The sequence below is a fragment of the Prevotella brunnea genome (genome assembly GCF_008016795.1).
Taxonomy (GTDB): Bacteria; Bacteroidota; Bacteroidia; order Bacteroidales; family Bacteroidaceae; genus Prevotella; species Prevotella brunnea.
In genome coordinates, this window is record NZ_SDIK01000053.1 from 1 (window position 1) to 57,671 (window position 57,671).

47 protein-coding genes (1 of these 47 running past the window's edge) are annotated in these 57,671 nt (G+C 46.0%); 19 read left to right on the forward strand and 28 right to left on the reverse strand.

The features are described 5' to 3' along the window. The first annotated feature begins 271 nt into the window (after positions 1-271). A complete protein-coding gene (locus tag ETF27_RS06845; RefSeq protein ID WP_130830486.1) occupies positions 272-1,363 on the forward strand; it encodes a mannose-1-phosphate guanylyltransferase in 1,092 nt (363 codons plus the stop codon). A gap of 107 nt (positions 1,364-1,470) precedes the next feature. Here ETF27_RS06845 and ETF27_RS06850 read toward each other — a convergent pair whose 3' ends face one another. The 7 genes from ETF27_RS06850 to dgt all read right to left on the reverse strand — a co-directional run bounded on the left by ETF27_RS06850 (position 1,471) and on the right by dgt (position 11,311). Then, the gene (locus ETF27_RS06850; RefSeq protein ID WP_130830487.1) at positions 1,471-1,869 is read right to left on the reverse strand and encodes an HIT family protein; all 399 of its coding nucleotides are present in this window, start codon (positions 1,867-1,869) and stop codon (positions 1,471-1,473) included. A 34-nt stretch (positions 1,870-1,903) separates the two neighbouring features. Beyond that, positions 1,904-2,374, reverse strand: coding sequence for a transcription elongation factor GreA (gene greA / locus ETF27_RS06855; RefSeq protein ID WP_130830488.1), 471 nt, complete (start codon positions 2,372-2,374; stop codon positions 1,904-1,906). A gap of 237 nt (positions 2,375-2,611) precedes the next feature. Then, on the reverse strand, positions 2,612-3,481 hold the full coding sequence (gene sucD / locus ETF27_RS06860; RefSeq protein ID WP_130830489.1) for a succinate--CoA ligase subunit alpha: 870 nt from the start codon (positions 3,479-3,481) through the stop codon (positions 2,612-2,614). A gap of 39 nt (positions 3,482-3,520) precedes the next feature. Next, positions 3,521-4,663, reverse strand: coding sequence for an ADP-forming succinate--CoA ligase subunit beta (sucC, locus tag ETF27_RS06865; protein WP_130830490.1), 1,143 nt, complete (start codon positions 4,661-4,663; stop codon positions 3,521-3,523). Positions 4,664-5,590: 927 nt separating this feature from the next. Beyond that, positions 5,591-8,968 (reverse strand): AAA domain-containing protein, encoded by a 3,378-nt coding sequence (locus ETF27_RS06870; RefSeq protein ID WP_130830491.1) that lies wholly within the window; start codon positions 8,966-8,968, stop codon positions 5,591-5,593. A 6-nt stretch (positions 8,969-8,974) separates the two neighbouring features. Next, positions 8,975-9,970: a YqiA/YcfP family alpha/beta fold hydrolase gene (locus tag ETF27_RS06875; RefSeq protein ID WP_130830492.1), complete on the reverse strand. Its 996-nt coding sequence runs from the start codon at positions 9,968-9,970 to the stop codon at positions 8,975-8,977. 3 nt (positions 9,971-9,973) lie between these two features. Beyond that, positions 9,974-11,311, reverse strand: a complete 1,338-nt coding sequence (gene dgt / locus ETF27_RS06880; RefSeq protein WP_130830662.1) for a dGTP triphosphohydrolase — start codon at positions 11,309-11,311, stop codon at positions 9,974-9,976. 124 nt (positions 11,312-11,435) lie between these two features. Between dgt and dut the strand changes: the two genes are divergently transcribed. The 6 genes from dut to ETF27_RS06910 all read left to right on the forward strand — a co-directional run bounded on the left by dut (position 11,436) and on the right by ETF27_RS06910 (position 17,630). Beyond that, complete coding sequence (dut, locus tag ETF27_RS06885; protein ID WP_130830493.1) at positions 11,436-11,873, forward strand: dUTP diphosphatase; 438 nt, start codon at positions 11,436-11,438, stop codon at positions 11,871-11,873. A 156-nt stretch (positions 11,874-12,029) separates the two neighbouring features. Then, positions 12,030-13,718, forward strand: coding sequence for a tetratricopeptide repeat protein (locus ETF27_RS06890; protein ID WP_130830494.1), 1,689 nt, complete (start codon positions 12,030-12,032; stop codon positions 13,716-13,718). Beyond that, positions 13,715-14,614 (forward strand): DUF4292 domain-containing protein, encoded by a 900-nt coding sequence (locus ETF27_RS06895; protein ID WP_130830495.1) that lies wholly within the window; start codon positions 13,715-13,717, stop codon positions 14,612-14,614. The genes ETF27_RS06890 and ETF27_RS06895 overlap by 4 nt, the downstream gene beginning before the upstream one ends. Before the next feature lies 1 nt (position 14,615). Continuing rightward, positions 14,616-16,394, forward strand: a complete 1,779-nt coding sequence (locus tag ETF27_RS06900; RefSeq protein ID WP_147785623.1) for a peptidoglycan DD-metalloendopeptidase family protein — start codon at positions 14,616-14,618, stop codon at positions 16,392-16,394. A gap of 86 nt (positions 16,395-16,480) precedes the next feature. Then, the gene (locus ETF27_RS06905; protein WP_130830497.1) at positions 16,481-16,801 is read left to right on the forward strand and encodes a metal-sulfur cluster assembly factor; all 321 of its coding nucleotides are present in this window, start codon (positions 16,481-16,483) and stop codon (positions 16,799-16,801) included. 64 nt (positions 16,802-16,865) lie between these two features. After that, positions 16,866-17,630 (forward strand): UDP-2,3-diacylglucosamine diphosphatase, encoded by a 765-nt coding sequence (locus tag ETF27_RS06910; RefSeq protein WP_130830498.1) that lies wholly within the window; start codon positions 16,866-16,868, stop codon positions 17,628-17,630. A 1,416-nt stretch (positions 17,631-19,046) separates the two neighbouring features. On the opposite strand, the gene ETF27_RS06915 is transcribed toward ETF27_RS06910, so the two are convergent. Beyond that, a complete protein-coding gene (locus ETF27_RS06915) occupies positions 19,047-20,252 on the reverse strand; it encodes an acetate/propionate family kinase (RefSeq protein WP_147785624.1) in 1,206 nt (401 codons plus the stop codon). Between the two features lie 122 nt (positions 20,253-20,374). Next, on the reverse strand, positions 20,375-21,421 hold the full coding sequence (pta, locus tag ETF27_RS06920) for a phosphate acetyltransferase (RefSeq protein WP_130830499.1): 1,047 nt from the start codon (positions 21,419-21,421) through the stop codon (positions 20,375-20,377). Between the two features lie 170 nt (positions 21,422-21,591). On the opposite strand from pta, the gene ETF27_RS06925 reads away from it, so the two are divergent. Further along, positions 21,592-23,337 carry a GNAT family N-acetyltransferase gene (locus ETF27_RS06925; RefSeq protein WP_147785625.1) on the forward strand — a complete coding sequence of 582 codons (1,746 nt, stop codon included), beginning with the start codon at positions 21,592-21,594 and terminating at the stop codon, positions 23,335-23,337. A 31-nt stretch (positions 23,338-23,368) separates the two neighbouring features. Here the strand turns inward: ETF27_RS06925 and cdaA are convergent, their stop codons facing one another. From cdaA to ETF27_RS06955, 6 genes are all read right to left on the reverse strand, one after another. After that, positions 23,369-24,142 carry a diadenylate cyclase CdaA gene (gene cdaA / locus ETF27_RS06930; protein ID WP_130830501.1) on the reverse strand — a complete coding sequence of 258 codons (774 nt, stop codon included), beginning with the start codon at positions 24,140-24,142 and terminating at the stop codon, positions 23,369-23,371. A gap of 167 nt (positions 24,143-24,309) precedes the next feature. After that, on the reverse strand, positions 24,310-25,143 hold the full coding sequence (gene folP / locus ETF27_RS06935) for a dihydropteroate synthase (RefSeq protein WP_130830502.1): 834 nt from the start codon (positions 25,141-25,143) through the stop codon (positions 24,310-24,312). Positions 25,144-25,785: 642 nt separating this feature from the next. Next, positions 25,786-27,225 carry a C69 family dipeptidase gene (locus ETF27_RS06940; RefSeq protein WP_130830503.1) on the reverse strand — a complete coding sequence of 480 codons (1,440 nt, stop codon included), beginning with the start codon at positions 27,223-27,225 and terminating at the stop codon, positions 25,786-25,788. An 838-nt stretch (positions 27,226-28,063) separates the two neighbouring features. Then, positions 28,064-29,071 carry a 2-oxoacid:ferredoxin oxidoreductase subunit beta gene (locus ETF27_RS06945; RefSeq protein WP_130830504.1) on the reverse strand — a complete coding sequence of 336 codons (1,008 nt, stop codon included), beginning with the start codon at positions 29,069-29,071 and terminating at the stop codon, positions 28,064-28,066. A 15-nt stretch (positions 29,072-29,086) separates the two neighbouring features. After that, positions 29,087-30,985, reverse strand: a complete 1,899-nt coding sequence (locus ETF27_RS06950; protein ID WP_130830505.1) for a 2-oxoacid:acceptor oxidoreductase subunit alpha — start codon at positions 30,983-30,985, stop codon at positions 29,087-29,089. Between the two features lie 280 nt (positions 30,986-31,265). After that, entirely contained in the window at positions 31,266-32,927 is a 1,662-nt protein-coding gene (locus ETF27_RS06955; protein WP_130830506.1) for a nucleoside kinase, read from the reverse strand. Between the two features lie 88 nt (positions 32,928-33,015). Here ETF27_RS06955 and ETF27_RS06960 point away from each other — a divergent pair, with 88 nt between their 5' ends. Further along, positions 33,016-34,731 carry a Na/Pi cotransporter family protein gene (locus ETF27_RS06960; protein ID WP_130830507.1) on the forward strand — a complete coding sequence of 572 codons (1,716 nt, stop codon included), beginning with the start codon at positions 33,016-33,018 and terminating at the stop codon, positions 34,729-34,731. A gap of 31 nt (positions 34,732-34,762) precedes the next feature. Here the strand turns inward: ETF27_RS06960 and ETF27_RS06965 are convergent, their stop codons facing one another. The 7 genes from ETF27_RS06965 to ETF27_RS06990 form a co-directional block, all read right to left on the reverse strand. Beyond that, entirely contained in the window at positions 34,763-35,404 is a 642-nt protein-coding gene (locus ETF27_RS06965) for a WbqC family protein (RefSeq protein ID WP_147785626.1), read from the reverse strand. 6 nt (positions 35,405-35,410) lie between these two features. Then, positions 35,411-36,940: a S26 family signal peptidase gene (locus ETF27_RS06970; protein ID WP_147785627.1), complete on the reverse strand. Its 1,530-nt coding sequence runs from the start codon at positions 36,938-36,940 to the stop codon at positions 35,411-35,413. A gap of 44 nt (positions 36,941-36,984) precedes the next feature. Beyond that, positions 36,985-37,740 carry a 4-hydroxy-tetrahydrodipicolinate reductase gene (dapB, locus tag ETF27_RS06975; protein ID WP_130830510.1) on the reverse strand — a complete coding sequence of 252 codons (756 nt, stop codon included), beginning with the start codon at positions 37,738-37,740 and terminating at the stop codon, positions 36,985-36,987. Positions 37,741-38,260: 520 nt separating this feature from the next. Next, the gene (locus tag ETF27_RS06980) at positions 38,261-39,109 is read right to left on the reverse strand and encodes an acyltransferase family protein (protein WP_317131321.1); all 849 of its coding nucleotides are present in this window, start codon (positions 39,107-39,109) and stop codon (positions 38,261-38,263) included. Then, a complete protein-coding gene (locus tag ETF27_RS11485) occupies positions 39,067-39,390 on the reverse strand; it encodes a hypothetical protein (protein ID WP_240048145.1) in 324 nt (107 codons plus the stop codon). The genes ETF27_RS06980 and ETF27_RS11485 overlap by 43 nt, the downstream gene beginning before the upstream one ends. Positions 39,391-39,396: 6 nt before the next feature. Then, positions 39,397-40,590, reverse strand: a complete 1,194-nt coding sequence (locus ETF27_RS06985; protein WP_130830511.1) for an FprA family A-type flavoprotein — start codon at positions 40,588-40,590, stop codon at positions 39,397-39,399. 25 nt (positions 40,591-40,615) lie between these two features. Further along, positions 40,616-41,548 carry a carbohydrate kinase family protein gene (locus ETF27_RS06990; RefSeq protein ID WP_147785628.1) on the reverse strand — a complete coding sequence of 311 codons (933 nt, stop codon included), beginning with the start codon at positions 41,546-41,548 and terminating at the stop codon, positions 40,616-40,618. A gap of 133 nt (positions 41,549-41,681) precedes the next feature. Here ETF27_RS06990 and ETF27_RS06995 point away from each other — a divergent pair, with 133 nt between their 5' ends. The 3 genes from ETF27_RS06995 (at position 41,682) to cdd (ending at position 44,957) form a co-directional block, all read left to right on the forward strand. Continuing rightward, positions 41,682-42,932, forward strand: a complete 1,251-nt coding sequence (locus ETF27_RS06995; protein ID WP_147785629.1) for a M16 family metallopeptidase — start codon at positions 41,682-41,684, stop codon at positions 42,930-42,932. Positions 42,933-42,997: 65 nt separating this feature from the next. Next, a complete protein-coding gene (locus tag ETF27_RS07000; protein WP_130830514.1) occupies positions 42,998-44,455 on the forward strand; it encodes a right-handed parallel beta-helix repeat-containing protein in 1,458 nt (485 codons plus the stop codon). A 22-nt stretch (positions 44,456-44,477) separates the two neighbouring features. After that, on the forward strand, positions 44,478-44,957 hold the full coding sequence (gene cdd, locus ETF27_RS07005; protein WP_130830515.1) for a cytidine deaminase: 480 nt from the start codon (positions 44,478-44,480) through the stop codon (positions 44,955-44,957). Between the two features lie 225 nt (positions 44,958-45,182). On the opposite strand, the gene ETF27_RS07010 is transcribed toward cdd, so the two are convergent. After that, entirely contained in the window at positions 45,183-46,139 is a 957-nt protein-coding gene (locus tag ETF27_RS07010; RefSeq protein WP_394348692.1) for an alpha/beta hydrolase, read from the reverse strand. Positions 46,140-46,186: 47 nt separating this feature from the next. Then, positions 46,187-46,879 (reverse strand): SIR2 family NAD-dependent protein deacylase, encoded by a 693-nt coding sequence (locus ETF27_RS07015; RefSeq protein ID WP_130830517.1) that lies wholly within the window; start codon positions 46,877-46,879, stop codon positions 46,187-46,189. Between the two features lie 213 nt (positions 46,880-47,092). Here ETF27_RS07015 and ETF27_RS07020 point away from each other — a divergent pair, with 213 nt between their 5' ends. From ETF27_RS07020 to ETF27_RS07045, 6 genes are all read left to right on the forward strand, one after another. Then, positions 47,093-47,698 (forward strand): FKBP-type peptidyl-prolyl cis-trans isomerase, encoded by a 606-nt coding sequence (locus ETF27_RS07020; RefSeq protein WP_130830518.1) that lies wholly within the window; start codon positions 47,093-47,095, stop codon positions 47,696-47,698. 84 nt (positions 47,699-47,782) lie between these two features. Beyond that, positions 47,783-48,685: an FKBP-type peptidyl-prolyl cis-trans isomerase gene (locus ETF27_RS07025; RefSeq protein ID WP_130830519.1), complete on the forward strand. Its 903-nt coding sequence runs from the start codon at positions 47,783-47,785 to the stop codon at positions 48,683-48,685. A 137-nt stretch (positions 48,686-48,822) separates the two neighbouring features. Further along, positions 48,823-49,779, forward strand: a complete 957-nt coding sequence (locus ETF27_RS07030) for an FKBP-type peptidyl-prolyl cis-trans isomerase (protein WP_130830520.1) — start codon at positions 48,823-48,825, stop codon at positions 49,777-49,779. A 171-nt stretch (positions 49,780-49,950) separates the two neighbouring features. After that, complete coding sequence (locus ETF27_RS07035) at positions 49,951-50,415, forward strand: Lrp/AsnC family transcriptional regulator (protein ID WP_130830521.1); 465 nt, start codon at positions 49,951-49,953, stop codon at positions 50,413-50,415. A gap of 173 nt (positions 50,416-50,588) precedes the next feature. Then, the gene (locus ETF27_RS07040; RefSeq protein WP_130830522.1) at positions 50,589-52,457 is read left to right on the forward strand and encodes a membrane dipeptidase; all 1,869 of its coding nucleotides are present in this window, start codon (positions 50,589-50,591) and stop codon (positions 52,455-52,457) included. A gap of 141 nt (positions 52,458-52,598) precedes the next feature. After that, on the forward strand, positions 52,599-53,609 hold the full coding sequence (locus ETF27_RS07045; RefSeq protein WP_130830523.1) for a M28 family peptidase: 1,011 nt from the start codon (positions 52,599-52,601) through the stop codon (positions 53,607-53,609). A gap of 564 nt (positions 53,610-54,173) precedes the next feature. On the opposite strand, the gene yfcE is transcribed toward ETF27_RS07045, so the two are convergent. Beyond that, on the reverse strand, positions 54,174-54,728 hold the full coding sequence (gene yfcE / locus ETF27_RS07050) for a phosphodiesterase (RefSeq protein WP_130830524.1): 555 nt from the start codon (positions 54,726-54,728) through the stop codon (positions 54,174-54,176). 112 nt (positions 54,729-54,840) lie between these two features. On the opposite strand from yfcE, the gene ETF27_RS07055 reads away from it, so the two are divergent. Continuing rightward, on the forward strand, positions 54,841-55,773 hold the full coding sequence (locus tag ETF27_RS07055) for a tetratricopeptide repeat protein (protein ID WP_130830525.1): 933 nt from the start codon (positions 54,841-54,843) through the stop codon (positions 55,771-55,773). 27 nt (positions 55,774-55,800) lie between these two features. Here ETF27_RS07055 and dprA read toward each other — a convergent pair whose 3' ends face one another. The 3 genes in view from dprA to ETF27_RS07070 are tightly spaced (at most 35 nt apart) and all read right to left on the reverse strand, a layout consistent with a single transcriptional unit that may run on beyond the window. Then, the gene (dprA, locus tag ETF27_RS07060) at positions 55,801-56,925 is read right to left on the reverse strand and encodes a DNA-processing protein DprA (RefSeq protein ID WP_130830526.1); all 1,125 of its coding nucleotides are present in this window, start codon (positions 56,923-56,925) and stop codon (positions 55,801-55,803) included. Between the two features lie 35 nt (positions 56,926-56,960). Then, on the reverse strand, positions 56,961-57,371 hold the full coding sequence (locus ETF27_RS07065) for an acyl-CoA thioesterase (protein ID WP_130830527.1): 411 nt from the start codon (positions 57,369-57,371) through the stop codon (positions 56,961-56,963). Position 57,372: 1 nt separating this feature from the next. Next, on the reverse strand, positions 57,373-57,671 hold the 3' portion of the coding sequence (locus ETF27_RS07070; RefSeq protein ID WP_130830528.1) for a DUF2851 family protein. It continues 997 nt past the right edge of the window; only the last 299 of its 1,296 coding nucleotides appear in the window; the start codon falls outside the window, past its right edge — the gene reads right to left on this strand; its stop codon occupies positions 57,373-57,375.

Consider the following 57,671-nt stretch of genomic DNA (forward strand, 5'->3'; position numbering starts at 1 on the left):
ACTTCTATTTGGAATTAGCACGACACATTAATGCAATTAACGCTTTACAACATTATCAAACTCGATTTTTATCCCTCAAACCAGTGAACAATTGGCGACAGTGAACAAAAAAAAACAAGTCAGAACCCACCATCTCCCTATCCGTTTGAAAAACATGCCACGACGATTGAAAGTTTCCAAAAATAATTATTTATTTCTTAAAACATTTGCCGGATATAATTTTATGAGATAACTTTGGGTTATTAATCCAAGGGTCTAACATTCTATGATAATGACAAAAACGGAAAATTATTACTGCTTAATCCTTGCAGGAGGCAAAGGGAGACGCCTATGGCCAAGCAGTCGCGAAGAACTACCTAAACAATTCATCGATTTTTTTAGTGAGGGAAGAACCTTGCTACAACAAACATTCGACAGATTTACCCGGATGTTTCCGAAAGAGAATATCTACATCAATACAAGCCAACAATATCTTGATATCGTACGCGAACAACTACCGGAAGTAGAACGCGACAACATCATGGCAGAACCTATTCACAGAAACACTGCGCCGAGCGTGGCATGGGCTACTCATCGGATTGGAAAACTAAACCCGAAAGCAAACATCATCGTATCGCCTTCCGACCAACGAGTTTTCAACGAGGAAGCGTTTTTAAGAAACGTTCTCGAAGGGTTGAGCTTCGTGAGTCATCACAACTGTCTTCTGACAATGGGAATACAACCCACACGCCCCGAGCCGGGCTATGGTTACATACAGATGGGAAACTCGACAGGAATAAACAACATATATAAAGTAAAGGCTTTCACGGAGAAACCCGATAAGGAATTTGCAGAAATGTTTTTGAAAAGCAAGGAATGGTATTGGAATACCGGACTTTTCCTTTCCAACGTGCAATATCTCACCAACAGCCTTTACAACTTTCTTCCTTCCGTGCTGAGAAATCTTGATGCGAGAATGAAAGACTTCAGCATTGAGGAGGAAAATAATTTCGTTCAAGAGTTTTATCCCTCCTACCCCAACCTGTCCATCGACTACGGTGTGCTGGAAAAGTCGGACAACGTTTATGTAATGAAGTGTGATTTCGGATGGGCTGACCTCGGCACGTGGCACGGCATTTACGAATCGAGAAGCAGAGGCATGGGCGACAATGTGGTCATCGACTCGGATGTAGTCATCGATGATTGCAAAAACAATATCATCAAGTTGCCAAAAGGACGCTTAGGAGTTATCAACGGACTGGATGGCTATATCGTGGCAGAGCATGATAACGTGCTGCTGATTTGTAAGAAAGAAGACTCTTCGTCTCTCATTCTTAAATACGTGAACGAAATCCAACTAAAGAAAGGCGATGAATTTGTATAGAGGGGAATATTGTTCCGTCATGCTAAAAAAGCGAAAGGCGAGAAGCAGCTACCTGCTTTTCGCCTTTCGCCATACCGGAACAAATGCCCCAAAAACCGGAGAATAGATTATCCCAATCGCTTAAACTCCTCAAAAATCTTGTTCGCGATGCCCTGCTGTTCTTCCGGTGATACCTCTATGTGTTTCTTAAAGTCCACGTCACCTTCACTGTTCATGGGGATGAGATGAATATGAGCGTGGTTTACTTCAAGCCCGAGCACTATCTGTGCCACTTTCTTGCAGGGAAAAGCTGTCTTCAAGGCACGTGCCACCTTCTTGGCAAAGAGTTGAAATTCTGCCAAATCATCATCTTCCATGTCGAAGATATAATCCACCTCCTTACGCGGTATGACCAACGTATGAGCTTTTGCAACGGGATTGATGTCAAGAAAAGCATAGAACTTCTCGCTTTCCGCACATTTATAACTTGGAATATCGCCTGCGGCTATCTTTGAAAATATTGTCATGACCACAAAATAAAATTATTGTTATACGATAGGATTACAGATTAATGGAAATCTTGTCCACCCGGAGTTTAATGGTTCCGCGTGGAATCTTTATCTCTACGACATCACCCACTTTCTTATTGAGCAGCCCTTGCGCAATAGGTGTGTGTATGGAGATTTTCCCTTGCTTAAGGTTAGCTTCCGTTTCACTGACAATTGTATATTTCATCTTGGAGTTATTCGCCATGTTAGTCATTTCAACCGTTGACATGATTTGTACCGCCTCATCACTAAGTCGAGACATATCCACGATTTTTGCTTGCGCGATGGTAAGTTTCATCTCATTGATTTTGGCTTCCAAATGGCGTTGTGCTTCCTTGGCTGCATCGTATTCAGAGTTTTCGCTTAAATCGCCCTTATCAGCCGCTTCTGCGATGGCTGCCGATGCCTTGGGGCGTTCCACTGATTCTAACTGCTTCAGTTCAGCCACGAGTCGGTCGTAGCCCTCTTGTGACATATAAGACATAATTATTCTATTTTAAGTTTATACGTTTTTCAGGTGGAGATAAAAAGAAATAGAATTCCAACAACTTCTGTCGGAATCCCATACATATCATCTCCTCATCAATTTATTATACGATGCAAAGGTATTCTTATTTTTCGGAACGACCAAAAGTTATAGGTTAAAAATACTTTACCACCGACGAAATCTTGCGGATTTCGCCGGTAATAAAGCAATATAAATAAAGTGCGAATTAGCTTATTATTTCATCAGTCCTTTCAAAAGCTCAGGAATTTCGCTTGTCTCACGCGCTACGGGAACACCTGCAGCCTCGAAAGCAGCGACCTTCTCTGCTGCCGTACCCGAGCCGCTGGAGATAATAGCACCCGCGTGTCCCATCTGCTTTCCCTTGGGAGCCTCTCGACCGGAAATGAATGCCACAACAGGCTTCGTAAGGTTCTTCTTGATAAATTCCGCCGCGCGTTCCTCGGCATCACCACCAATCTCGCCAATGATGGCAACACTATCGGTATCAGGGTCGTTTTGGAACATTTCCAGCAAATCTTGGAAGTATAGTCCCACGATAGGGTCGCCACCAACTCCCACAGCTGTGGATTGTCCGAAACCGGCAGCCGTAAGATTAGCCACCACCTCATAGGTCAGCGTGCCACTTCGGCTGATAACCCCCGTGTGTCCTTTCTTAAAGATATTGGTAGGCATGATACCCACCATGCTCTTGTCCGGTGAGATAAGTCCCGGACAGTTCGGTCCGATCAAGTTCGCACCCTTGTCGCGAATGTAACGATAAGCTTCAACCACGTCAAGTGTCGGAACGCCTTCCGTGATGCAGATGATGAGTTTGATGCCTGCGTCAGCGGCTTCCAACATGGCATCTTTGGCAAAAGGTGCCGGAACGAAAATCACCGAAGTGTTGGCATTTGTCGCTGCCACTGCGTCTTTCACGGTATTGAAGACGGGTATGCCGTCCACATCCTGTCCGGCCTTGCCGGGAGAAGTACCACCTACCACGTTGGTACCATATTTTTTCATTTTCTTTGCGTGAAATCCGCCGTCACGACCCGTTATACCCTGTACGATAAGTCGTGTATCTTTATTGATTAAAATACTCATTTTGTTTCCAGTTTTTATTTTATACGACTATTCGGTTAATTATTTGCACTTTGCGCACAGTTCAACCGCCATTTTTCCGGCCTCACCCATTGTATGCGCCACATTAAACTTAGTGCCTTTCAGAAGTTCGCGTCCTTGTTCTTCGTTAGTACCAGTCAGGCGAATAACGATAGGCATATCCGTCTCAATGGTCTTAAATGCCTCTATCAAACCTTGCGCAACATCATCGCAACGAGTAATACCGCCGAAGATATTAATGAGAACTGTCTTCACGTGTTTGTCGGACATCAAGAGCTTCATTGCCTCTACAATCTTTGTAGGATTGGAGCTGCCGCCGATATCAAGGAAATTGGCAGGAGTACCGCCGTAAAGCTTAATCATATCCATCGTGGCCATAGCCAGCCCGGCGCCATTCACCATACAACCAATTTCACCACCGAGGTTCACATAGCTGAAACCCTTGCTTTTAGCTTCTTGCTCAACTTTTTCCTCTTCTGTAGGCTCAAACATTTCAAAGATATCCGGATGGCGGAAAAGAGCGTTGTTATCGAATGTCATTTTGGCATCGATTGCCATCACCTGACCTTGTTCTGTAATGACGAGTGGATTGATTTCCGCCAACGACGCGTCTTTTTCCTTGAACAAACGATAAAGCTTTTGCAGAAGGGGAGCCGCCTGTTTCACGTAAGCCATATCATCGAAAAGCTTAAAGGCTGCCTCGCGAGCGAGATAATCGGGCAATCCAAGTAAGGGGTCGATTGGAATCTTAACAATCTTTTCCGGAGACTCTTTTGCCACGGTTTCGATATCGACACCACCTTCGCGGCAAAGCATCATGATCGCACCTTTCGTTTTTCTGTCAATAACGATACTAACATAAAACTCCGAGGCAATATCCACAGCTTCGGTAACGAGAACGCGATCAACGGTAAACCCTTTGATATCCATTCCTAATATATCGGTGGCACGCTGTTTCACCTCTTCTTCGCTCTTGGCCAGTTTAACGCCACCTGCTTTGCCACGACCGCCGGTGTGTACTTGTGCTTTGATTACTGCCAATTCAACACCGAGTTTTCGATAAGCTTCTACGGCTTCTTCCGGAGTACGACAAACGAAACCCGATTGCACAGCCATACCATAAGCTGCAAAAATTTCCTTTGCCTGATATTCGTAGACTTTCATAGTAAATATAATTTGTTAATACATTAATATAATATTATAATTTTCCAAGCAGACTTACCATGATTAATGCAATGACGAAAAAACACCGGTATAATAAATTAGTAGCATATATTCGCAGTGTATATAATGTAGTAAGTAGTTCATTTATTTTAATATTGTTCTATTTATGGGGCAAATGTAAAAAATAAAATTGATACTTGCAAGTACTTTTTAATAAATATGATTAGAATGGTCCAATTATAAATTCATTCGCGCAAAGACTTTGGCAGCCTGAATGAAAGTTTACTTTGGGGCGAAGCCATAACATCATGACGCCTCGGCAAAGAATCGGTAAAACAAAGCCACTCGCTAAAAAGCCAGCCCCGACAATCCTCTCCAAAAAACCTCACCGTCCTCAAGGGATTGTGGGGCTTTTTCGCTTCTGCCATCCCATCAATCAACAACACCTTTTCCCAACCCTTTTTATCACATTTCAAAACACCTGACACTCAACCACTTACAAACCCCATTTTAAAAGCTTAGCTTTTGCGTTCCAAAAGCTAAGCTTTTGCATTGCAAAAGATAAGCTTTTGGAATGTAATACCTTAGCTTTCGGAAAGTATATCGACCCGATTCCTCATAACACCATTGTACAAGCGAATAACGAAGCTTTTATTTCTCACCATGGAAAAATGGAAGTTCCACGATTGATAAAGATTGAGATTTATACATATTTTCCGTATTTATATTGCTTTTGACTTGATATAAATCAATAATTACGTCAAATTGATGAATTTTCGGTCAATTTATTTGCAATCTACAGAATTATCCTTTATCTTTGCAACGTGTTTTTCATAGTATTAGATTTAAGGTTAACAAAGGTTGGACTACAGCGGTAGTCCTTTTTTTATGCCTCTATGTTCTCCTTGAAGTAGAGAAAGCGAGAATTTATTTTGTTTTGTATCCACCTTTCGTCTTTATATAATCCAAGAGTTTTGAGAAAGTCGCATTTTGTCGAAGCGTAACCTCGTTTCCGGTGAGTATGAGTTGTTTGCGTGCTCGCGTAATGACCACATTGAGTTTGCGGTCGATAATCTGTCCATCCTCCTCAAAGGTACCGGCAGTAAGGAACTCTAACTGATAACGACTTTGAATGGTGAAAGAATAGATAATGACATCGCGCTGACTGCCCTGATAGCGTTCCACAGTATCGATGCTTATATCGGCAAGTGCCGGCAAGTTGAGTTTTTCCAATTCTTTCCTAATCAGGGCTATCTGATTGCGATAAGGTACAATGACTCCTATTGATTTCCGAGGATTGAACGCCTGCCCCATTTGCCGGTACAAGCGACGGATGGTATCGGCAACTATTCTTGCTTCCTCCATGTTTGCTTTCTCTGAAAGATTGGGTTGCCTACAAGAGTCTGAGGGAATGAAAATCACGCGATGCGCCTTCAGGAAGTCATCCGCCGCATCTTCACTCTCCACGTCGTAAGGCAGTCTGAGTTCGCGTTGATGTGCCAATGGCACACATTCCAACTGTTCACGCATGTAAAAATATCTATTGGGGAACTCGGCGATATCCGGGTGCATGCGTCCTTGCTTACGCAAAGTGCCGACAAAATCGGAACGACCTGCCGAGCGTTCCATCCGGATTAATCGTTCAAAAAGAGAGTGGGCACAATCGTCCAGTTCAATGGCTTTCAACAGCGGATCGGCGACGGCGGATTCTTCAGCATCTTGTTGCACAACGGCAGGCAGCTGTTTATAGTCTCCGATGAGGATAAACTTGGTGATAGCCTCACCGTCGATCTTATCCAAGGAAGAGGGATTCTTGGCAGAAAGGATGCCCATGAGGTTAGGTTCAAGCACTTGACCGGCTTCATCGATAATTGCCAAGTCGAAATGTTTCACGTTAAAGATTCCGGATCGAGCCGCCAGCGAGGAGATAGTACTCACGATGACATGAGCGTTGGCAAGCGTCTGCCTTATGCCTTCCAGCGTTGGCACTTGCGCCATCACGTTCGACAGCAGACGAGATTTGAAGACCGGGCTGCAGCTGTTCTCATTGCCAATTCTGACATAATCTATTCCGGTATCTGATAACATTCCGCAAATCTCGTCCACGGCACGGTTGGTGTAGGACAGAAGCAAGACAGAGGCATTTTCATTTTCCGCCAACTGTTCCCGCACGAGGAATTGCAGAGCCATGGACGTCTTGCCCGTTCCCGGTGGTCCCACAAGTAGGAAACAGTCTTGTGCCTGTTTGGCTTTCAGGATAATTTCATCGTAATCGGGATGATAGTCGCGAGTCAGTCGCAGACTTTTATCTGAAAGTGGCGGTCGCTGTCCCAACAGCAATTGCTTGCGTTTCTCGTTGGCAGTGATGAAAGTATGCAGACCTTGAATCGCCGTTGCGCTACCAATGTCGCTGCCGCCGTGTTCAACGGCAAAGAAGTCGCCGGCAATAAGGTCGGGATTCTGCTGCCCATCGTTCAGATGCACTGTGATTTCTTTATCGGACACGGCTTCCATCGAACCCTTGAAAAGTATGCTTTTCCGAACATCGGGCAGATTTCCCTTCTTATAAGAATAGAGATAAATCATGTCGCCCCGACGGAAATTAGGCAAGAATTCATCGTTTAATTCCGGAACATTGAGCGTAATAGTGTCATAACCACTGAAGGCGGTACTTCGGGCTTTTCGCTTGATGGTCAATCCGACATAGATGTTTCCCGTTTCTATTTTTTGAGCCAATGGCATATTCCAAAGATCCGCGTTACAACTGCCAGTTCCTTCCCGGAAACCTACTTTTGAAATGATCTGTTCTTTTACGACAAAACGCATCATGCGACAAAAATAAGATTTTTCCAACGGAGACAGACCGTGCAGTGGTTTCAGAATGGCTGTAATATCGGGCAAAACATATCGATTATAAAAACCCTCGTTGCATTTTTCCGTTTTCAATGTTTGTGGAATGAGTTTGGGAATGAGTTTGGAGAAATCGTTGTTCGCCATCCAATATTCCGTTGCCACCACCTGATTGCGGAATTTTATTGCCTCCATCATCAGTTTCTTCAGTGGCTCGACCTCCAACAATCCATCCGGAAGCGGATATTTGGAATACAACAATCGGATGTCGGTACTTTTCCCACTGCGGAGGAAGTTGTATTGTAATATGCCGAAATAAAGCAAAACTTGTACGTAATGTTTCTCAATGTGAAGTGACCCATGCTTGTTCGGACGGTGAGAAGCAAGATAAAAGTTCTTGCCTGACTTCTGTTCCACAAGCAATTGCAAATCGGTTGTCATGAGATCGACACGTCCTTGTAGCCCCAAATGCTCGCAAACGAACGAAGGCTCTAATATAGCCTTATCGCGTTTGTAAGTAGCAAATATTTCGTCCACGATTTCTCTTATGTGTTTTACCTGAAGTTTTGCGTTCAGGAGAAACTCTGACACGTTGAAGTCGCCACATAAGGCATGGTCTAATGCTTTATCACGAAAGTTCGACCGAATGATATCCTCTGTTTTACATTCCGGATGGTTAATGACATTATCGAGTGCCGCGCCCGCGAAATTACCCAATAGTGTGTGCCGATTGAGCGTTCTTGGCTTCATTCGGTTCACGGTGAAAAGCAATGGATGATGCCCATAATCCTCAAAGCAGTTGGCAACAGCCGAAATATCCAAGAGGTAGTCCGGCTCCACCACAATGATTTTGGGTTGCACATGGTTTCTAACGACTCCGCAGTCAAGCAGGTTGAGTTGCATTCCCACTCTCAATACAAATCGCAGATAGGTGAAGTCGATATAATCGGGAGAACTCGCGTAATCAACCACGAGACAGTCATTGCCAAATGCTTGATTGAGGACACCAACCTTAATGGTGGCATCATCCCAAGCAAGCACAGTGCAACGAATACATTTATAGTTGGAAAGTTGAATATTTTCAACGTGCCTTCCCATCGTCGGAATCTTGCCCGTAAGGAAAGCCGGTATTGCCTCGCCAAACACGGCGGAGACAAAGATAGCCAAAGCCCTGCAATCGTAAGCGAAATCATCCGGCAATATTGGTGCAATGGAATTACTGTGTCGGCGCATGGCATGGATGGCTACAACGTCCCGGGGAGCGACTTTGTGTTTGCGACAAAGAGAATCGACTTGTGATGAGAGGTTTCCGAATCCATGTCGCGTACTTTTCAACCCTTCCCGACAAACCCGCACAAGAATATCGTGCATCAACTTATTCCGGACATCCTGCTGCTTAGCAGGCAAGGATAAGACATCAAATATTCTGCGAAAGAGTTCTTCTGAAACAGTCATGATTGCTTATTGTCCACCCAGTCGTTGAAAAAAGACAATCACCTCCTCCCACGTCTTGAATTCATCGCTGCCGAAGCGTAGGAGTGTTCCCATAAAATTATCCGATTTCGGAATGGAAATGAGATAGTCGGCATAAAGCAATTGAGGATGATTGGTGAAAATGACGTGATTCCATGCCGGCGCGCTAAATACTTCCTCTATCCATGCCTGAGCCTCGGTCAATTGTTCAGGTTCATTGGTTGGCGCGGGAACAACAAAATAAACATTATAATAATCGAGCAGAAATTCGTAAGCCTTGTGCAGACTCGACTTTGGTTTTCCGTAGTCATCACACAACGTAGTCCAATCAATGAGAACCGTTCTACGTTCTCGTTGCGTCTGCTTGTCGTCAATCCAACGAACGATGGGCATCAGGTAATGGAATACAGCTTTTTCTATCAACCGATGTTCGCCATGAAAGCGGATGGCTCCGGGATAATGCCGCTGAAACAACTCGAAGGTATGAACCACCGAATCCTTGTCTCCGAAAAGTCCATAGACTCGTTGTTGCTCTTCGGGAGTAACATTGGCAAAACATTGCTCGGTGATTTCCTTATATTCTCTTTGCAGAGCCTTGGTAACGATAATCTCCTGCACACCATCTTTTCGTGGGTTTTGGAACACCTGTTTGCCCAACATGTTGCTCTCGCTGATGGTAGAACCCATTTGAAAGGCAGGGTTTACGCAAATCCTATCCGTCCCATAAAGCATTTCGGTGTACATCCCCCCCATGGAAGTGCCTATGATGAGGTCGGGCTGCTCCTCTTTTTGGAGTCTGCGGAGCAGTTTCATCGCCTCTTCGGGATGAATGGGGAGGTCGGGAGCAAGAATGGTGGCTTCCGGCATGTAATCGCGTAAGATCTGGGCAGTATGAGTAGATCCCGCAGACATGAAGCCGTGGACATACATTATCTTTTTTCCCGTCATCAAATCCGGGAATGTTTTTTGATATTGATTTTCCATAACTTAAATAATCGGTAAGCTGATTCCATTGATTTTCTGATAGATATCCAAAGCATAAACATCCGTCATTCCACTGACATAATCGATTACTGCCATGATGCGGTCTTCCAAATTCGGATTACGAATGTCGTACTGGCTTGAGAACCTACGGATGAGCTGCTGACTGTGGAATCTTTCCGGAGCGACAGCCGCACCGGTGAGAGCTTCCATGAGTGTTTCCATGATTTTATAGCCCGACAGTTCCACATCAAGAACAGTTTTGCTGGTATAGATCTTTTCAACCGACACCTTGGAGCAGTGGCGATAATTCTTCCCGGGAAGCTCAGGAATATGGTCTATCAACGAACCTTTAAAAGTGCCGTTGAGAATGGCTTCTTCGTTTTCCACAAACACATCTACGCACATTTTTTCAAGCAGTCCGACGACACAAGCCCTGAAATAAACCACTTGCTCATTCTTATCGGTAACGCCCTCCTTCACTACTCTGGAGCGAATGGCGTGTTGTGTGGCTTCATCGAAAAAGCCAAGGAGGAGCTCCGCCGTCTCATCGAAAGACAGCAACTTGAGCTTATGAGAATCTTCTATATCCATAATCTCATAGCATATGTCGTCGGCAGCCTCCACCAAATATACTAATGGATGACGAATATACGCCATGCTTTCGCCGGAGGTGTCTTTACGCATAATTCCCAACTCATCGGCAATCTTGCGAAAAGTGGCTTCTTCTGACTCAAAAAATCCGAACTTACCATGCTCTCCGGCAAACGTTGAGGAAAAAGGATATTTCACTATACTCGCAAGCGTGGAATAGGTCATCACGAAGCCTCCTTCACGCCTCCCCAAAAACCTATGGGTAAGCAGGCGAAACGCATTGGCATTACCCTCAAAATGAATGATATCATTCCAAAAACGGGGTCGCACAAGATGTTTTATTTCAGCTCCGGCACCTTCGCGAAAGAACGCTTGTATGGCTTTCTCACCACTATGCCCAAAAGGAGGATTACCCATATCGTGAGCATAACAGGCAGTTTGAACAATGGTTCCAATCTCCTCAAAGAGTGTTCCCCGGAGTTCGGGATGTTTGCGAACGAGCTGTCGAGCCACATCGTCGCCCAAGGACTTCCCCAAGGAGGCAACCTCCAAAGAATGGGTAAGCCGGTTATGCACAAAGACGCTCCCGGGAAGTGGGAAAACCTGTGTCTTGTTCTGAAGTCTTCTAAACGGCGCGGAATAGATAAGTCTGTCGCTATCGCGCTTAAATTCCGACCGATCATCGTGTCGAAGCGCGTGTCGATCTTCTTGTCCGAACCGCTTGTTGGAAATAAGTTTTTGCCAATACATCATAATCATAAAAAGATTCGCACACGCAAAAGTAATTAAAATTGGCTAAAATGGGGCTTTTTAGCCTTGAAAATTCATCTATGTGGACGGAATTCGTTATTTTTGCACATAATAAAAAGGAATTATGATTAAGATTAAAGTTGTAAACAAAGGCAAACAACCCCTTCCAACCTATGCAACATCACAGAGTGCGGGTATGGATCTTCGTGCCGACATAACGTGTCCCATTACCCTCAAGCCCATGGAACGCCGATTAATCCCGACAGGCCTGCATATAGCCCTACCCGCCGGTTATGAGGCTCAGGTGCGACCTCGCAGCGGCTTGGCATTAAAACATGGCATCACGGTGCTTAACACGCCGGGAACGGTGGATGCCGACTACCGAGGAGAGATTATGGTATTGCTCATCAACTTCTCTGAGAAAGATTTTGTAATCAACGCCGGCGAACGCATCGCGCAAATGATCATCGCTCGCCACGAACAAGCAGAGTTTGAAGTTGTGGAAATACTCGATGAGACAGAACGTGGCGCAGGAGGATATGGTCATACCGGAGTGAAGTGAACGAAACAAGTTGGAATGTGAACAATACCCGGAGGTCATTCGCCACACGCAAGAGGGATTTTTTTTATACCCGGGAAAGCTTCTACAACGATTTTAACAACGGAGGACAACTGATTGAATACTGATTATAAAAGACATGGCAGGAGAATTGTATTGATGGCAATGCTATGGGGATGGGCATTGATGGCAAATGCCATTCCTGACAATGACACCTTGCCACGCTACAACTATTTCTTCCTTGAGGCGATAATACAACAGGAGTTGGGGAATATGACTGCCGCTTTCGACCTTTTTACCCATGCCAAGGATATCAATCCCAACGCACCGGAAGCGTATTACGAATTGGCCGGTTATTATATGAAAATGAAGGACGTCAAACAAGCACGTACTCACTTCGAGAAAGCAGCGGAACTGGCACCTAATAACACCACTTATCTTGAGAAATTGGGGCTGTTCTACCTTACTCAGAAAGATTACGAAAGCGCACTCGATGCCTACGAACGATTATATGCCACAAACAAGACGCGTGAGGATGTGCTTCAGATACTATATCATCTCTACGGAACAAAAAATGACTTCAAGAAAATGTTGGAAGTACTGGACCGATTGGAGCTATTGATGGGAAGCAACGAACACCTCTCGCTCTCAAAAATGCAGATTTACGAACAGATGGGAGATAAAAAGAAAGAGCAGGCAGTATTGATGGCACTCGTTCAAAACCATCCGCTGGAGTTGAATTATAGGGTTATGCTGGGAAATTGGCTCTTTCAGAATAATAAAAAGAAACAGGCGTTTCAGGAATACAAGGCAGTTTTGAAAGAGGAACCCGACAATTCGTTTGCACAGCTCTCGCTATTAGACTATTACCGGGATGTAAAAGACCAAAAAACCGTTGACGAAATCACTCAAAACATTCTTCTATCCCCCAAAACCGAAAAAGAAACCAAAATGGCTCTGTTGCGACAAGTCATCATGGAGAGTCAGAAAGAGGAAAACAAAGACAGCTTGAAAGTGCTGAAATTGTTTGATAAGGTATTGGCTTTGCCACAAGAAGATGCCGACATCGTCTTGATGAAAGCCGCCTATTTTACCCTGCAAAATGCTCCGAAAGCCACCATTAATGAGGTTTATGAACGTGCGGTGGAGATAGAGCCCGACAATACCGGGGCGCGCTTGGCATTGTTACAAAACACTTGGGAAACACAAGATTACGACAAAGTCATCGAAATCTGTCGTCCCGCGCAAGAATATAACCCGGAGGAGATGGCATTCTACTATTATCAGGGCTTCGCACAATACATGAAACATGACAATGACGAAGCCTTGAAAACATTTCGCAAAGGGGTAAGTCAGATAAAGCCCGACAGCAATCCCGACCTTGTTGCCGATTTCTATGCCGTTATGGGCGACATTCTGCACGAAAAAGGAATGGATAAAGAGGCATACGAGGCATACGACAGTTGCCTGCAATGGAAGCCCGACTATGCACCTGCACTCAACAACTATGCCTATTATCTGAGCGAAAACAACAAAGACCTGAAAAAGGCGGAGCAAATGAGCTATAAAACAGTAAAAGCCGAACCGGAAAATGCCACATTCTTAGACACCTACGCATGGATTCTTTTCAAACAAGAAAGATACGAAGAGGCAAGAATCTATATTGACCAGGTCATGAAGTACGATACATCGCTCAGTGGAACCGTACTCGAACATGCCGGCGACATCTACTTCAACGTTGGCGACCAAAGTAAGGCATTGGATTATTGGCAGCAAGCAGCAAAGGCGGGCAATGACAGCAAGCTATTGAAGAAAAAGATAGAACAAAAGAAATACATAAAGAAATGAACATACGAAACATAAGCATCGCCATCTTCGCGTTATCTATTTTTGCGGGATGCGGAACAAAGAAATCGGTAACGGAGCAATCGTCCACCACGAAACAACCGATAACTACAACACAAAGTTCGGAAAAGAAGCAAAGGTTGCAATTTGTGCAAAAGGTCGCCGACCGCGCATTATATCAAAGAAATTTGGTCGCCGACTTGTCATTCACCCTCAACAACGGCTCCAAGAACATTTCCGTTCCGGGAATCCTACGAATGAGGAAGGATGAGGTGGTGCGTATTCAACTGTTGGTACCCATCATACGCAGTGAGGTGGGGAGGATTGAATTTACCAAGAACTATGTCCTCTTTATCGATCGCATGCACAAACAATACGTAAAAGCCGGCTACAACGAGGTGGCTTTCTTGAAAGACAACGGCATCAATTTCTACACTCTGCAGGCTTTGTTTTGGAACCAACTCTTCATCCCGGGCAAACAACGAGTAGGAGAAAACCAACTGGAGACTTTCAATGTGAACCTTACCACAGTTCAATCACCCAACCAAGCTTACGTCCCCATTACGCTCAAGGACGGAAGAATGGATTATAAATGGATGGCTGAATCGTTCTCCGGACTTATCGGCAAAGCGGAAGTGAAATACACAAGCACGGAGCATGGTATCTCTACATTGAATTGGCAGTATGACAACTTCCAAAACTTCGGGTCAAAGAAGTTCCCCACCGAACAAGAAGTTATCATTCGCACACAAGCAACCAAACAAAGAAAAACGCTCAAAGCCAAATTCAGTCTTTCCGGACTCAACGATAACGCCAATTGGGAGAGTATAACCCAACCATCGAACAAATATCGAAAAGTGGGAATTGAAGAAATCCTTGAGAAATTAACAGCACTTTAGAATGAAACGCATTACATTAATCATCCTATTATTGACCACGTGCCTGCTGTCGCCTTACGCACAGAAACCTGCCAAACGACAGAAGAACAAATCCGTGCAGCAAAAGATAGAAAAGAAGGCAACTAAAAAATCGACAAAAAGAAGCGGAAAGACTGCAAAAGCACAACCCAAATATGTTAGAACAAAGGAAATAAAGAGTCTGCAACAAAAAAATGCAGAGATTCTGAAAGAAATATCGAAGAACGAAAAAGAGCTAAAGGCCAAAGAGAAGGATGTCGCAGAACGCTTGCAGAAAATCATGACGCTCGACACAGAGATAGGACAACATCAGAAAACAATTGACACGATTGCCACCGACATAAAAGACCTTGACGGAAACATCGGCATACTGAAAGGACAGCTCAACTCTCTCGAAACACAACTGAACGAAAGACGCATGCGTTTCATCAGCTCCATGCGCCACATGGCGCGTCATCGCGGAATACAAGACAAGCTGATGTTCGTCTTCTCCGCCAAGAGTCTCACACAGATGTACCGCCGACTGCGCTTCATTCGCGAATATGCAGCCTATCAGCGCGCACAAGGTGAATTACTGAAAGCAAAGCAAGCACAAGTGGATCAGAAACAGCAACAACTCCAAACGGTTCGCTCCACCAAGAGCAATCTCCTGTATAAAGGTCGCCAAGAACATCAGAAGATGGAAAGCAAGAAACAGGAACAGCAAAACGTGGTTAATTCCTTGCAGAACGAACAAAAAGTGCTACAGAGCGTCATCGCCGACCGACAGAAAAAACAGCAAGCCATCTCAGCTCAAGTAGATAGACTGGTGGCAATAGAAATGGAGAAAGTCCGCCAAAGAGCGATTGCCGAGGCTAAAGCCAAAGCTGCGGCTCGAGCAGCCGCCGCCAAACGACGAGCAGCAGAGATGGCGCGCAGGAAAGCAGAGGCAGAACGTGCTGCACGAGAGAATGCTCGCAGAATAGCGGAAGCGAAAGCAAGGGAAGCTGCAGCAAAAGCGGAAGCAAGGGCAAAGGCTGAGGCAGCTGAGCGCGCACGCAAAGAAGCTGCAGCAAAAGCAGAAGAGGCTCGCCGGGCAACGGAAAGAGCTCGCCAACAGGCAGAAGCGGAAGCCTCTGCCAAAAAAGCACGAGAATTAAAAAGAGCACAAGAACGAGAAGCAGCAGCCAAACGCGAAGAAGAACGAATTGCGGCACAAGCGGCAGCAACTCAAGCACGTGCCACACAACAAGCTCGCGAGGCGGAAGCCTTGCGCGTTGCGGCAGAACGAAAAGCCAAAGCCGACAGAGAGAGAGCTGCTCGCGAACAGGCGGCGGCAGCGAAAGCAAACCGAGAAAGCAATACACTCATGTCATCTGCCGACCGGGCAATGACCGGAAGTTTTGAAAACAACAAGGGACGATTACCCATGCCCATGTCCGGCAGAATTATCACCCACTATGGCAACTACAACGTGAACGGACTCTCACACGTAAAGCTAAATAGCAGTGGCATCAACATCAAATCAGCAGCGGGCAGCCCCGTCAGAAGTGTCTTCAAAGGTGAAGTTAGTGCCATCTTCACAGGAGGAGGCATCACCGCTGTCATGGTGCGACATGGTGTTTACATTTCATCTTACTTCAACATGGGCAGTGTCAGCGTGAGAAAGGGACAAACCGTCGGAACAGGTCAGACATTGGGTACGGTAAATTCCGGTGGCGTTCTCCACTTTGAACTGCGAAGGGAAACCGCCAAGCTGAACCCCGAACAATGGCTGCGCTAATCAGAACGAAACTTCCTCATCGGAAAGGCTTGACATTAATAACGGAGGAACATTAATCGTTAACAATAAAACAAAAGTTCATCATCATGACACAAGAAGAAAAGACAAAGATAATCGAAAATATCGTAGAGGCATTGAAGACGGTTTACGACCCGGAAATCCCCGTAAACATTTACGACCTCGGAATGATTTACAAGATTGACCTTCAAGACGATGGAAAATTGGACATGGATATGACTTTCACTTCTCCCTCTTGTCCGGCTGCCGACTTCATCTTCGAAGATGTTCGCACCAAGGTAGAAGGAGTTTCAGGAGTAACTTCCACCAATATTAACCTCGTCTTCGAACCTATTTGGGATCAAAGTATGATGAGCGAGGAAGCAAGAGTGGAACTCGGTTTCGATTAATCTTTGCACCTTTTGCGAAAACAGCTACACTTAAATTCTTTAACCCTCATTCGTCATTCAAGTTATGAAAAATGTATATTTCCTATCAGACGCGCATCTTGGTTCGCTCGCGATAGACCATAAACGAACACAAGAGAGAAGGCTGGTGAACTTTCTTGACAGCATTAAGCACAAGGCCACAGCCATTTATCTGTTAGGCGACATGTTTGATTTCTGGAACGAGTACAGATATGTCGTACCCAAAGGTTTCACACGCTTTCTCGGAAAGTTGTCAGAGCTTACCGACATGGGAATAGAGGTGCATTATTTCATAGGAAATCACGACATCTGGACCTATGGGTATTTGGAAGAAGAGTGTGGCGTCATACTTCATCGCCGACCCATCACCACGGAAATCTACGACAAAGTGTTTTTCCTTGCTCATGGCGACGGATTGGGCGACCCCGACCCCAAATATCGTTTCTTGCGCAGCATTTTCCACAATCGTTTTTGTCAACGGCTGCTCAACTTCTTCCACCCATGGTGGGGCATGCAGTTAGGACTCAATTGGGCAAAAAAAAGCAGACTGAAGCGAGCCGATGGAAAAGAGGTGCCCTATCTGGGTGAAGAGAAAGAATATTTGGTGAGGTTCACCAAGGATTACATGAAGACACATGCCGATGTGGATTACTATATCTATGGTCATCGCCATATCGAACTCGATCTGACGCTTTCGCGCAAGGCACGTCTTTTCATTCTGGGCGACTGGATATGGCAGTTCACTTATGTGGTGTTCGACGGCGAGCACATCTTCCTTGAGGAATATGTAGAGGGCGAGAGCAAGCCATAGTCAGGATAGTCATGTTTTTTTACGCACATTCGTATAACATCAATCAGAAGGTGGGCTTGCGAAAGTCTCAGCGAGACTGCTTTTGTCTAAGTACGGTTCTTTATAAGTTTGTTGCTTACATAAATATAGTAGGCGATGATGAATGCTATGAAAAAATAAATAACCCAAGGAATTAAACTTATATATTGTGCGGAGCAGGCTGCAATATAAAGAATAACCAGTAAAACAATCGGAGTGATGACTTGAATGTAAGAGCTAAGAAGGTTAAAATTCTCATCACAATGTGCGAATTTTTTTATTCGAAGCATTTTAAATGGATTTTTCTTATAGTAATTTAGAACCACATAAAGAACAATAGAAATGATAGGTAGGAAAATAATAGCGTACCTGTCGCCATACTTTGTGACATTTCCTAAAAAATCCCAATGCAATATTATTTCATTAGAATCGCTGATAATTCTGTAAAGGGATAAGAAAAATGAAGCAAATATAATTGCTATTGAAAAAAATCTTGTTTTCATCTTACATATTGTTTTAACGGTTATAAATTATTATATGGTAAAGGTAAATCTTATTACAAATAATAACAAATTCTGGGGAGTATATTTATGATTGTTTAATATATAATCTTTGTAAATTCTTATAATTTAACTTGTATTATATAAAAGAAAATGTATTTGTTAAGGAATCGTACTCGCTCCTACTTACCTTAAATCCCAAATCAATCATTAAGAATTCACGGTGTTGTATGGCAGTGAGAAATTCTTTATCTTTTCCCGGTAGTGTCCTAATCACCATGAAATTATATTACAAAAAACAGGCTCGGAAAATGCTTCGCAATCTATTGATAATCAGAACAATATTAATTGCAATTTAAAAGATGAGCTTTTGCACTCCAATACATGACCTTTTACATTGCAAAAGCTAAGCTTTTACAGAGCGAAAGCTAAGCTTTTGATAGATGAATGAAGAAAAATTAGGACATTATTGAACTTTTCCCATATCTCCGGGAAGGGTTTTCGCGTTTTCAATATCCCCAAAAAATAAAGCATTTGCTTATCTTTTGTCTTGCTCGGAGTTGATTAGTGCATGACGAAACAGCGTTATGAAATTATATGCCATGACTACAAAGTTCGCACAAGTATCAGTTGTTCAGAAGTTGTCCAAGTCAAAGCCACCAATGGAAAAGTCATGCTTGGGTTAAGGACGTGGTAAAGTTTGTAAATTGCAGAATAACAGACACATATAATTGAATGTTCCTAATAGTGGTCATTAAAAAAAAGAATTAAAGTGGTTGCTGATGACCGATTTAGGCTTATTAACCGTTTTGAGCTTAAGATATAAAAAGGTTGGCAAGCGGATTACCATCGTAATCGTACTTGCCAACCTTTTTGATGTATGCAATAACCTTTTGGCTTATTTCTTGGCAGCCATTACAAGCTCCTGAGTGTCGCGAGCAATGACGATTTCCTCGTCGGTCGGGACAAGAAGCACCTTCACCTTGGAGTCGTCGGCTGAAATCACCTTTTCCACACCACGGCAGTTGTTCTTCTCAACATCCATCTTGATGCCCAAGAAATCAAGACCTTCCACTGCATCGGTGCGCAGACTGATTTGATTCTCGCCCACACCTGCCGTCCAAACAATCACATCCACGCCACCCATGGCAGCCGCATAAGCACCGATGTATTTCTTGATGCGATAGTTGTACATCTTCAGAGCCAAGATGGCACGTTCGTTGCCTGCGGCTTCGGCAGCCTCAATCTCACGCATGTCAGAACTGATGCCGGTGATACCGAGCACACCACTCTCCTTATTCAGGTAGTCTGCCATTTCCTGCGGTGTCTTTCCGAGCTTCTCCATCATGTAAGTTACGGCTGAAGCATCAATGTCGCCGGAGCGAGAACCCATCATCAGACCTGCCAAAGGAGTCAGACCCATGGAGGTGTCAATAACTTTGCCGTCTTTGATGGCAGCCATGGAAGCACCATTGCCGATGTGGCAAGTGATGATTTTCTGACTTTTGTAATCCACACCGAGAATTTCGCAAGCGCGTTGAGAAACATAGCGATGGCTGGTTCCGTGGAAACCGTAGCGACGCACGTGATATTTCTCGTACATTTCATAAGGCACGGCGTACAAATACGCATAGTTCGGCATGGTGCTGTGGAAAGCATTGTCGAAGACCGTTACCTGTGGGGTGTTCGGCATTAAAGCATCAACGGCACGCAAGCCACGCAAGTGTCCGGCGTTATGAACCGGTGCGAGGTCGATAAGGCTTTCTATGCCCTTTTCCACCTCTTTTGTCACGATGCAACTCTTCTCGAAGAGGTCGCCACCCTGCACAATGCGATGGCCCACTGCATCAATTTCGTCCAAGCTCTTTATGGCTCCTATCTCCGAATCCAGCAACACCTTAAAGACCAAAGCCACTCCTTCCTTATGGGTTGGGAGGTCGGCCATGATTTGTTTTTTCTCGCCGTTGTTGAGTTTCACCTTGATGAAAGCCTCATCGAGCCCGATGCGCTCAACGCCACCCTGAGCCAACACTGACTCATCTGTCATATCGTACAACTTGTACTTAATGGAACTGCTACCGCAGTTTAACACTAATATCTTCATTTGTTTTCGTTTTATTTTAAGTCATGGGAAAATTATCTTTCGCCAATCAGAGCAACACTTTCAATCGCCCAATCGCAAAAGATTTCCACTTCGTCATTATTCCTAATCGTGAAGATCACGGCTTAAGCCTTCTTAGCATTCTGTGCCTGACAAGCAGTGATGGCTACCATGTAATAGATATCATCGACAGAGCAACCACGCGAGAGGTCGTTCACCGGACGGGCAATACCCTGAAGAATAGGACCAATGGCAGTGGCACCACCCAGACGCTGAACCAGCTTGTAGCCAATGTTACCCACCTCAAGATTGGGGACAACCAAGACATTGGCTTTTCCTGCCACATTCGAGCCTTTTGCTTTCTTGGCTGCCGTAGTGGGATCGAGAGCGGCATCAGCCTGCAATTCGCCGTCCACATTTAATGTGGGGAATTGTTCCTTCGCTATTTGCGTGGCTTCGATTACCTTATCGATAATGTAAACGCTCTTGCCCGTTTCTTTATCTTTGGCATCCTTGGCAGATCCTTTGGTGGAGAAGCTCAACATAGCCACGTTGGGAACCTCAATGCCGGCAACGCTCTTCGCAGTTTCGGCAGTGGTAAACGCTATCTGTGCGAGCTGCTCTGCGGTTGGGTTGGGTGTTACGGCAACATCGCCCATGACAACGATACCGTTATCGCCATATTGCTTCTCGTTGGTTATCAGCAACATGGCACCGCTCACACAAGTAATGCCCGGAGCACACTTGATAATCTGCAATGCGGGACGCAGCGTATCGCCTGTCGTGGAGAGAGCACCGGAGATTTGTCCGTCTGCCCCTTCTGTCTTGATAATCATACATCCCAAATAGAGATTGTTCTTCGTTACCAAATCGCGAGCCTGCTCAATGGTCATGCCTTTCTTCTTGCGAAGTTCCGCCAACTTCTCGGCATACTCCTCGGTCTTGGGGTTGTTCATCGGGTCGATGATGGTAGCCTTGTCGATGTTTTTCAATCCCCATCCGGCAGCAAGTTTCTTGATGTTTTCTGGGTTTCCAATGAGAATAAGTTCTGCAATGTCGTCGGCTAATACTTTGTCAGCGGCTTTCAGGGTTCTCTCTTCCTCAGCTTCGGGAAGCACGATACGTTGTTTGTTCGCCTTCGCGCGCGCAATAATCTGCTCTAATAAGTCCATAGTTTTATCTTAAAGTTTTATCATAAATGTCCATTTTGCGATGCAAAGATAGCAAATTAGCCCTATAACGCCAAACTTACCCTTACTTTTTTACACCTTATTAATAGTAGAGAGTTGGTTGTTTCAAAAAAAAGAGGTAATTTTGTATGAATTACAATAGAAAGCACCAAATGATTAAATTTCAAGATATTAAAACTACCGATCGCGAACTGATACAGAGCTACACAATAAGAGGTGAGCGACAGAATTGCGACTTGAGCTTTGTAAACATCATATCGTGGAGATTTCTCTACAACACGGAAGTGGCAGAGGTTGATGATTTCCTGATTTTCAGATTCTATTCCGGCAGACACCTTGCTTATATGGCTCCGCTTTGGAAGGGGGAATGGAACGAGACAAAGCAGGAAGCATTCACGGAGATGGTGAATAGGATGCGCCAAAACTCCATCGCTTCCGGGCATCCGTTTCTCATGTTGGGCGTTTGTGGGAATATGGTCGATATCATTGAGAAAGCGTTCCCCGACACATTTATCATCAAGCCCGACCGCGATCACGCGGATTACATCTATACCAGAGAGAAACTTGCGAACCTCGCAGGAAAGAAACTGCAATCAAAACGCAACCATTGCAATAAGTTCCGAAAACTATACCCAAACTATGAATATAGTCCGCTCACAAAGGAGATGATACCGGAGTGCTTGGAGCTGCAGAAAGAATGGCGCATCATTTCTAAACATGAGGAAAACGGAGAGAACGATTACACCGATGAACTGCGTTCCATGACGCGAGTGTTCGAGTTATGGGATGAATTGGACGTGCTCGGGGGTGCTATCAGAGTGGACGGAAAACTCATCGCATTCACTTTCGGAGGACCAATCAATCATAACACTTTTGATGTCTGCGTGGAAAAAGCGAATGCCAACTATGAAGGGGCTTTTTCCATCATCAATCAAGAGTTCGTACGACATCTTCCGGAGCAATACACCTTTATCAATCGGGAAGAAGACTTGGGCATTGAGGGACTTCGCCGGGCAAAACTCTCATATAAACCCGACGTACTATTGGAGAAATGCACGGTCATGGAGAAACGACCTTTGGCACAATTTGGTGAACAAGATGAGATAACGAAAGCTACCGCTAACCTTTGGCGCGACACTTTTCATGACCGAGAGGAGTTCATCCGCCTTTATTTCTCTCGGGTGTTCCGACCGGAATACAACGTGGTGAGCCAACTTGACAACAAAATCGTGGCAGCACTGCAAACCCTTCCTTATCAACTTAAATTCCATAATACACAGGTATCCATCAGCTACATCAGTGGAGTGAGCGTGGATAAAAATTACAGAAAGCAAGGCATCGGAGGCAATCTGATGAGTCAGGCGCATTTCCGGATTTACCAGCAAGATTTCATGTTTGCCACCCTCATCCCTGCAGAAGACTGGCTATACGATTGGTACGAACGATGCGGATACACTCATAACATCGTTTGCACGCCACCACCAACATCCATAGATGAAATGTCGTTTGAGGAGTTCGACCAATGGCAAAGAAAGAAAACATGCGTGATATTGCACGACAAGGAGGGATTCGACATCATCCAAGAAGACCGCCGGCTTGCCACACCGGATGAACTGACAGCCCAACACGACCGCAAAAACATTCTCGGCATGATAAGGGTGATCAACGCCGAGAAGGCATTCGCGCTCTACGCAAAAAGGCATCCGGAAGAGGAACGCAATTATCGGGTGTACAACGATTCCGACATTCCCATGAACAACATGTACTTCAAGGTGAAGAAAGGACGAGTAACACACACCAACCGACCTCTTCCCTGCCCCACGGCACTGACAATAAACGAATTGGCAGATTTAATTTTAGGCGATGAAGGTTTGGAAATGAACCTTATGTTGAACTAAAAAGAAGAACACGGAGGAATGGAAAGGGGATTTATCGCGCCATTTCAGTAGTGAGAATGCTTTCCAACTGTTCTGCCGTCAGTCGCAATTGGAAGTCTCCCTTAATGGCAACAGAGATGCGCCCGGTCTCTTCCGACACCACAATTGCCACAGCATCGGAGTTCTGCGAGATACCCAGAGCAGCACGGTGGCGAAGTCCTAATTCCTTCGGGATGTCCTGACTATGGCTCACAGGCAGGATACAACCTGCTGCCTTGATGCGCTTCTTCGAGATAACCATAGCACCATCGTGCAACGGTGAGTTCTTAAAAAAGATATTTTCTATCAGCCGCTGGTTTATGCGTGCATCGATGGTGTCTCCGGTCTCAACAATGTCCTGAAGGCTCACTCCACGTTCCAATACAATCAACGCGCCTACCTTGCCACGCCCCATACTCATGCACGCCATGACAATGGGTAGGATGGCCTCACGATCCACGCTGTCTTTCTTTCTGTCGCCTAAAAACAATTTCAAGAGGTTTTTCACTCTTTGATGTGCGCCAAGGTTGTAAAGGAAATGACGAATCTCTTCCTGAAAAAGCACGATAAGTCCGATAACACCAACGGAGACGAGCTTATCCATGATACTACCCAAGAGACGCATTTCCAACACCTGACTTACAATTAGCCATAGGACAACAAACACCATGATGCCAACAAAGACGTTGAGCGACCGGGACTCTTTCATCACACGATAGAGATAGTAGAGCATGAGCGCCACCAATACAATATCAATGATATCTTTTATGCCAAACTCAAAAAACATAGACTAAGTTTCTTTCGCTCTCAGCGGTGAAGACAGCTGTCGTTTCGGAGAGCATATGATCTTTTTTTAATTATTCTTCGCAGAAGTGGGTTTCCACTTAATCAATCCACTGCTTTGTCATGGAGGGGTCATGCCTCCACAGCAACAAAATCCGACAGGAGGGTTCGCTACGAGCGTATCATGGTTTCATATATCTTTACTGCTTCCACCGCCTGCCTTACATCGTGAACGCGGAGGATGGCAGCACCTTTCATCAGCGCGATGGTATTCAACACCGTGGTTCCGTTCAGACTCTCTTGTGGAGTGATGCCTAAAAGTTGATGAATCATGCGTTTCCGACTGATGCCTACGAGGATGGGAAGTTCCATGACAAGCAGTTTCTCCATTTCGTTCATCAAGGTAAGGTTGCCCGCAACGGGTTCTTTTCCAAAGCCAAAGCCGGGATCGAGAATGATGTCTTTTTGCCCAAACGAGCGCAACTCTTGGACTTCACGCGACAAATCGACAAGCATATCGTGCAGGCTTGCTGCCTTCGACATGAGTATATAGGGAACACCCAATCCGGCTACCGTGCGAAACATATCCCGGTCGGAGCCTTCTTCCACGTCGTTGATGATATCCACGCCGTATTCTTCCACTGCACGACGAGCAACCGAAGCACGAAAGGTATCAACGGAAATCACCGCATCAGGATAAACTTCGCGAACGATGGGCAGTGCCATTTCCAAGCGTTTCATTTCCTCTTCTTCGCCTGCCGGATTGCCACCGGGACGTGTGGAGCAAGCTCCCACATCAATAATCTTCGCTCCCTCATCAACAATTTGCTTCACACGGTTGCGAATGGCATCCGCGGTCTGCATGCGGCTGTTGGCATAAAAAGAATCGGGCGTAACGTTCAGTATTCCCATCACGCACGGACGGCTCAAGTCCATCAAACGTCCCTTTACGTTGATGGTGTAGCTCGCCGGCTTATTCTGTAGTGTAAAAGTTTCTTCGTTCATATCCGCAAAGTTAGCTCAATTCCTTTAGAAATCAAAATAAAGCGTCTGTTTTTCATCATTTTTCAGCTTATTCCTTCATGGAGTGGCAGTCTATTTCTTCAATCTTATGAGCGCACCAAGGTCGTGGAATGGAACAAGCGTGGGAGTTTCCCCACCAACTGTAGGTTTTTCCCTACTCTGATTTAGGAATTTCTCCATGTGTGGAATGGTTTTCTTTGCTTAATTTTGCGACAAGAACAAAGAGGGGAGTCAAAGCATGATTAGGCACTCGAAGAATTGTTGAACATCACAGACCGATGAGGCGGCATGCGAATTGGAAATCTCGCCAAGGGAGCATCGAAGAGTGTACAGAAGTCTGTTCGGGCTATCCCTGTAGAATGAACAAGTATGATGATATTTATGTCTATCCGTGGCAGGTTAAGAGAAGAGGCATTGGGACACAGGTATGAAAGATGACACAACTGCGGATTGAGAAAATAAAATAAGGTAAAAGATTGCAGAAAGGATAACGCCACTTGTAACTCAATATATGCGTTTCGTCATATCAAAGGGCGATAACGACAATAGGACTACACCACACAATCGGTATAGTCCTATTTCTTTTTTATTAAGACAGAGCTCGCGTCTCTATCCTAAGTGTGTTTATGCTCCGTGGAAAAGATATTCCGCCTGAATATCCTTGGTAAGCTGCGTGAAGAGCTTCTCCTGCAAACAGTCGGCAAGCTCGAGAGCTCTGGTGAGTATGCGATCGGAGAATTCCTGCAACATATCATTTGCACGAAGTGGCTGCGACTTGTAAATGCGCAGATACTCTTCTTCCATCTCACGCTGACGGCGGTCGGTTTCCTCTTCAAACTTCAGGTAAGCCTCCTTAATCATCGGAGCATATTTATTATAGTTCACCATTCCGAGTGTCATCACCTTACGGAATTTCCAATAAGCCGACTCGGAATCTGCCTCGTCCTTTCCTTTTGTATAGGCTTCGGGATAAGAAGTGATGCCTTGATACAAAGGAAGGAACAAGCCGAGATCAGCCATACCCATTGCCACATAGCCTACACAGCCGATGGCTTTTGGAAGTTCAGGACGAACCTGAAGAATATGGGTTTGTGTGGTGCGGAAGATGGACACCGGACGATAAGGCTCTTTGGGATTGCTGTGGAGATAAGGGTCGTGTTCCGTATTGTCATAGTGGAAACGGAAAGCATGCCGAAGAGCGGTGATGCTGATGGGTTTCTCTGCCGTGGCAAACACGGGAAAAGTATTCTTCGTTACATCATTCTTGATGGCGGGCGAGAACATCTTCTGCAATCCCCAAACACGCGGATAGTTATATGTGGTATCGAGTTCCTCGTCGCGAGCATAAGCTTCATGGAAATCGAACGTGCCTTTCTTGGGATCGTATAGCCCATTCTTCTCGGCAAACTCGATGAGGTCGGCTGAAGCAAGGAAATTCTCTTTGTCAGTCGGGTCGTAAACGCGGAATCGACTCTGATTTCCGGTAACGAAGTACTCTTCTTTCGGCATCTTGCAAGCCAACCAACGATGACCGCAGGCGGTTTCCAAATACCAAATTTCCTTGTTGTCAACAAATCCGATGCCGAAGCCTTCGGCTATTCCGTGTTTTTCTATCAACATTCCCAAGCGTTCCACGCCTTCGCGAGCGGTTTTCACGTAAGGAAGAACAACATTGAAAACGGCATTTTCTGCCAAGCCCGTCTCAACGAGCGGATCGAACTTCAACACGGCATCGCTGCTGAAAATGCTTTCAGTGGCACTCATGCCCACACCGGCACTATTGAATCCGGCACTACCCCAATGGTTGGGAAGACAGAACGGAGCAAGAGCACTATAGCCCAGCATCTCCGCCGGAAGCTCGCAACGGAAAGGACTATCCTTTGCCACAAACTCGCGAGGACCATTCTTCGTATCTTCGTATAGTTCGTAATTCTTTGCCTCCATGGCATCCCAGTCTTCCGAACGGGCTACTATCATCGAGCCATCGCTCGTCATGTCTTTGCCAACGATAATCGTTGTACATTCTGATGGGAGCTTACCCATCGTTTCTTCTGTTCTTTTCATAAGCATTGTCATCAATGATTTTGATATGACAAATGTAAGAAAAATATTTGAGAAAGGAAAACAAAAATGAAGAAAAATGTGTACGTTTAGTTTTGAACATCTACTATCCATCAATGGCTCGTTAGCCCAAGCTTCACCCTCCCCTTATTTCTTCCAAGCCCCTTGCCATCGTTGTTTCAGCATTTTGATTATGGACTTCCGGTTCTACAATTTTTTATTTTCCTGAATGGTTCATGTTTCAAGTTTAATTTATCATATATTTCCACTGCCGGCTTGGAAGGCCTGCTGCATTGCCCGGATTGTATTCACGATATGACACCTTTAATCGATAATAAAGAACCATATCTCCCACGACCGGGTTAAATCTTTTTACCCTTTTGGCAAGACAAGAAAGAAAATGGACGACATTTGCACTCTATTGGTGCGATGGAACCTTGCAAATTGGGATGGAATGACGGCAAGGATGCGCATTGGTTTCCGGTTGAAAATCGATGAATTTTCAAGGCTATGAATATCACTGATAATCAATGGTTTACGAATGCCATTTTAAAAGCTTACCTTTTGCGTTGTAAAAGCTAAGCTTTTGCATCCTAAAAGCTTAGCTTTTGAAAAGCGAAAGCTAAGCTTTCGCAATGCAAGACCTGTACGATTGCATTTCTATCATCATGTTTTGCATCTTTCTTGTATGTTTTTCCGGCGGGATTTCATGCTCTTTTTGCGCAAAACAGCTCCTTATTTTTCCATTCGATTTAGAGAGACATCATCCCGAACACAACCAAAAAAGGGTGCTTTCGCGAAGAAAGCACCCTTATTGTTGAGTTTGTATTGATTTGAGTTGTTATTTCACTTCCCAAATATCGTTGGTTTCGAGCAGTTCCATGAAGTTGTGATAAGGCTTTTTGCCTTTCACTTCCTCAATCTGCGCATTGACAGCCTCATCGTATGTAGGAGCCTCCACATCGCGGATAACGCCCAATGCAATGGGGAAACCGTGCTCGTTGTCCATCATGGCAAGTTTCAGTTGCAAGGTGTCATCGACACAATGTGCATCGTGCACAAGGATGTCCTCGAGTTTAACACCATTCTCTCCGATTTTCACCACTTTCAATCCAAAACCTTCTTGAACGAGTCCGAACTCATTGTTTTCGCCGAACACCAATGGTTCGCCATGACGCACATAGATGGCATTCTTCTTGCGTCCCTCTTTGTTATAAACGTTGGAGTGGCAGCCATCATTGAAGATGACGCAGTTTTGAAGAATCTCGCATACGGCAGCTCCCTTGTGATTGTTGGCAGCTTTGAGAATGTCGATAGTCTCTTGTGAGTCGGTTGCGACGCTGCGCGCGAAGAATTTTCCACGTGCGCCGAAGCAAAGCTCGGCAGGGCGGAATGGATCTTCCACCGAACCGTATGGCGTTGATTTCGATACGAATCCACGCGGACTTGTTGGTGAGTATTGACCTTTCGTCAGACCGTAGATACGGTTGTTCAAAAGAATCATGTTCAGATTAACATTCCTGCGCATGGCATGTATGAAGTGGTTTCCTCCGATAGCCAAACCATCGCCATCGCCTGATATTTGCCAAACGTTAAGGTCGGGATTGACTATTTTCACACCGGTGGCAATGGATGCCGCACGTCCGTGTATGGTTTGCATGGCATAGGTGTTTACATAATAAGGTAAACGACTCGAGCAACCGATACCTGATATGACGGCTGTTTGATATGGCGGAATGCCAATCTCTGCCATTGCTTTCTGGAAGCTGACTAAAAAGAAGTGGTCGCCACACCCGGGACACCATCTGGGTTGTCCTTTCTTAAAATCTTTATCTGTATATTCGCTCATTTTGATTTTTCCTTTTTATTGTAAGATTCGTGAATAGAACGTGCCACCTTCATCCTTTGGTGCAGGGAGGGTAATGATGCGCTCGAAGTCCTTTACGAGTTCTTGAACGACGAACGGTTGTCCCTTGACTTGGTTGTATTGGTAAGGCGCGAAGTGGTTGATACGGATGCGCAGCAGGGCAGCCAACTGTCCGAGGTTTTGCTCCGCCACTACCACCTTTTTATATTTACCCAGTATCTCGGCTGTATTGGCAGGCAGTGGGTTGATATACTTGAATTGTGCCAAAGCAACTTTGTTGCCTCTTGAGCGCAATTCCTGCATGGCGGTGTATAAGTGTCCATATGTACTTCCAAATCCCACGATGAGCAAGTCGGCATCATCAGCATCGCCCTGAACTTGCAGGTCGGGTACCGGTATGCGAGCCACTTTCTCAAATCTCAGCGTGTCCATCTTATGATGGTTCTCCGGTTCGGTTGAGATGGCGCCGGTCTTTCCGTCTTTCTCCAATCCGCCGAGGATGTGCGTGTAGCCTTCCATGCCAGGGATGGCCCAATAGCGCACATTGCTGTATTCATCGCGTTTGTATGGACGGTATGAGTAGCGTTGTGCCTCGGTTGTGTAATGCGGTCTGATTTCCGGGAGGTCAACTATGTCGGGTAATTTCCATGCCGATGAGCCGTTGGCAATGAAAGCATCGGTGAGGAGTACCACCGGGGTCATGTGCTCGAGTGCCATCTTGCATGCAGCGAATGCCGCATCGAAACAGTCGGTCGGGCTGGTGGCAGCAATGACCGGCATCGGGCTTTCGCCGTTTCTGCCGTAGAGCACTTGCAAAAGGTCGGTTTGTTCCGACTTAGTGGGGAGTCCTGTTGATGGACCACCACGCTGAACATCTACAATAACGAGGGGCAACTCATCAATGACGGCAAGGTTCATAGCCTCGCTCTTCAGGCAAATGCCCGGTCCCGACGTAGAGGTTACCGCGAGAGCTCCGGCGAAAGCTGCACCAATGGAAGATGCGGCTGCCGAGATTTCGTCCTCGCTCTGCATGGTGATTACTCCGAGCGATTTGTGCTTGGACAGCTCATGGAGAATATCCGATGCGGGGGTGATGGGATAAGAACCCAAATAAAGTTTCAAACCGGCTTTTTCGGCTGCCGCCATCAGTCCGTATGCGGTGGCTTTGTTACCGGTGATGTCCATGTATCTGCCGGGTTGCTTCTGTTTGGTTTCTATGCGATAGGTGTTGGGTACTGACGCGTGGATGTTGTGTCCATAGTCGTAGCCGGCTTGTACCACCTTGATGTTCGCTTCGGCAATTGCCGGTTTCTTCTTGAACTTATCGTTCAGGAAATTGCTTACCAACTCCAAATCGCGATTGAACAGCCAGCATACTAATCCCAATGCAAACATGTTGCGGCACTTCAGGATGGATTTGTTGTCCATGCCTGTATCGGCAAGACAATCTTTAACCATCTTCGTGATAGGACAGGCTACTACGCGGTCAGGGTCTATCCCCATCTCGTCCAAATAGTCGTCGGTTGAAAACTCTGCCTTTCTCAAGTCGCGCGGACCGAAAGAGTCTGTGTCGATAATGATAGTTCCTTGTGGCTTGCAGTTCTTGTATTGCGTTTTTAAAGCGGCTGCATTCATAGCTACGAGAACATCGCATTTGTCGCCCGGGGTGTACACTTTTCCTGCGCCGATGTGCACTCTGTATCCGCTTACACCCGTCAGCGAGCCTTGCGGAGCGCGAATGTCGGCCGGGTAGTCCGGGAATGTTGAGATTCCGTTTCCTACGGTCGCCGAGACGTTGGAAAAGATGTTACCCGCAAGTTGCATTCCGTCTCCGGAGTCTCCGGAAAAAAGGACAACAACGTGCTCGAGTTCTTTTACTTCAAGTTGTTCTTCCATAAGATTAATTTGTTTATGTTAGTTTCGTTCCGCAAAATTGCAAAGAATAATTGAGAAAACAAAATCTTTTGGAATAAAAAACTTATCTTTTCCGAAAACATAAAAATAAAAGCTCTGTAAGGGAGAGGAATAGTAATTGAAAACGATTCCAATCTCTTTACAAAGCTTTGTATTGGCTATGTGTGATTTGCGGTATCTTTATTCTGCAGAGAAGATATTATTCCGCATTTTTATTAGTTTATCAATCCGTTGAATCCGAGAGTGATAACAGAGCTTTTGTTCAATATTTGAACGATGAACCTCCCAAGAACTCACGCAAAAGCGATGTGGGAGGAAGAGTCTTATAGGGTAAGGTGGAGAAGTAACGCAGGAATTTGCGTAAGCGGTAAGCCTCCGCATACTCCTCACAGTTCTCCGGGACTTGTTCCAACACTTCTTCGGCTTGATTCTTTATCACTGCGAGTTCAAAGAGCATGGCACTGTTAAACATGACATCAGCATTCTCTTGGTAAGGGAATATCCATTTGTTTTCGCCCGCTCGCACACTGGGCCATCGGCGAATGGTATCCTTGGCGGAACAACCACGATATTTGTGATCGCGAACGATGCGGCGCAGCAGACGATTGTCGGTCGTTGGGATGTAGTTGTGGTCGTCAAGGAGGATAGTCGTCAATGCGGAAGCGTAGATCTTGAACTTTTTGTCGTCAGAGATTTGTTCCGTGAGCTTAGGATTCAAGGCGTGAATGCCTTCCACCAGCAGGATGTTATTCTCGTTCAGGCTCAGTTTCTTTCCGCTCTGCTCGCTCTTTCCTGTTTGGAAATTATACTTTGGCAGCTCTACTTCCTCGCCATCGAACAATGCCGAGAATTGTTTGTTAATCAAAGGGAGGTTCAAAGCATAGAGACTTTCGTAATCTAACTCTCCTTTTTCATCTTTGGGCGTGTTCTTGCGGTCTATGAAATAATCATCAAGCGAAACTTGTACGGGCTTGATACCACAGGTTAGCAGCTGAACGGAGAGTCGTTTACAGAATGTTGTCTTTCCACTCGATGAAGGACCGGCGATCAATACCACTTTCACGCCTTTTCGTTGGGATATTGTTTCGGCGATTTGAGCTATCTTCTTTTCTTGTAATGCTTCGCTCACGTTGATAATCTCGTTGGAATAACCTTGCTTTACCACTTCGTTGAAGTCGCCAACGGTACTCACTCCGAGAATTTTCTGCCAGTTGTGATGTTCCTTGAACACTTCGAACATCTTGTCCTGACAAATGAGTTCGCCCAATTTGGACGGATCTTCCAATGAGGGAATGCGCAATAAAATCCCATCGTAGTATTTAACGATACCAAAAAGCTTGATTTGCGATGTGTTGGTCAGCATGGATCCATAGTAGTAATCTTTATAATCGTCTAATTTATAATAGGTGGTATAAAGCGAACCGCTATGTTTCAATAATTTCACTTTAGCCTCATCGCCCAGTTTCTCAAACATTTCCAGAGCTGCTTCCGTGGTGGTTTCGTAGCGAAGAATGGGAATACCTGCATCAATGATTTGCTGAACGCGCTCTCTTATCTTCTTTACGTCTTCTTCTTCCACCGGATGTCCCAGCTTTAGATTGCAGTAATATCCGTTAGAAACAGGGATGTCGATTACCACTTCGCTGCCGGGGTACAGATCATGAACCGCCTTACACAGCACCATGAAAAGCGAACGCGTATAGGTTCGTCTGCCGGAAGCTGTGTATAAATCAAGAAATTCAATGTCTTTGTTGTGATACAAGCGGAAATGCATGCCTTCCACCTTGTTATTTACCCTTGCGCTGACCGGTCCGAAGTCCATTTTCAGATTTAAAGCATGAAAAACTTCAGAAAGTGTACTCCCGATGGGGACTTCTAAAGTTTTTTTATTATTTTTGCAACGGATTTGTAATACTTGTTTCATACTTATGACATGCATTTTGTTTGATGGCTTAAAGGTAGCAAATTTTCAACACACTGCAAAGAAAAATCGCGTAATAATACATTAAATCATGACTACGAGTGATTATTTAACTATTTTTTTTAAGATTATCGGTTCATTGGCTCTTCTCATTTATGGTATGAAAATAATGAGCGAAGCACTTCAAAAAATGGCAGGTTCGCAGTTGCGACATATCTTAGGCGCAATGACCACCAACCGCTTTACGGGAATGCTGACCGGAACATTCATCACCTGTGCCGTGCAATCCTCCTCTGCCACTACGGTTATGACCGTTTCGTTTGTCAATGCCGGACTTCTCACGCTTGCTCAGGCCATCTCTGTCATTATGGGTGCCAACATCGGAACCACGCTGACTGCATGGATCATGTCGTTAGGCTATGCTGTGGACTTAACAAGTTTTGTCTTTCCTTCTTTCCTTGTGGGCATTGTCCTTATTTATACGCGCAAGATGCGTTATGTTGGCGACTTTCTTTTCGGTTTGTCGTTTATGTTTTTCAGTTTAGTGCTGCTCAGTGATGGTGGCAAGGATTTACAGTTGGAGAGTAATCCGGCAATCATTGAGTTTTTCAAGTCGTTCGACGTAAACAGCTACACCACTATTCTGAGTTTCCTTGCCATCGGAACGGTTATCACTTGTCTTGTTCAATCCTCGGCAGCCGTGATGGCGATTACCATTCTCATGTGCTCAACGGGTGTTTTGCCCATTTATCTTGGTATCGCGCTTGTGATGGGCGAGAACATCGGCACCACGATTACTGCCAATTTAGCAGCACTTGGTGCCAATACGCAAGCCCGACGTGCAGCTTTGGCTCACCTTATGTTCAATATTATCGGTGTTGTTTGGGTGTTGTGTCTGTTCTATCCGTTTGTGAACATGGTCTGCGGCATCGTTGGGTTCAATCCCGATATCCATGCACTTGAGCAACAAGATGTGGTGCATTTGCTTCCGGTAGTCTTGGCTGCTTTCCACACCTGCTTCAATGTGATTAACACCACGCTTCTCATTTGGTTTATTCCTCAATTGGAGCGATTAGTTTGTATGCTTGTCAAGCCTCGCAAGAGCGAAACGGAAGAAGATTTCCGTCTTCGTTTCATTCAGGCAGGCATTATGAAGACCCCAGAGTTGTCGGTGCTTGAGGCAAGCAAGGAAATTCATTCGTTTGCAGAGCGTTTGCAGCGAATGTTTGGAATGGTTCGCGAGCTACTTGGTATCGAGGATGATGCGGAGTTCTCAAGACTTTATGCCCGAATAGAGAAGTATGAAGTTATTTCCGACAATATGGAAATTGAGATAGCGAAATATCTTGATGAAATTTCAAATGCCCATCTCAGTGATGAGACGAAAGAGAAGGTGCGTTCCATGCTTCGCGAAATATCCGAATTGGAAAGTATTGGTGATGCTTGTTACAACATTGCGCGCACGGAAAATCGCCGTGTCAAGGGTAAAGAGAAGTTCTCGGAAGAGCAATATAACAGGATATTCCAAATGTTTGAGCTGACCGATGAGGCACTTACGCAGATGAACCGCATTTTAGTGGGACACAAACACGAGAACGATATCCATCATTCGTTCAATATCGAGAATGAGATCAATAATTATCGCGACCAGCTTAGTTCACAGAACATTAACGATGTGAACAATCATAAATACACCTATGCCATTGGAACGATGTACATGGACATTATTCAAGAGTGTGAAAAGCTTGGCGATTATGTTGTCAATGTGGTAGAGGCGCGCATGGGCATTCGTCAGCAGGAAGCGTAAAATGCTGTTTTCGGCGCGTTATGTTTCGGCATTACAGGTAGAAAATGGCTTCGTTGCCCTCGTTAAAAAGCAGATCGAGAATGCTTAGATTGGGCTGAAAGCCGATTTTCCGTCCGTACACTTGGTAATAAGGTTTCGGAATGAACTCAGAATCGCTTGCCGGATGTTTCGGGCGGATTGCTTCTCTGAAGTCTGCCACATCAGTGTTTGCGCCGGTTTCGTCTGTCCGGACGTATTCATCGGTGCAACTAATTTTTGGGCGCACATCGAGCAATTCACACATGGTGTACATGATTTCAGTGTTGAAATCAAACAGATAATCCCATTTTCGTTCAAAAAATGGGCGAATGTCATCCTGATAAAACTCAAAGAACGGGCTTTCGCCGTAGGCTGAGAGTAAGGCGTTCCAATGGCGGTGTCGCCAATTGTCATGGTCGCTGATGCGCACATCTTTTATTTCGCATTTGCGATTGTCGAACTTCTCCACCGGTATTGATAGTGTTTGCAACCCATTTGTTGTTGCAATCACGCACCGATTTCTGTAAGTTTGTTTGATGAAGTTTTCGTATCGTTCTATCCTGCACTCGTATCGATTGAGCTTCTGATACCACTGCACCGGTCCGAAATACGTGGAAGACAAAAGACACGTTCTTCCTTCTGTCCCTGTTTCCAATCCTTTTTATTTAATGTTGTCCACCCAAGTGAACAATCTGTTCCACCGAATTCCACCCAATCCCTTGCGGTCGGGGTCGCTCGACCACCATATAAACAGTGGTTTGCCCACGATGTGGTCTTCCGGAACAAATCCCCAATAGCGGCTGTCAGCCGAATTGTGGCGGTTGTCGCCCTGCATCCAATAATAATCCAGTTTGAAAGTGTAACTCTTGGCTTTCTTTCCGTTGATGAAGATATTGTTTCCACTCACCTTCAAGTCGTTTTGCTCATACACTTTGATGCACCGTTCGTATATGGGCAGATTGTCGAGTGTCAGCGCAATGCTTTCCCCTTTCTTCGGAATCCAAATCGGACCGTAGTTGTCGCGCGTCCATCCTCGGAAACTATTCAGCGGATACATTGACCCGGCATAGAGGTCTTTGTCGGTAACCGGTCGGATGGCAGTTGCCACGCCACGACTTTTCAGTTGTGCTGCTGCGTATTTGGTGAGAGGCATGTATCCGTCGTATTGAAGTACCTTGTTGTTAAGGATGAAACCACGATCTACGTCAAATCCGTGCAGACTGCTCAGGCTCTGAACGTCCTCCGCGCTGATGCCCAATTCTTTGCGTAGTTCATCATAACGCTCTCCGAGAAGGTCGGCAGCCGTTATGTGATTGAGTTTTACGAAATAAGTGTATTGCACTTTGTCGGGCTCTTTGTCGGGTTTTCCGTCAAGATAAACGATTTTGTTCTTGATTTGCAAGGTCTGCCCCGGAAGTCCCACACATCGTTTCACGTAGTTCTCCCTTCTGTCTGTGGGACGCGCGTCCAGCACACCGAATATTCCGGAGTTGCCTATGATGTAGTTGCGTCCCAAGATATAAGCTTTGTTGAAGAAGTCGCGCTGCTGCGCTGCATTCATGTTTGCCAATCGGATGTTTGGGTTTTGCTGATAGAGCAGGTTTGTTCCCGTTTCGTAGGCAAACTTGTAGTAATCTTGTGCCTGATAGGCAATGTCGCTCATAATGGTATCGCCGGCGGGATAGTTGAACACCACGATGTCGTTCAGTTCCACTTTGCCCAAGCCCTTCACGCGTCGATAGTCCCAGTGTGGCCATTCTATGTAGCTCTTCATGTTGAAGAAGGGCATGGTGTGCTGTGTCAGCGGCATGGTCAGTGGGGTTTGCGGGATGCGTGGTCCGTAGCTCACTTTCGAAACGAACAAGTAATCGCCTGTCAGCAGTGATTTCTCGAGCGATGAGGAAGGGATGACGTAATTTTGGAAGAAGAACAGATTAATAAAATAAACTGCCACGAGGGCGAAAACGATGGCATCCACCCAACTCATGATGAATCTCGTTACTCCTTCGGAGTCCTTCCACCATTGCCATCTTATTTTCTTCGTGATATATACGTCGTAGATGAATGGCAGTACAAGGAGTCCCCACCAGCTTTCCACCCAAAACAGGAAGAGCAGATAGAGCACGATTACTATGATACACTTCGCCCACTGTTTTCTGGGGTCGAGCTTTGCTTTTTCTTTATCAATCATGTGTTTTTGTTTTTTAGGCGGTTTCGCCTTGTTCGTTCTGTTGCTTAAAACTTAAACAGGTCGCTTGTTGTCAGCAATCCTTCGTGGTCTTTGGTATATTCCGCCGCCAACACGGCTCCCAGCGCGAACCCTTCGCGACTGTGTGCATCGTGAGTGATGGTGATTTTATCGGCTTCGGAGTTGTAACTGATGCTGTGAATGCCCGGCACCTCATCGCGTCGTATCGAGGCGATGGGCAGTTCTTCGGCGGCAACGTTGTTGCTTCCGCTTTCCGAGCCATCGGCATGGTGTTGCAATCCTTTTACCCATTTCTCCTTTCTGTCCATGTTCTCGAGAATGTCCTCTGCCAATGTGATGGCAGTCCCTGAGGGCGCATCAAGTTTGTGCACGTGATGCGTTTCTTCCATTTCCACGTTGTATTGTGGAAATCCATTCATGATTTTTGCCAAATAGCGATTTATGGCGGCAAAGATGGCTACTCCCACCGAGAAGTTGCTTGCCCAAAAGAGCGTTTTGCCCCCTTCCGTGCATAGTTTTTCAACGTCTGCCTTGTGGTCTTGCATCCAGCCGGTGGAGCCGCTCACCACTTTCACGTTTTTTTCGAATGCCTTCAGATAGTTGGCGTAAGCCGTTGCAGGCGTAGTGAACTCTATGGCTACATCGGCAGTGGCAAAAGCGGGTGAATCGAAGTCGGCTTGATTATCAACATCTATTCTGCAAACGACTTCATGACCGCGTTTCATAGCGATTTGCTCCACCATGTGCCCCATCTTGCCATAACCAATCAATGCTATTCTCATAATCCAATTTGTTTTATCATCCTGCAAAGTTAGTGGAATTCAGAGATAACACAAAATATATTCATTAATTTTAATTCTTTCCTTTGTTCAATCTTCAAGATTTGTTATATTGTCGAACTTTGAAATATCTTTACATCACGCTCAAAACCTTGCGCTTATTTGCAAACTCAAGACAAGTTGATTGAAAATAAGCGAATGGCGGGGATTTTCCTAAGTGGTTGTTTTTCAGCGAGTTCTGATTTTTCTCGTATGGGTTGAACCGAAATTTGCTCCGAAAGCCATGCTTTTCTTCAGGTAAAAGCTAAGCTTTTGCGAGTTGAAAGCTTAGGTTTCACATTCCAATGGTTGAGCTTTTGAAAAGTAAAGGTAGAGCTTTTGCAAAACAGACTCACGAAATTTAATCTTCGGATGCTGTTTTCAGGGTTTTGACCCCTCATCTTCCCATTTCCGATTTCTAAAACACACTTTTCTGAAACGTGTTTTTCAGGCTATAAATCTTTACAAATTTCGCAAGTTTTTTTCATCTTCCTCCCGTCAGCAGGGCAGTAAGTTTGGGTGAAATCTTTTGGAGCAAGCGGTGGAACAGTGCTCCGATGATTAGCAAGATGAGCGGGCAAAGCAGATAAATGCCCAAGCCTTCGAGGGCGTTGCGAGGATTAATGATGTCGGTTTTGAAAAGGTAGAGGAAAACACCGGTGAACAGTGTGTGGCAGGCGAAGATGAAAAATGAGGCACGTGTGAGGAAAGCCGGGAATAAAGGTCGGGATTTGTTGTCTGTATCCCACTTCTTCAGAACCCGGGTGCTTACCGATGAGACGAAAACGATGAGTCCGGCATACATCAGATTCATACATTCAAATTGCCAAGCGAAAAGCGCGAAAAACAAGCCCACCCACTTCAGGGGAAGCATCACGTCGGTGAACGACTTTTTCCTGATGGAGAAGTAGCCACCGAAAGAAAAGAAAAGAAGTCCTTGGAAGCTCAGTCCGGGCACGTCGTTCACCCATCTTGAGACAATGAGCAAGGCGATGAGCAGGATGGCAGGTATCTCTTCGCGAAGAGCGGTCAGAGGTTTTAATGCGAGATAAATAATCGGCGACAGCAGAGAAATGACCATCAGGTCGCGGATGAACCAGAACTGTAGAACCATCGGGGAGTGCAATCCGCCTTGATTGCCGATTTTGGCGGTGTCCCAGAACGCCCACAGCCAATCAGAGAAAGAGAAATCGACAAGTGGTTTGTCAATGATGGGTGTCCAACCGGGAACGAGACGTTCGCCGACATAAATGATAAAGAGGAACATAAGATTCCAAAGCAGATAGGGAGTCAGCAGTGAAAAGCATCTATGGCGTAATTTATGAAGATACAGCGACCGGGAAAAGGTGGCTCACGATAGAACAGCACGCCACTGATGAAAAAGAAAAAAGGGTTCGCCAGCGGAGCCAACGAACCCGATATTAAGTCGATGATTGTTCCCACGGAAGGGATGGAGGGTGCAATGGCAGAGTTGCTTTCCGTCCAAAGGACATTCCACGCCTCGCTTGCACCGTGAAAATTGCAATGACCGAACAATACCAACATCACCAAGGGCAATCGCAGAAACTCTATTACCCGCGACTGCATGGTGGCAGTGTTCATTCTTATAAGCACAGCCGATTAGTTGTCTTTCAACAATTTCGCCGCCATCTCGCGTCCCAGCCTCCAACATTCTGTCTTCGTGGCTTCGTCGAGTGCCTGCCGCATCTCAACCGGTTCGCCCACTTTCTCGAAGTGTGCGCGCTTGTCGTTCCATTCCCCGATGGCGTGAACGGCGCGAGATGCCCAGCTGTAAGAGCCGAACCAACCGAAATACCGGTTCTTTATGTCGCGGTTCGCTATCTCGGAGAGCAGCACTTCCATCTCGTGATAAAGTCCGTTGTTGTAGGTCGGCGCGCCGAGAATCAAACCTCGATAACGGAAGATGTCGCTGATGATGTAGCTGTGGTGGGTTTTTGAGATATTGTACATCACGATATTCTTCACACCTGCCAATGAAGCAGCACGCGCTATCTGCTCCGCCATGCGCTCGGTGTTGCCATACATTGTACCATAGCAGATGACCAAGCCCGGTTCCGTTTCGTATTTTGACATCTTGTCGTATAGGTTTACCACCTTTTCTGCACATTCGTTCCATATGGGTCCGTGGGTGGTGCAGATATAATCGAAATGTTCGGAAGCCAATTTCTTCAAGGCGTTTTGCACGGGGATGCCGTATTTTCCCACAATGTTCGAATAGTAGCGCCGCATCTCGCTCCAGTAAGGCTCTATGTTTATGTCCTTGTCGATGAAACCACCATTCAACGCTCCGAAACAGCCGAACGCGTCTCCGGTGAAAAGTACCGACTCCTCGCCCTTGTAGAGTGTCATCATGGTCTCGGGCCAGTGCACCATGGGGGTCATGAAGAACTCAAAGTTATGTTTTCCCAATTGAAGCGTCTCGCGGTCTTTCACCTCTATGACATTTTTCTTTATTCCGTAAAAGCCTGACATCATGTCAAACGTCTTCTTGTTTCCAATGACTTGAATGTCGGGATAGTACTTTTTCAGCAATGCCATGCTACCCGAATGATCGGGTTCCATGTGGTGCACGATTAAATAATCTATCTTTCTGTCGCCGATTACCTCGCGTATGTTCTCTATGAACTGTATGAAGAAATCAGCTTCCACTGTTTCAACGAGGATAACTTTCTCGTCGTCTATGAGATAAGAATTGTAGGTTACGCCGTTAGGTAATGGCCACAATCCCTCAAACTTTGCTTTGTTGCGATCGTTTACCCCTACATAGTAAACGTTTTTTGTTATTTCTATCATATTTATTGTTTTATTAATATCGTTTTCAACTCTGTTGAACGGATGCTCCGAACTCTTTGCTTACATAGTTGTAGATGTCCTTACAGCAGTCTGCGGCGAAGGCTTGCGCACAAGCAATCAGCTTGTCCCATTGCGCTTCAGCGAGTCCGCGTTCCAAGTCCTCGCGAGTAATGCCGTGTTTTATCAGTCCGAAAATAAAGCCGGCATTGAAATTGTCGCCTGCTCCCACGGTACTTACCGTGTCGATGCTCTGCATTTCGTAACTTTTCTTAAACCCATTCTCGCCTCTTACCTCTATGGGGCGCGCTCCATCGGTGTAGATGAACCGCTTACAGTAGAAAGATATATCGGAATTATAGACTTTCTCGGCATCGTCTTTCTTGTAAAGATTTACAAAATCTTCCTTACTGCCACGCACGATGTCGGCGTAATCAAGGTTTTCAAGGAGATTTGGGGTGAGCTTGATAACTTCTCCCACATGAGAAGAACGAAAATTTACATCATAGTAGATAATGGCTCCGCGCGAGCGAGCAAGTTCCAAAAGACTTACCACCTGCTGCCGAATCACGGGATTGAGCGCATAGTAAGAACCGAAGAGCACTATATCGTCGGAATGTATGTCGGGCAAAGGAAATTCCAAACGATCGTGTGGGTGATCCTTGTAGAAAATGTATTCCGCATCATTTCGTTCGTTGAGAAAAGCCAAGGAAACAGGTGATTTAGAACCCGGAAACGCGGTTACTCGCTCGGCATTCACACCGTTTTCAATCAGGAAACGTTTGATGAAATCGCCCACTCGGTCGTCCCCCACCTCACTGATGAATGTCGTTTCCATGCCCGATCGCCCAAGGGAAATCATGGCATTGAACGTGGAACCTCCCGGATAAGCTCCTATCGGCTGACCGTTTTTGAAAAAAATATCAAGAATAGTTTCACCAATTCCTATAATCTTGCGCATGGATGATTAGCTTTTTCAATTATTACCTCAGACAAAATAATTTCAGAATCTACTGAAGACTGAGAGTTCAGTGTGCAAATATAGTACAAATCGGACACATTTCAAAAAGAAAATCAGTAATTTTGCAGCCATCATGAAATATAATACGGCGAAGTTGGAAAACGGTTTGCGAATCATTCATTTGCCTTCCGAGTCACAGGTGGTCTATTGTGGCTATGAAATCAATGCGGGAACAGGAAATGAAGATGAGGGAGAAGAGGGCATCGCTCACTTCTGCGAACACGTTACGTTCAAAGGGACAGAGCGAAGAAGCAGTCTTGACATTATAAATTGTCTGGAAAACGTGGGCGGCGACTTAAATGCTTTCACCACGAAGACAGACACGGTGTTTTATTCTGCCATCCTCAAGGAACATTTCACTCTCGCTGCCGACCTGCTTTCCGACATAGTGTTTCGCAGCACTTACCCACAGACGGAAATTGACAAGGAGGTGGAAGTGATCTGCGACGAGATAGAATTGTATAACGACAGCCCCGCAGAGTTGATTTATGATGAATTCGAAAACATTGTCTTCAAAAATCACCCTTTGGGACACAGTATTTTGGGCACAACGAAGACCGTTCGTTCGTTTACGACCCGGGATGCGCAACGATTTACCGACAAGTTCTATCGTCCCGACAACTGTGTGTTCTATATTTATGGAGATGTGGCATTCGAGGACGCGGTGGAGACATTGCGAAAGTTTACCAAAGATGTGCGATGGCACAGCTCCGATTCGCTTTTTCCACAAGAAGATGCCACGATGGTTGCCAAAGAGATAGTCTTTCCCTATCGTCCATCGAACATTATCGTACACAAAAAGACCCATCAGTCTCATGTAATGATGGGCAATCGCGCATACAGCATTCACGATAAGCATCGTTTGGCGTTGTATTTGTTGAACAATATGCTCGGCGGACCGGGCATGAACGCGCGCCTGAACCTATCGCTTCGCGAAAATTCGGGATTGGTTTATACGGTGGAAAGTTTCATGTCGGCTTTCAGCGCAGTGGGTTTGTGGGGCATTTACTTTGGTTGCGATTCCAAGGAGGTTGAGCAATGTTCGGAATTGGTGAGGAAAGAACTGGACCGGTTCATGTTTGAGCGGCTCACCCCGGAAGAGCTGGCTGTTGCCAAACGACAAATCAAAGGACAAATAGGCATTGCTTCGGACAACAAGGAGAACTTCGCGCTCGGTTTTGGTCGCAGTTATCTGCATTACGGACAAGAGAGACACATCGAAGAGCTTTACGACCAGATAGATACGATTACCGCAGAAGACATTCAAGCTGTGGCAAACGACTTGTTTGGGGCAGAGAAGCTGACAACGCTGATTTACAAATAAAGAAAACCGCTCAATGGAAGGGAGACAAAAACAATAAAACGGCACTTTTTGCGTTAGAAACTTGTATGAGGAATATAAACCAAATCATAATGGGGGGATGGTTGCTTGTCATGGGGTTGCTCGTGGCTTGCACTGACGATGATTCGTTTACGACATCCACCGATAAGCAACTGTCTTTCTCGGTGGATACGTTGCGACTGGATACCACCTTCTCAAAGGTGCCGACACCCACCAAGACTTTTCGGGTTTACAATCATTCGGGCGTTGGTATCAGACTGTCGAACGTGCGTTTGGAGCAAGGCAATCAAACGGGATTCAGGGTAAACGTGGACGGTATTTATCTTGGACAGGCAAATGGCTATCAGGCGAACGATTTTGAGGTGAGAAACAAGGACAGCATCCAAGTGTTTGTGGAATTGACTTCTCCGGAGAATGGGGGTGCAGAGCCTCGATTGGTGGAAGATAATCTGATTTTTACGCTTGAAAGTGGCGTTCAGCAAAAAGTAAATCTCAAAGCTTACAGTTGGGACGCAGAACTGCTTAAGGGAGAGGAAATCACCACTGACAAGACCTTGCAAGGCAGAAAGCCCATTGTTGTTCAGGGATTGCTGAAAGTGGCTGAGGGAGCCACACTCACAATCGCAGCAGGTACGACGCTCTATTTCTCCAATCGTGCCGGAATAGACGTGTACGGACAATTGAAGGTGGTGGGGACGCCGGAAGAAAAAGTAACGTTGCGAGGCGACCGCTTGGACAAAATGTTCGATTATCTGCCCTACGACCGAGTCAGCGGACAGTGGCAAGGCATTCGTTTCCACACTTCTTCCTATGACAACGCCATTGCTTATGCCGATATACATTCTGCTTACAACGGTGTGGTTTGCGACTCTTCGGACGTTTCACGAACCAAGCTGACTCTAAGCAACTCCATTGTGCACAACTGTCAGGGCTATGGGCTTTTGGCAACCAATTGCAAGTTGGACATAAGCAACACGCAAATCACGAACACACTCAACGACTGTGCGGCTTTCTTTGGTGGAAGCGTTACGATGGCGCACTGCACGCTCGCCCAGTTCTATCCTTTCGATTCAGGACGGGGAGCAGCGCTGCACTTGGGTACGGAGAAAGTGGGCACGTCTTATCCGCTGTTGCGATTTGATGCTTACAACACGCTGGTTACCGGTTATGCCGATGATGTGATTGTATGGGATTTCTTGAAAGACGCGCCAAGGAACTATAAGTTTGAACACAGCATATTGCGTACGAAAAAACCAGAGAAACCGGACGAGACTCGATATCTGAACGTGATTTGGGAAGAGCCTGCCGATACGATGGGAACGGGCATGAAGCATTTTCGCAAGATTGATGCGGAAAAGCAATTCTATGATTTCCATCTCAGCGAGAAGTCGATAGCCCGAAATGCCGGGAAAGCACTTCCAAACGGTATGAGCGGCGTGGATTGTGACGGACTGCCGCGCGATGAGAAGCCCGATATCGGCTGTTACGAATATGCGGAGAAATAATTAAGAACAGAAAAAACAGACAATGAAAACCATCGACATCAACATTAAAATAGGATGTTGCCAAATCGAGGAATTGTCCGAACAGGAACAGCTTCTTGTCCGGACGGCAATCAAGGCAACGGCGCACAGCTATTCGCCTTACAGTCATTTCGCGGTGGGAGCAGCCTTGTTGTTGGCAGACGGTGAAGTGGTGATGGGTGCCAACCAAGAAAACGCCGCCTATCCCTCCGGACTTTGTGCCGAGCGTTCTGCCATTTTTGCGGCTCAGTCGCAACGTCCCGACCAAGCTATTGCCATGCTTGCCATTGCTGCACGGAGCGGTGGCTGTCTGACCAATAGTCCCATCGTTCCTTGTGGTGCTTGCCGACAAGTGATATTGGAGGTGGAAGCTCGCTATGAACAATCCGTCCGCATTCTGCTCTATGGAAAGGATAAGATTTACGTGGTGGAATCGGTGAAGGACTTGCTCCCCCTGCAGTTCACCGGCGACTCCATGAAATAGAGAGACGAAAGAAAGACGATTGCGTTCGGATGAAAAAAACTTACAATCGCAGAAGATAACACCACAATAGTAAAGCACTGATAATCAGAACTTTAGTTTTTGCCTTGCAAAAGCCTAGCTTTTGAAGTGCAATCGCTTAGCTTTTGCGAGACGAAAGCTTAGCTTTTGGAATGCAATCGCTTAGCTTTTACTTACAGGTTATGAATTGTTTTTACAACCATCGCGCTACTTTCGGAAATATCGGTTTGCAAACGCAGCTACTTTCCGGGTGTATTCTTCCGGATAATCTTTATAACTCTCCGCATGTTTCGTTCCTTTGGTAATCCATAGTTCTTTGGGTTGAGGCTTAGCCTTGAAGAGCGGATGAACCATCCATGAAGGCACGAAATCATCGGCATCACCATGGATGAACAACATGGGCTTGTGGCATTTCGCCACCTGCCCGAGTGGAGCGGCTTCGCCGAACGTCCAACCGTATTTTATTCGGCAGAGTGCCGAGGAGGTGTACATCAGTGGGAAGTCCGGCAAACCAAATTGCGCTTTCAGTTGGTCGCTGAACTCGTCCCACACACTTGTGTAGCCACAATCCTCGATAAAACATTTCACATAATCGGGAGTCGTGTCGCCGGAGATGTTCATTGTTGTGGCGGCACCCATTGATATTCCGTGAATGACCATCTTCGATTCTCTTCCGCTTTCGCGAAACATTTTTTCGGCAAGGGGTATCCATTCTTCCACGTCCAGTCGGTCTTTCCATCCCATTTGCACATCTTTGCCCTCACTTGTGCCGTGCGCGTGCAGGTCGGGGAGCAACACATTCATTCTCATCACCTTATTATATATATAGGCAATCTGCAACATACCCAAGGCATTGTCCTTATAGCCGTGAATGCAAATCGCACTTCTGCCCATTGCCGAGTCGTTCCGCAGATAGAAAGCATGGCTCTTCAATCCGTTTGAAAGTAGGATGACCGTATCTTTCAGTGCGGCATTGCTCTTGATGGAGTCCATCCATGGGCGTAATTGGGGATAATCCGCATACATCCGCTTCCATCTGCTCGCGTGTCCGTGAGTTTTCACCCACAAGGAATATCTGAGCATATAGACCGACGTGCCGCCAATGGTAATAACGACGAGCGAGAAGATGACCAACAGTATTCTGAATAATCGTTTCATCTTTATCATTGTGTAAGGCGAGAGCCATCCGGTTTTTTATTTGCTTTTGTTATTTACAGTTTTGAAATCAGTTCTTTCATTCCCTCGCTCGCACCCTTCTGAATGACGGTAACATTTCTGTAGCCATTCCGCATCACCTCGTTCGGGTCGATGAGGTAAATAGGCGTACCGGGACGCGTGTACTGTATGAGACCGGCTGCCGGATAAACGTTGAGCGATGTGCCGATGATAACGAATATATCCGCCTCGCCGGTTTCCACCGCAGCAGGTTCTATCATTGGAACGCTCTCTCCGAAGAACACGATGAAGGGTCGGAGTAAACTTCCGTCGTCCGCTTTCGTTCCCGGAACCACCTCGCAGTGGTCTGCATCAAGCTCCTGAATGTAAGCGGGGTTGTAAGGATCGCGACTCGAGCAGACTTTTGTAAGTTCTCCGTGCAGGTGTATCACGTTCGTAGAGCCGGCTTTCTCGTGCAGGTTGTCCACGTTTTGGGTAATCACCGTTACCCGGTAATCTTTTTCCAGTGATTGAATGAGTTTGTGCCCCTCATTGGGCTGAGCGGCATAGAGCTTTTTTCGCAACATGTTGTAAAAGTTGGTAACGAGCGTTGGGTCAGCCTCCCAGCCTTCGTGCGAAGCCACCTGCTCCACAGGGTAATTCTCCCATAATCCATCGCTGCCCCGAAAGGTCTTGAAACCACTTTCCACCGACATGCCGGCTCCGGTGAGGAATACTATTTTCTTCATAATCACATATTTTTGGTTGAGGAATTGGAGATTAGAAACCTACCGGGCGTTTCCGGGCGTTGAGACGTGCGATTCCATCCACAAAATCCTTTTAATTCGGTTCGTAAACATTCAACACCACAAATTTAATAATTTTAAATTAGATAAATGCTATTCTATCTTCTAAAAATAGTATCTTTGCAAATTAAATTATTATAAACAGAAAGAAAATCAATGGACAAATTAAGCTATGCCCTGGGCATTGGTATCGGTACACAGCTTTCCGGAATGGGAGCGGCTAACCTGAATATCGATGACTTCGCACAGGCCATCAAGGATGTTATAGCAGGTAACGACTTGAAAGTAAGCAACAAGGAAGCGCAGACGCTCGTTAATAACTTCTTTGCCGAGCAGGAAGCAAAGCAAAAGGCTGCTGCCGAAGAAGCCGGCAAAGCAGCTAAGGCGATAGGAGAAGATTTCCTCGCCGAAAACGCGAAGAAAGAGAATGTAACAGTATTGCCTTCCGGACTTCAATATGAGATAATAAAAGAAGGAAACGGCAAGAAGCCGAATGCCACCTCACAGGTGAAATGTCATTATGAGGGAACACTGGTTGATGGTACCAAATTCGATAGTTCCTATGACCGCGGAACACCTGCCACATTCGGTCTGAACCAAGTGATTGCCGGCTGGACGGAAGGAGTGCAGCTGATGGGCGAAGGTGCCAAATATCGCTTCTTCATACCATATCATCTCGGTTACGGCGAACGCGGTGCAGGAGCTTCCATTCCTCCATTCGCGGCACTCATCTTCGTGGTGGAACTACTTGAGGTGCTGTAAAATACATCATACTCTCGCCACTGCTGTGCAGGTGGGAGATAGCGACTAAGAGAAAACATTGTAATTACTAAATTTTATAGAGAAATGAAAAAACTAACTATTGTGGCTGCATTGACCGTTGCAGCTGTGGGATTTACCTCATGCGGAAATTCCGGTGCTCCAAAAGACGATTTGAAGTCGGATGTCGATTCTTTGAGCTATGCTTTCGGTATTGACCAAGGACAGAACGTGAAGCAATATCTTCAGCAAATGAACATTGATACTGCTTACGTTGATGAGTTTATCAAAGGTATGAACGATGGTGCCAAGAGCATGGACGACAAGAAAAAGGCAGCTTACAATGCCGGTGTGGGTGTCGGCATGAACATGAACATGGTCATCAAGAATCAAATTAATAAGAGCATCTTTGGAGAAGACTCCACGCAGACTATCTCTTTGAACAACTTCCTCGCGGGCTTCGCTGCCAGTGCCAAGGGAAAAGGTCAGAAAATGACAATCGAGAAAGCACGCGATGTTGAGCAAAAGGTGGCAGAGAATATTCAGGCAAAGAGTGCCGAGAAGACATACGGCGCCAACAAGAAAAAGAACGATGCCTACATGACGAAGATCGCTAAGGCAGCAGGCGTAAAGGCTTTGAAACAAGGCGTATATTACAAGGAAATCAAGCCCGGAACAGGTGCGAAACCAAAATCTTCCGATATGGTAAAAATCAACTATGTGGGTAAGAATATCGAAGGAAAAGTGTTCGATCAGCGCGATGGAGCCACCATGCCGGTGGGAAGTGCTGTGCCGGGATTCACCGAAGCTCTGACAAACATGACCGTGGGTTCTAAATGGGAAATCTATATTCCCTACTCAGCAGGCTACGGATCTCGTCAGCCAAGTCCTGACCTGAAGCCTTTCTCAACATTGATCTTCACCGTTGAATTGCTCTCCATTGAGAAAGCACCGGCGGGAGGTCAGCCCCAGGCTGCAACGGTTCAGTAATCTGTTGCGAACGGAAAAGCCAATAAAGTGGATTGGGAACGATAGTGGTTCCAATCCACTTTCCTTATCATTTTTTAATCACCCCATTGAGGAGTTTTTATAGATTCATATAAGAATTTTATTTATCCGAAAGTGTTATGAAAAAGATCGTTTGGATGGCATTGATATTATTCGCCGGTGCATGTTTCAGTACCGCAAATGCCCAGAACAAGAAGAAAGTGAAGAAAAACCAATCTGAGAACGTGGCTGTGGCAGAGAGTATTTGCCTCACAAATGCGTCTGATACACTCAGCTATGTAGCCGGTATGGCGATGACACGCGGATTGGAAGGCTACCTCGCAAGCCAGTTTGGGGTTACAAAAGAGCAGATGCCCGAGTTTATGCGTGGTTTGAAAGAAGGTATTGCCAAACGAAAAGAAGCCAACTTCTCACCCTACGTGGCTGGAATGCAAATAGCCATGCAGGTGAGTAATAGCATGTTGCCCGGAATAGCAAAGCAGTTCGAAGGAACCGCTCAAACCATAGATGACAATATGCTGTTCAAGGGTTTCATCGCCTCGTTGGAAAAAGATTCTACTCTTTTCAAACAAAGTGCGGCAGAGCAGCTCTTTCAGAAAAAACAACAAGAACTAAAAGAGCAAAAAAACAAGGCTACGAGAGAGAAAGGTGAGCAATTCCTTGCGGAAAACAAGAGAAAACCGGGCGTTGTAACCCTTCCCAGCGGATTACAATACAAGATCTTGACCAAGGGAACAGGCAAAATACCTACGAAAGACGACAAAGTAACGGTAGTTTATGAAGGTCGTACACTCGATGGAAAGGTGTTTGATGCCACATCTCGTCATGGAACGCCCAACGACACCTTCGGCGTGGGTGGTCTTATCAAAGGTTGGGCAGAGGCACTGACACTTATGCCCGTTGGATCGAAATGGGAAATCTATGTTCCTCAAGAGCTTGCTTACGGCGAACGAGGAGCCGGCAGCGACATCGCACCTTATTCCGTGCTCATCTTCACACTCGAATTGCAAGGCATCGTAGAGAAAACAGAGCAAGCAGCTCCCAAGAAACCGGTGCAAAGAAAAGCGAAAAAATAATTATGGAAGTGTTTCGGAAAAGCCGAACTTAACGAAAGAATAGACAAAATGTGCCCTTGAGCGTATTTTGTCTTTCTTTTTGTTGCTTGTATCAATTAAATTTCCTACTTTTGCTTTCAAAATGTAAACATAGAACTAACTTGTTTCAAACAAGAACAAAACCTCAATGCAATGGATAAGATAGACAATTTAGACAAGAAAATTCTCGGTATTCTCTCGCATAATGCCCGAATTCCCTTCAAGGACGTAGCTGCGGAGTGCGGAGTGTCGCGTGCTGCCATTCATCAGCGTGTGCAACACCTTATTGAAAATGGCGTAATAACCGGCAGCAGCTTCTGCATCAACCCTAAGAGTCTGGGTTATACGACCTGTACTTATATAGGTCTTAACTTGGAGAGAGGTTCTATGTATAAGGATGTGGTGGAGCGCATGAGTGCCATTCCGGAGATTATAGAATGTCATTTTACGACTGGTCCCTATACCATGCTGGTGAAACTTTACGCAAAAGATAACGAGCAGTTGATGAACCTGCTCAACAATCAGTTGCAAACCATCCCCGGTGTCGTATCAACAGAGACCCTTATCTCGCTGGAGCAGAGTATTAAGCGTGAAATCCCCATCTATATTGATAAGTAGGCAATAGCAATTGCGGATGACACGGCGACCGTTTCACGCAAACTGCGATAATATCCGTTTCGTTCATATTGCCATTGCCGAGCAAGTCTCGTCTTTCTCTCTGTCTGACCGGAGGAACTGCGTGATGTTGCCTTGCATCAATGCGCACATTGCTCTATAACCATACGAAAGGAATGAACTATAACTTAGAATCACATTTAGAAGAAATATACGCAAGCTATCCGGAGGGAAGCCGTCAGCCGGTTATTGGCATCATGACGAACATCTCCAACACCGATGTTAGCGTGAGAGAGTTATTCCATAAACAAATCATCGCTGCCGGAGGCACGCCTTTTCTGCTTCCTCCCATTACCGATAAGCGTGTGTTGGTAAACATGCTCCAGCATATCGACGGACTATTGCTCACAGGTGGGGCTGATTTAAATCCGCTCTGGGGCAACGAGGAGCCATCGCTCTCTATTGGGCACATCAACAATAAGCGCGATCTTCCGGAACTGCTGATTACTCGTTTGGCATACAATCGTCAGATACCAATCATGGGCGTTTGCCGAGGCATGCAAGTATTGGCAACCGTATTGGGAGGGAAAGTGCAACAACATATCTATGACCCCTATATTAAGAAAGAAGAGACCGTAGAGAAAAAGTTTGTCAAATCCAAGAACATAACCGCGTTGCAGCCGGCAACCATCCGCCATTCTCAAGATGCCGATTTCTCCGAACCGACCCATAGCGTCGTGTTGAGTCCCGAGTCCATCCTCAAAGCCATATATAAAGAGGAGAAAATCTATGTCAATTCCGATCATCATCAAGCGATAAGAGATACCGGCAGCCGATTTCACGCGACAGCCTTTGCCCCCGATGGCGTGATTGAGGCAATGGAAAGCTCAGAATTTAAGCCCATCATTGGCGTGCAATGGCATCCGGAATGGTTGGGTGCGGAAGGGCAAAAGCTCTTCAAATGGTTTGTGGGACAAGCCGGTAACTTTTATATCGCAAAGCAATTGCATGAACGCGTACTCACGCTCGACACCCATTGCGACACTCCGATGTTCTTCCCTCAAGGCATAGACTTCGGCAAACGCGATCCGCGTGTTCTTTACGACCTTCACAAAATGTCGGAAGGCAGACAGGATGCTGTAACGATGGCAGCTTATTTGCCACAGCCTCGTATCGGCGAGACTTTCTCATCGAAGATTGATGTGGCAGGTTTGAAAAAATATAATCCCGAGTTGAGCGAGGTCATCGACCGGCTTTCACCATCGACCTACGCCGACCTCATCTTTGACAAGATAGAGCAGATAGTGAAGCGGAACAGTCGTTATCTGAGTATTGCTCGCACACCATCCGATCTTTATGAAGATAAGCGAAAGGGCAGGCACAGCATCATGCTTGCCATTGAAAATGGGTTGGCCTTGGAACATCGGTTGGAGAACGTGAAACACTTTGCCCAACGAGGCGTAACCTATATCACGCTTTGTCACAATGGCGACAACGATATCTGCGATTCGGCACGAGGCAGCAACCTGCATGGCGGCGTCAGCAAGTTCGGCATTGAGGTCATCCAAGAGATGAACAAACAGGGCATCATGGTGGACTTGAGCCATGGGGCAGAGAAGAGCTTCTACGACGCGCTCGAAATCAGCGAACAGCCCATTGTTTGCAGCCATTCCAATTGCAAGTCGTTGTGCGATGTGCCACGCAACCTCACCGATGAACAACTTCGAGCTTTGGCTCGGAAGGGCGGAGTGGCTCACATCACCCTTTATAAGGGATTTCTGACCAAGCAAGGCGAGGCGACTATCCTCGATGTGCTCGCTCATTTGGAACATGCCATCGATGTCATGGGCATCGACCATGTGGGATTGGGCACCGACTTCGACGGCGATGGCTGCGTGTGCGGTATGGCTCATGCCGGCGAAATGATTAATTTCACACTTCATCTGCTCCGCAGAAAATTCAGCGAGCGCGACATTGAGAGGATTTGGGGTGGCAACTGGCTGCGCGTCATGACGCAGGTGCAGGCGGTAAGAAACAGCCGATGAAGACTTTTCCAAGCCTTTTTGCCATTGAAGCTGAAGCGAAGAAGAGGTCTTTTGCCTATCTGTCGCGTGTCATACATCAACTATAAAATATCACCATCGAACAAACGTCCCCTTTCATGGGGAAAATCGGATACAAACAATATGAAAATGAAACTTTTTCTCGGCATTACTGCCGTTACGTTGTTCGTTCTCTTCATTTCCGGTTGCAACCGAAAGAAGAACGATAATTCGTCTGATATCGACACAATGGCTGTTGAGAAGCCTGTTGATATAAAGTTTAACCCCGATTCCGCCTATGCTTTCACTGCAGCGCAATGCGCGTTCGGACCTCGCGTCATGAACTCGGCAGCGCACGACCGGTGCGAACAGTGGATTATCAGCAAGTTCAAACAATACGGTTGCGAAGTGATGACGCAGAAAGCCGACTTGAAAGGCTACGACGGAACTCTGCTAAAATCAACCAACATCCTTGCTTCCTACAATCCGCAGGCGCAGCGTCGCGTGATGCTTTGCGCACATTGGGACAGTCGTCCGTGGGCAGACAACGACCCGGACTCCGCCAATCACAAGAAACCGGTCATGGCTGCCAATGATGGAGCTTCCGGAGTGGCGGTGATGATTGAGGTGGCGCGCCTGTTGCAGGCAGACAGCAGTTTGAACATCGGTGTGGATTTCGTATGCTTCGATGCCGAAGACTGGGGCATTCCGCAGTGGGAAACCAACTTTCAGGATACTGGCGACAGCTGGGCGTTGGGCTCCACTTACTTCTCGCTGAACCTCCCACAGGGCTTCCGCCCGGAATTTGCCGTCTTGCTGGACATGGTGGGTGGCGAAGCAGCACAGTTCTATCGCGAGGGCATCTCCAAACAATTTGCTGCCTCTGTGGTGGATATGGTTTGGGCTGCAGCCAAAGTAGCCGGATATGGGAGCTATTTCCCCGATGCTGATGGGGGAATGATTACCGATGACCATTATCCCATGAACCGAAATGCAAACATTCCCACCATCGACATCATTCCTTATTATCCGGATTGTCCGCAGAGTACGTTCGGACCCACATGGCACACGGTGAACGACACGATGGAACACATCGACAAGGCCACCTTGCAGGCTGTGGGGCAAACTCTTATCCAGTTGTTATACACCTGTTAGATGTTCCGGGAACTTAAGTTGATTGCCTCGTTTCTTTATCGAAATTCAGGCAACGGCTGATGTTGACGGACTTTCATGAAAACGATTCATCTCAAACCGGTCATTCGATGATGAAACCATTGTTTATCGTTGGTTTTCCATGACCGATTTGAGATGATGTGTTATTGCTCCCAACGATTCGATTACGATGGGCAACGACTCCCCACAGAGAGGGAAAATGCTCGGTTGCCCGGCACTTTGCGGCAATGAGCAACAGGCTGAAAAGCACAACATTGGAATGGAAAATTTTGCACGATGAAACCCACTGATAATCAGATGTTTACAAAAGGGGTTTCAAAAGCTTACCTTTTGCGACTCAAAAGCTTACCTTTTACGATGCAAAAGCTTAGCTTTTGGATTGCGATAGCTTAGCTTTTGCAAATCAATGGTTTTTTCTTGAATTTCTCGTCGTGTTTGTTTGAGCAGTTCAATCGGTATGAAGTAAGAAAAAACCAAACAATCGTCAGAAAACAAAACATGGAGATACGGCTTGTTTTCCGTAATTCTTGAGCTTCCCCGGCGACTTTATCTTCCAACGACCGGTATGGATTTCTCAGTCAGTTGCTCGCCATTCAGGTTGTAAACGGTGAACACCCCACGCTCGTAAGTCATGAACGTGGGTTCTTTCCCCTGCTTTGGAAAAGTAATCGACCCCGTGTTGCAAATCAGCGTGCCCTCTTTCGGCGTCAATTCCCAAAGATGCGTGTGCCCATAAACAACGGCATCGAATCTTCCGGGTGGCATTTTCTCCTTATTATAGATGTGTCCGTGCGTCAGGAAGAGCTTCTTCCCCTCATCTACCAAGAGCAGATAATCGGCAAGAATGGGAAAGCGAAGCAGCATCTGATCAACCTCGCTTTCACAATTGCCTCGAACTGCCACGATGTGCTCGGCATGCGCGTTGAGCAACTCTGCTATTCCCTTTGCGTCCAGTCCTTCCGGAACCGCGTTGCGCGGACCGTAGTTCAGGATGTCGCCAAGAATGCAAAGCATATCGCAGCCCAACTCATCGTAAAACTTCAGCACGGTCTGCAAAGCCGGCAGGCAACCGTGAATATCCGATACGAGTAAATATTTCATTCTGTCCTTATTTTTTCGACAAAGATACGATGATAAATCCGAAATTAGCGAGTTTATCCTTAGCGATTTCGGTTTTTTTCATTATCTTTGTGAATGAACCAATACCGAAGCGATGGAGGTAAGAGATATATTCGAACTTAGAAAACAGGGGAAGACAGAGGAAGCATACGCCGCCATTCAGCCCCTGTATGCCGTGCACAAAGGGCATTACACCACGATAGCCATGTTTTGGGTGGGAACCGACGTAATGAAGTTGCGCTATCAACAGCGAAAGCTGGAAGAAGCCTATAAGATTTTTAGGAGTTTGTTGCGTCTTTATCCAACGATGGACGATAAAGACTTGCGTGGCCAGTCTGCCATGATGCGTGCTGCATTGTTGGTTTTCGACCATGACCCGAAGTTCTCCATGCTGGAGTTCATCACGAATTGGGGAATAGAGAAACTTACCGACGACGATTGGACGCGGGGCGAGAGCAACGGACATCCCGTTCAGTCGGTGGGAATGCGCATCGTGGGAAAAGTGTTTAAGGAAGTGGAGGGCAATCCCACCCCGGAAATGGCTTTGAAGGCAGCTCCGATACTTGCCGAAGCCTTGAAGCACAGTCCGTACAACATGAATAATCAGCGATACAAGGCAGTGATCTACACGATAATGGGGAAGAAAGACAAAGCCGTGAACATCTATCGCCATCTTTTACGCAAGCACCATCAGTCGTATCTCTACCAAAAACTGGCGGAACTGACCGATGCTCGTGAGCTGAGAATTGCCCTGTTGTGTCGCGCCATCGTTACCCGGCGTGAGGAGAAGTTCAAACAGCGTCTGCGCTTTCAGTTGGCTGAGTTACTCTTTCGCGACAATAAGCCCGGAGCCAAGTATGAATTGGAGCGATGTATCGCGACAAGGCAACAAGCCGGGTATTCCGTTACGTGGGAAATGCAGAACCTGACAGCAAGTTTGGAACAGGTTACGGCAGCGACCGACATGGAACAGAAAAGTTTTTATCGTGAACAGGAAAAAATTGTTGAGGCTTTCTTACGGAACTGATGATATGAGGGCGACTCATGGTACATTTTATGCCAACAGATGATAGCAACCGCCTGCCATGGCTTTGACCACTCCTTTCATTTCCAATTCAAAAAGCAGCCCTGAAAGTCGGGCGATAGGGAGATGTGATTGGACTGAAAGCAAATTAATTTGCAGGTCGTTGTTTTTCTGAAGCACGCCCACCACTGCTTGTTCCTCTTCCGACAATCCGGGGAAGAGTGTTCGTTCTATGCCTTGTTTACGAGCTTTCATCAGCATTTGTTCATCCTCCCAACCCATAGCTTTTACAAAGTCGGTTGCAGAGGTGATGAGTCCGGCTTGATTATCCCTGATGAGATGGTTGCAACCTTCGCTATATTCTGCTTCAATGCTGCCCGGAAACGCGAAGACCTCCCTGTTGTAACTGCGCGCTATGCCACATGTGATGAGCCCTCCGCCCTTGTTGGCCGACTCTATGAGCAGAGTGGCATCGGAACAACCTGCCACAATGCGGTTGCGTTGCACGAAGTTCTGCGCCTTGGGCTGTGTATGTGTGATATATTCAGTCAGCAATCCACCCTGTTTCAACATATTTACGGCTGTCTCTCGATGTGTTCCGGGGTAGAGGTCATCAAGCCCATGCGCCAAAACGCCCACGGTGTCGAAACCATTTTCGAGGGCAGAACGATGTGCACAGATGTCTATTCCGTATGCCAGTCCACTGAAAATCAAAACCTCCGGACAAAGAGTTCTCAACTCCCTGACAAATGTTCGGATAATGTCTTGTCCGTAAGGGGTACATCGCCTTGTACCCACAATGTTCAGAGTATGACGTTGGTTGAGGTCGGCGTTCCCCATCATGTATAAAACGAGTGGTGCATCCACACATTCCCGCATACGTTGCGGATAGCGATCGTCGTTCAGACAGATGGCTTCTATTTGGTGAGCTTCATCGTATTCCAGTTCTTTTTCCGCTCGTTCCACACCTTTATCCAAATTCATCAATCCCTCAACGAGATAATTCGATGCATCGGGAAACAAGTCGCGAATGTTGTTTCGGTTCTCCATGATGGCGGTTGCCGACCCCGCTCTTTGATAGAGTTCGTGCAAATCTGAAAGATGAAATCGATTGACGAGTGTCAGCGCGATGGTATAGAGGAGTTCCCGATTCATGGATGGCAAGTTGTTATTTTGTGGAGGCACATTCATTAAAGCACTTTCGCGAAGGCATCGTCGTACTCTTTGCTTTCGCCTATCTTTCCGTTAATCAATATCACCAATGTAACTTCGGCATGGAAGCACAATCGCTCATCTGAGGCGCGGTAAAGGTCGTGGGTGAAAACATAGCGCACTCCTTCCTTTTTCAACGCCAGTCGGGAAATGAACTCATCATCGCAGGTGAGTGGCACCTTGTATTCGAGTTTCATGCGTGCCACAACCGGGTCGATTCCTTTCTCGTGCAGTTTGGCAAAACTGATACCTAACGACCGAATGAAGCAGTGGCGCGTATGTTCGGTGTAGTGAAGATAGTGCGCGTTGTTCACGATGCCTTGAATGTCGCACTCGTAATCGCGCACTTCCATGCGCGTCTCGTAAATGTATTGGGTGCTTCTTTTCATTTTATTTCGTTTTTAAGTATTCATATCCTATTCTGCACCGCAGACAATCCTTGCGATCGCAATATTCCTTTTTCAATTGTATGAGTGCCTGCGAGTCGCCGGCACTCTCCACTTTCAGTCCCACTTCCTGCCACATTCTCACAATGTGATTGTCTTCAGCTTTCAACGCTTCGAGGAAATCGAAGGCGCGGTCGCACAACTTTTCCGATGATTTGTGCTTTCCGTATGCGAAAAGCACGGGAATTACGGTGTTGATGATAAGCAAACGTAGGGAGGTCTTCGACAAACTCTTGTTGCTTT

Excerpts from the sequence above, each read along its gene's own strand:
- dut (WP_130830493.1), top strand. The coding sequence starts at position 11,436 with ATGATTAAGATTAAAGTTGTAAACAAAGGCAAACAACCCCTTCCAACC.
- ETF27_RS07045 (WP_130830523.1), top strand. The coding sequence starts at position 52,599 with ATGAAAATGAAACTTTTTCTCGGCATTACTGCCGTTACGTTGTTCGTT.
- yfcE (WP_130830524.1), bottom strand. The coding sequence starts at position 54,728 with ATGAAATATTTACTCGTATCGGATATTCACGGTTGCCTGCCGGCTTTG.
- ETF27_RS07015 (WP_130830517.1), bottom strand. The coding sequence starts at position 46,879 with ATGAAGAAAATAGTATTCCTCACCGGAGCCGGCATGTCGGTGGAAAGT.
- ETF27_RS07055 (WP_130830525.1), top strand. The coding sequence starts at position 54,841 with ATGGAGGTAAGAGATATATTCGAACTTAGAAAACAGGGGAAGACAGAG.
- dapB (WP_130830510.1), bottom strand. The coding sequence starts at position 37,740 with ATGAGAATAGCATTGATTGGTTATGGCAAGATGGGGCACATGGTGGAG.
- ETF27_RS06915 (WP_147785624.1), bottom strand. The coding sequence starts at position 20,252 with ATGAAGATATTAGTGTTAAACTGCGGTAGCAGTTCCATTAAGTACAAG.
- ETF27_RS06995 (WP_147785629.1), top strand. The coding sequence starts at position 41,682 with ATGAAATATAATACGGCGAAGTTGGAAAACGGTTTGCGAATCATTCAT.
- ETF27_RS07030 (WP_130830520.1), top strand. The coding sequence starts at position 48,823 with ATGAAAAAGATCGTTTGGATGGCATTGATATTATTCGCCGGTGCATGT.
- ETF27_RS07000 (WP_130830514.1), top strand. The coding sequence starts at position 42,998 with ATGAGGAATATAAACCAAATCATAATGGGGGGATGGTTGCTTGTCATG.
- ETF27_RS06910 (WP_130830498.1), top strand. The coding sequence starts at position 16,866 with ATGAAAAATGTATATTTCCTATCAGACGCGCATCTTGGTTCGCTCGCG.
- ETF27_RS06960 (WP_130830507.1), top strand. The coding sequence starts at position 33,016 with ATGACTACGAGTGATTATTTAACTATTTTTTTTAAGATTATCGGTTCA.
- dgt (WP_130830662.1), bottom strand. The coding sequence starts at position 11,311 with ATGTATTGGCAAAAACTTATTTCCAACAAGCGGTTCGGACAAGAAGAT.
- ETF27_RS06990 (WP_147785628.1), bottom strand. The coding sequence starts at position 41,548 with ATGCGCAAGATTATAGGAATTGGTGAAACTATTCTTGATATTTTTTTC.
- ETF27_RS07025 (WP_130830519.1), top strand. The coding sequence starts at position 47,783 with ATGAAAAAACTAACTATTGTGGCTGCATTGACCGTTGCAGCTGTGGGA.
- ETF27_RS06940 (WP_130830503.1), bottom strand. The coding sequence starts at position 27,225 with ATGAAAAGAACAGAAGAAACGATGGGTAAGCTCCCATCAGAATGTACA.
- dprA (WP_130830526.1), bottom strand. The coding sequence starts at position 56,925 with ATGAATCGGGAACTCCTCTATACCATCGCGCTGACACTCGTCAATCGA.
- ETF27_RS07020 (WP_130830518.1), top strand. The coding sequence starts at position 47,093 with ATGGACAAATTAAGCTATGCCCTGGGCATTGGTATCGGTACACAGCTT.
- ETF27_RS06950 (WP_130830505.1), bottom strand. The coding sequence starts at position 30,985 with ATGGAAGAACAACTTGAAGTAAAAGAACTCGAGCACGTTGTTGTCCTT.
- ETF27_RS06905 (WP_130830497.1), top strand. The coding sequence starts at position 16,481 with ATGACACAAGAAGAAAAGACAAAGATAATCGAAAATATCGTAGAGGCA.
- ETF27_RS06845 (WP_130830486.1), top strand. The coding sequence starts at position 272 with ATGACAAAAACGGAAAATTATTACTGCTTAATCCTTGCAGGAGGCAAA.
- cdaA (WP_130830501.1), bottom strand. The coding sequence starts at position 24,142 with ATGTTTTTTGAGTTTGGCATAAAAGATATCATTGATATTGTATTGGTG.
- greA (WP_130830488.1), bottom strand. The coding sequence starts at position 2,374 with ATGTCTTATATGTCACAAGAGGGCTACGACCGACTCGTGGCTGAACTG.
- ETF27_RS07065 (WP_130830527.1), bottom strand. The coding sequence starts at position 57,371 with ATGAAAAGAAGCACCCAATACATTTACGAGACGCGCATGGAAGTGCGC.
- ETF27_RS06970 (WP_147785627.1), bottom strand. The coding sequence starts at position 36,940 with ATGATTGATAAAGAAAAAGCAAAGCTCGACCCCAGAAAACAGTGGGCG.
- ETF27_RS06925 (WP_147785625.1), top strand. The coding sequence starts at position 21,592 with ATGATTAAATTTCAAGATATTAAAACTACCGATCGCGAACTGATACAG.
- sucD (WP_130830489.1), bottom strand. The coding sequence starts at position 3,481 with ATGAGTATTTTAATCAATAAAGATACACGACTTATCGTACAGGGTATA.
- ETF27_RS06850 (WP_130830487.1), bottom strand. The coding sequence starts at position 1,869 with ATGACAATATTTTCAAAGATAGCCGCAGGCGATATTCCAAGTTATAAA.
- ETF27_RS06875 (WP_130830492.1), bottom strand. The coding sequence starts at position 9,970 with ATGGAAAATCAATATCAAAAAACATTCCCGGATTTGATGACGGGAAAA.
- ETF27_RS06985 (WP_130830511.1), bottom strand. The coding sequence starts at position 40,590 with ATGATAGAAATAACAAAAAACGTTTACTATGTAGGGGTAAACGATCGC.
- ETF27_RS06890 (WP_130830494.1), top strand. The coding sequence starts at position 12,030 with ATGGCAATGCTATGGGGATGGGCATTGATGGCAAATGCCATTCCTGAC.
- ETF27_RS07035 (WP_130830521.1), top strand. The coding sequence starts at position 49,951 with ATGGATAAGATAGACAATTTAGACAAGAAAATTCTCGGTATTCTCTCG.
- pta (WP_130830499.1), bottom strand. The coding sequence starts at position 21,421 with ATGGACTTATTAGAGCAGATTATTGCGCGCGCGAAGGCGAACAAACAA.
- ETF27_RS07040 (WP_130830522.1), top strand. The coding sequence starts at position 50,589 with ATGAACTATAACTTAGAATCACATTTAGAAGAAATATACGCAAGCTAT.
- sucC (WP_130830490.1), bottom strand. The coding sequence starts at position 4,663 with ATGAAAGTCTACGAATATCAGGCAAAGGAAATTTTTGCAGCTTATGGT.
- ETF27_RS06945 (WP_130830504.1), bottom strand. The coding sequence starts at position 29,071 with ATGAGCGAATATACAGATAAAGATTTTAAGAAAGGACAACCCAGATGG.
- folP (WP_130830502.1), bottom strand. The coding sequence starts at position 25,143 with ATGAACGAAGAAACTTTTACACTACAGAATAAGCCGGCGAGCTACACC.
- ETF27_RS06870 (WP_130830491.1), bottom strand. The coding sequence starts at position 8,968 with ATGACTGTTTCAGAAGAACTCTTTCGCAGAATATTTGATGTCTTATCC.
- cdd (WP_130830515.1), top strand. The coding sequence starts at position 44,478 with ATGAAAACCATCGACATCAACATTAAAATAGGATGTTGCCAAATCGAG.
- ETF27_RS06900 (WP_147785623.1), top strand. The coding sequence starts at position 14,616 with ATGAAACGCATTACATTAATCATCCTATTATTGACCACGTGCCTGCTG.
- ETF27_RS06955 (WP_130830506.1), bottom strand. The coding sequence starts at position 32,927 with ATGAAACAAGTATTACAAATCCGTTGCAAAAATAATAAAAAAACTTTA.
- ETF27_RS06895 (WP_130830495.1), top strand. The coding sequence starts at position 13,715 with ATGAACATACGAAACATAAGCATCGCCATCTTCGCGTTATCTATTTTT.